This is a genomic window from Nocardia sienata NBRC 100364, from assembly GCF_001613205.1.
Taxonomy (GTDB): Bacteria; Actinomycetota; Actinomycetes; order Mycobacteriales; family Mycobacteriaceae; genus Nocardia; species Nocardia sienata.
The window spans coordinates 1-44,370 of the sequence record NZ_BDBX01000059.1 but is presented as its reverse complement, the minus strand read 5'-3'; the positions used below and the strand labels follow the sequence as shown (position 1 = coordinate 44,370).

Genomic DNA, 44,370 nt, shown 5'->3' with positions numbered 1-44,370 from the left:
CGGGGCCGGGATGTTCGGGGCGGGGCCGTTGTTCGGCATTCGGCCGCGGAACCTGGCCCGCCGGACGCACGGGGCGTTCCGGGGGCGGCCCCGCGGGCGCACCGTGGCGCGGCGCCTCGCCCTCACGACGCCGGACCGACCGCTCACTGTCCACCCGGTCGACCAGATCCTGGACCGTCAGCGGCCCGGGGTTGGCGGGCGGCTCCGGCTGCCGTGGCCGGCGCGGCCCTCGCGCGTCGTCCATTTCGGGGGACTCTCCCGCGGGATACCGCTCCCACGGTGCGCGACCTCCGGGCCCTGATGATCGCCCGTGCCGATCGTCACCCACCAATGAACCTCGCTTTTCCGCAACTCGCTGCCGACGCAACCGTGCTCGAAAGGCTGCGCGGGATTCCGCAATGATAACGATTTCGCCACTGAGAGCCACTCGGACATTACGAGAGGGCAGCAAAAGCGGTAAATGCTGGAAAGTTGCCCGCAGTTATATTTGCACGCGCATACGACAGCTTCCCGGCGTGTCGAATCGGCGTGTCGAACCGTTCGCCGGTCGGTTGTAGATATTCAGCCGCCGCTGTGCATGACATCGGCCGCAGCCGGGACGGTCCCGTCCTCGGGATCGTCGAGCCAGCCGTGTGGAAGCGCGACCTTGCCCGGTGAACCCTGCCGCCCCCGGGGGCCTTCGGCGTCCGGGGGAAACGGGACAGTGGGATCGAGCGCAGCGATGAGCGTCTCGAGTTCGGCCAGCGACGACACGGTCGCGAAACTGCGCCGTAGCTCGGCGCCCAGCGGGAAGCCCATGAAGTACCAGGCCATATGTTTGCGCAGATCACGCATGCCTTTGTCTTCGCCGTGATGTTCGGCGAGCAGCCCGGCATGGCGTGTCAGGATCGCGCCGACCTCACCGAGGGTGGGCGGCACCGGCGCGGGTTCGCCACGCAGGGCGGCACCGAGTTCGCCGAACAGCCAGGGCCGGCCCAGGCAGCCACGCCCCACCACGACCCCGTCGCAGCCGGTCTGCGCCATCATCGCGACCGCGTCGGCGGCACTGAAGATATCGCCGTTGCCGAGGACCGGGATCGTGGTGACCGCCTCTTTCAGGCGTGCGATGGCCGACCAGTCGGCGGCCCCGGAGTAGCGCTGTGCCGCGGTGCGGGCGTGCAGGGCGACCGCTGCGGCCCCCTCGCTCTCGGCGATGCGGCCGGTGTCGAGGTAGGTCCGATGCTCGTCGTCGATTCCGATACGGAACTTCATGGTCACCGGCACACCGGCCGGCTCGGCGGCCCGGACCATCTCCCGGACGATCCGGGCGAACAGATTGCGCTTGTAGGGTAGGGCGGCGCCGCCCCCGAGCCGGGTCACCTTGGGTACGGGGCAGCCCAAATTCATATCGATGTGATCGGCCCAGCCTTCGCCGACGATGATCCGGACGGCTTCGCCGAGGGTGGCCGGGTCCACACCGTAGAGTTGCATCGACCGCGGCGATTCGCCTTCGTCGAACGACATCATGTGCAGCGTTTTCTCGTTGCGTTCCACCACCGCGCGGGCGGTGATCATTTCGCAGACATAGATCGCGGTCGGGCTGCCGAACTCCCGGCAGAGCTTGCGGAAGGCCAGGTTGGTGATCCCGGCCATCGGCGCGAGGACAACCGGCGGATCGACCGGGTAGGGGCCGATCCGCAGACGTGTCTCCTGCTCCAGCTGTGTTTGCACAGTGTTCCATTTTCCCTCGAGCGTCCGGGCCCGGTCACTGTCGGGTGCCTCACCGCGCGCCGGCGCGCCGCCGGAGGCGCTTTCGGCTGCGGCGGTGACCGGCGCGGCGAGCCTCGCGGGGTAGCTGCCGGTCCGGTCCGGCGGGGCGTTAGCCTCGTGGACGCCGGACCCGGCGGCCGCCCGATTTCCGCTGGATACACGCCGGGGCCGCTGCCCCGACCGGGAGCAATCGAAAGAGGACGACATCCATGGCCGAGAACACCGACGACACCGGTCGCGAGCCGGGGGAGACCGCCGGTGGCGCGGGCGAACCCGTCGCCGCCCCCGCGAAACGCGCCCCGGCCGAATCCCGCCCGGGCACGGTGTCCATCCGGGTTTCCAGCCTGATCCGCGGCGCGGTCGTCGCGGTGCTCGTCGTGGCGGCGATCGTCTTCGCCGTGCTGTATTTCACCGCACGAGGTGAACTGGCCGAGCGCGACGAGCGCGCCGCGGCCGACAGGCACGCCGAACAACTGGCCACCGAGTACGCGGTGGGTGCGGCCACCGTGAACTTCGAGGATCTCGACGCCTGGATCGCCGCCTTGAAGAAGAACACCAGCCCGCAGCTGGCGGGCAAGTTCGACGACACCGCGCCGAAACTCGAACAGATCCTGGTGCCGCTGCGGTGGACCTCGACCGCCACCCCCATCACCGCGAAGGTCATGTCCGAACAGGACGGGGTCTACAAGGTGAACGTTTTCGTGAACGTGACCTCGACCAACGCCCAGAATCCGGGCGGTACGCAGACCACGGTCACCTACACCGTGACGGTCGAGGAGAACTCCGGCTGGCAGATCACCGATGTGGGCGGTGTGGACGGTGCCCTGCCGGTGAAATAGGAGGTGCGACGCGGCACACCTGCGAATACGACGAGACCGCCGGTGGCACCGGCGGTCTCGTTCGTTGTGTTCCTGGTTCGTGGACGGCTCAGCCGTTCACCGTGGCGAAGGCCTTCTCCCGTTTGGCGGCCTCGCGGGCGAGCATCCGGTCGCGCTGTTCCTCGAACTTCACGACGTCTTGGGACAGCTTCTCCAGGAAATCGCCGAGCCGCTCCCGCGTCTGCTCACCGCGCGCGGTGAAGTCGGTACGGCCGAATATATTCCACTTCTTGAGCACCGGCTGGACGACCTCTTCGAGGTGCTGGCGCAGGTCGTAGATGCCGTGTTTGGCCATCAGCACCCCGTTGCGGCGGAAATTCGGCATACCCGCGCCGGGCATCTGGAAATTCTCCAGGATCAAGGTGATGGCATCCAGCGCCTGGTCCGGGCACAGATCGAGGGCCGCTCCGCACATATTGCGGTAGAAGATCATGTGCAGGTTCTCGTCGGCGGCGATGCGCTGCAGCATGCGGTCGGCGATGGCGTCGTCGCACACCTTGCCGGTATTACGGTGCGAGACGCGGGTGGCCAGCTCCTGGAAGGTCACATAGGCCACCGAGTGCAGGAAGCCGGCGTCGGCTTCGGCGGGTGAGGCGAAACCGTTGGTCATATGGACCATGCGCGCCTGCTCCAGTGCCACCGGGTCGACGCCACGGGTCACCACCAGGTAGTCGCGCATGACGATCCCGTGCCGGTTCTCTTCGGCGGTCCAGCGGCCGACCCAGGTTCCCCACGCACCGTCCTGGGAGAAGTTCTCGGCGATTTCCCGGTGGTAGGAGGGCAGGTTGTCCTCGGTGAGCAGGTTGGTGATCATGGCCGCCTTGGCGACCTCGTTGAGCTTGGATTGGTCGGGGTCCCAGTCCTGTCCGCCGAGCGCGGCGAAGTTGCGACCCTCGTCCCAGGGGACGTAGTCGTGCGGATGCCACTCTTTTGCCAAGGAGAGGTGCCGGTTGACGTTCTGCTCGGCAACCGGCTCCAACTCTGTGAGCAGCTCGAGTTGAGTCAGATCCCTTGCCATGTAATCAAGCCCTTCATACTGTCGCGTTCGTGCGGGTCACCTGATGTCGACCGTTGCCGATGCGGCCATACCTTACGGCACCGTAGGTGTGATGCGAAACGCATCCGACCGAGAAAGAGTGCACGTTGGCGCAGGTGCCCCTGCTCGGGGTCACTCCGAGTGTATGGCCGGATCCGCAGTCATGGGCCTATCGCCCGTTGTCCCGATCGCGTTAGCGGCCGTGGGAAATAGCACACCGGCCGGTGCGCGATCGGAAGCTCCCGGGCTGATCAGGCCGTACGTCGGGGCGGCGTGACCGCCCGATCTCCGGGCCGGCGAGAGCCCGCGCGGGTCGGCTCCGGTCACAGCGCGGCCGGAGCAGGGCTGGCCCAACTCACAGGCGAGGCGCCGGGTGCCGGGAAGGAGAAATCGGGCGCCCGGCCGGTGGGCCGGGCGCCCGATGGTGCCCCCACCAGGGCTCGAACCTGGGACCTGCGGATTAAAAGTCCGTAGCTCTACCAACTGAGCTATAGGGGCGCGGGCGCAAGTGTACTGGCCTGGTCCGGGTTTCTCGTAATCGGGTGGCTATGCTGGTGCTTTCCGTCACTCCGGGCGCCGGGGCCCGGCCTCATATGGTCCGGGCGGGCGGCGGTCCGCCGGGGTCGTGGGGAGGTCGGACCGGTTCGGCGGGGCCGGTGAGCCGGAAACCATACCCATGAGTTCGGTGTTACGGTACCTGCCGCATTGTTGATACAACGGGTAGCACGATACGATCCAAATATGTTGGATACCAATGCCTTTGGATCGGTAAAGGCGGATTTTTCGCAGTTGTGGGGCCCGGGAACCGGTTTTCCGGAGTGTTGCGCTGCCAGCGGGCCGCGCGAGCGGAACGGTGTCCTTCCAGGGGTCGGAGCGGCCGGCTGAGTACCGGTCGGCGAACCTGCCCGAGTGGTCGAACATCCTGCGTTACCGGAGGATTCGCTCGGTCTTTCGTTCGGTGCCGTGAGTGTCCGGTCCGCGATATCCGGACGGCGAAATGGTAGCCCGCTGTATCGGTTTACCGCATGCCGGTACGAGATTCCGAGTACCGTGACGAATCAGCGAATTCGGGGTGTCACTCGGGACGGCGCTGCGGGAGGCGTATGGGGGACCAGGAACGGCGCAAGGGAATGCCCGGATGCGCACCCCCTGCGGCGCACCCGGGCCATCGAATTATACCAGCCGGTGTGTTTCCTCTGCGGGCTGGGTTTCGTACCAAAGGTTCGGTACGGGTCAATAAACCGACCGCAGGTCGGCATACAACAGGATAAGTTCGCGGCGTCGGCCCGCTCGTCAAAGGCGGATGAACGGTCGCGAGCATTCTGCGGGTGGAAATCCCGCGGATTGCACAAGGCTTCGGAGGCGTTTCGAGCATGGCACGGCAGCAAGAGCGGGCCCGTCGGACACGGGCAGCAATTATCCGGTCCGCCGCCGTTGAGTTCGGGAAGAGCGGCTATGCCGCGGCTTCGCTCAACCGCATTTTGGAAGGATCGCGGGCGACCAAGGGCGCCATGTACTTCCATTTCGATTCGAAAGAAGATCTGGCGCGGGCCGTCCTCGATTCGGCGATCGAGCGATACGGCAGCACCATCGATCGCTGGCTCGTGCGTTCGGACCTGGGCCCGCTCGATATCCTGCACGGCGTCTTCGACGAGCTCGCGTTACGGCTCGAGCACGACATAATCGTGCAGGCCGAATTCCGGCTCGTCATCGATCCCGGCTTTCATCGGCAGGGGCACGGCGGCTGTCCGATGCTCGCCACGGCCATCCGCGATCTGACGGTCGCGGCGATCGAGAAGGGGCAGCTGCGTCCGGATACCGATCCGGACCGCTTCACCCGGACTCTCGCCGGCGCGCTGATCGGTCAGCGTTATATGGCCGATGCCCACGGCGGCGAGCCGGATCTGCGCACCCGGTTCCGCGAGTCGCTGGAGGTCCTGGTTCAGGCCACCTGCACCCCGGAATGGGTGACGGAGTTCGGCCGGTCGGGGTGGCGGGCGAGCGCGCGCCTCGAAGAGCTGGCTTCGCCAGCTTGACCAGCGGATTTGGGAATTGTGCGCACCCTGTCATAAGCTATGCGAGCTCCCAACGGACAGCCGTTGAAAGCCGGTCCGGAGAAATCCGGGACGAGCCCCCTTCGTCTAGCGGCCTAGGACGCCGCCCTTTCAAGGCGGTAGCGCGGGTTCGAATCCCGTAGGGGGTACCACCTATGCGAATAGGTGGGACACAGCAAGGCCCTGTGGCGCAGTTGGTTAGCGCGCCGCCCTGTCACGGCGGAGGTCGCGGGTTCGAGTCCCGTCAGGGTCGCCAGTGGATGCCGGAGCAATCCGGCTTCCATCGGATGGCATTCGTTCCGGGTGCCTGCGGCCAGGTAGCTCAGTTGGTACGAGCGTTCGCCTGAAAAGCGAAAGGTCGCCGGTTCGATCCCGGCCCTGGCCACAATCAACCCCCCAATCGCCACGATCGGGGGGTTTCTGCTGTTTCGGACCCCGGCCCGGTGGAATGCTGTGACCATGGCCGAACGGTGGTATTACTGCTTGAAGCATCAGCGCGCCGAGCGCGGGCGTCAGTGCTGGTTCCGAGACCGTATGGGGCCCTACCCGGATCAGGCCACGGCCGAACGCGCGCTCGAGATCGTGCGGGAGCGCAATGCCACCCAGGACGCGGCGGACCGGGCGTATCGCGAGGGCGACTGATTTCCCGCCGTAGAACTGCCGATCGCCCGCTCAGCGGCGCTATCACCGGTGCGCTGCATTCCCGGATGGGCCGTTGGGCTACCGTTCACGGGTAATACGTAGCGACGCTCGCGGCCTGCTCGACCGGGTTGTGGGCGAGACCAGGTGAGCAGGGAGGGCGACCCTTGAGGGTTACCGTTGTTGTGCCGACTTACAACGAGCGGGACAATCTGCCGGTTGCGGTGGAGCGGTTGACCGCGCTACCCGTGCCCGATCTGCACGTACTGGTAGTCGACGACAACTCTCCGGACGGCACGGGTGAGGTGGCGGAGAAGCTGGCCGCGGATCTGCCCACCGTCGTGTCGGTACTGCACCGCACGGAGAAGGACGGGCTGGGCCGGGCCTATATCGCCGGTATCACCCGGGCCCTCGAGGAGGGCGCGGATGTGGTGATCCAGATGGACGCGGATCTGTCCCATCCCGCCGAGGTGATCCCCGCCATGCTGGATGAGCTGAACCGGCCGGGTACCGGAGTCGTGCTCGGGTCCCGCTATGTGCCCGGCGGTTCCACCGCGGCGGAATGGAAGTGGTACCGCAAGGCGCTCTCGGCGTGGGCCAATTTCTATGTCAATGCCATCCTGCGGCTCGGGATCAAGGACGCCACCGCCGGTTTCAAGGCATGGGAGGCCGATACGCTGCGTGCCATCGAGGTCGGCACGATCCGCAGCAACGGTTACTCCTTCCAGGTGGAGATGAACTACCGAGCCAAGAAGCAGGGCATCGGTATCGCCGAAGTGCCCATCCGCTTCGAGGAGCGGACCCTCGGGGCGTCCAAGATGAGCTTGAAGGTCCAGCTGGAATCGGCACTGATGCCGTGGAAGCTGCTTCTCGGCCGCGCTCTCTGAGGCCGTTCAGCGCGGCCAGTCGCGCAGTGTGTCGAGGTAGCGCTGCCGCACCTCCGCGACTTTCTCATCCAGTTCGGACGGGTCCTGTGTATCGATATCGATCGGCGGCAGGATCGCCACATCGACCACGCCGGGCCGCGCGATCATCGAATCCCGCCGGCCGACCTCGGCGGCATTGCGGATCACCACCGGGATCACCGGTACCCCCGCCTGCCGGGCCATGTGGAAGGCGCCCTTCTTGAACCTGCCGGGCTGCGCGGTGTAGGAGCGGGTGCCCTCCGGAGCGATCGCGACGGACAGGCCACCACGCAAAGTGTCCACCACCGGTTCCAGCGAAGCCTTGGCGAGGTCGGTGTTCGAACGGTCGATGAAGGTGACGCCGACGAAGCGCATGAGCGGGCCGAAAACCGGATGCCGGATGAGTTCCTTCTTACCGACGCCGGTGACGTGCCCGCCGAGCACGGCGGGCACGATGAGCACATCGAACTGGCTCTGATGGTTGAACAGGAAGATCGCGGGTCGCGGATGGCGGGCATACTCCGCGCCGGTGACGCGGAGCCGGATACCGCACAGGCGCAGCGGCCAGGCGGTGCCGTACTTCATGAGGGCGTCTGCCATGGCCCGCCGGTCGCGAGTGTAGGACTTGCGCAGTACCCCGTAGAGCGCTCCGCCGAGCAGGGCGAGAAATCCCAGCACGGTCCGCAGATAGTCGGTCGGGCGTGGTGCGGTGCGCGGGCTCACGGCGAGTGCGGCCCAGCCGTACTCGGCCGCCGTGGCCGCGAGCACGGGGTCCGGTGCGATCGGCACCCGCGTGCCGCCGCGCGACAGCAGCGGGAGATCGCCCGCGCTGCCGCTGTAGATATAGGAACGCGCGAGGTCGAGCCCGTGGGCCGCCGCGAAGTCCGATACCGCCTCGGCTTTCTCGGGACCGTATCGCACTTCGCCCTCGATCAGTCCGGTCAGCCGACCCTCCGACACCGCCGCCCGGCTGCCGAGCACCTGGGAGATACCGAGCGCCGCGGCCGCGGGACGTAACTGGAAATCCGCCGCTTCTCCGGTCAGGACGACGGTGTGCCCGGCCGCGATATGTTCCTGCACCAGACGCAGCAGCTCGGGGCGTAACCGGTCGTACCAGCCCCGCTTGAACAGGCGTTCGCCCAGCGCGGTCAGTTCTTCCGGCGGCCGCCCGGCCGCGGCCCGCACGCCACGCTCGAGAATATCGCCCGCCGAGCTCTCGCCGCTGTGCCGCAACTGGTCGAACAGTGTTTCCAGTAGTTCACGGTCCGGCCCGCGCCACCGTGGCTCGGGCGCGGACCCGAGTTCGGCCAGCGCGGTCAGATCGAAGAAAGCGGCGATCCCGGCGCCGCGAGGGCCCGAACGGATGGCGGCCACCACCGCGTCGATCCCGGAGGGCGCCGGGTTCTCGCCGGTGTGCCCGGTGCTCGCTTCCCGCGTGCTCATCGGCCCCGCCCGGCCGGGAGATTGGAGGGGTCGAGGGTGGCGACCCGGGAGATCCGGAAGCCGATGGTGCGCAGGCGCTCGGCGAACTCGGCACGCCGGGTGGCGAGTTCGGTCACCGATTCCACCGATTCCGGGTCCGCGGGTTCGAGCAGGCCGCGATTGGCGGCGAGTTTCAGCGCACTGCCGAAGAGCTCGGTGGAAACCGATTCCGTACTGTGCAGCCGCTGCTGCAGCAGCATCTGCCTGCCGACCGAGACGCATTCGTCGACGAACTGCTTACGGTCGATCGGTGCGGCCGGGTCCCGGGCGGTCAGTCGTTCGGCCACCACCAACTGCGCGTCGAAGAACGAGCGCAGTACCCGATGGGCCATCATGAAGCCGGTGCCGGTGAGCGCGGCCAGGATCTCGCTGCCGAGCGTGTCGCGCGAGCGCGATCGCCAGCGCGGGTCGATCAGCAGCACCTCCTCGGTGATCCGCTCGGCGAACTCGGTCCGGTCCGGGAAGAAGAATTCGAATTTCAACAGATCACGCAGCCGGTAGGCCTCCTCCCAGCCGATATCCAGAGCGTCGGCGTCCGGTCCGACGGCGTCGTCGGACGGATCGTCGGGCGCGGCGTCGACCGCGGCCAGGATCGCCAGTTCGACTATGGCCCGGTCGACGAACCAGTGCACCGCGCTGTTGCGATAGAACGCGGCTTCGAGGTGGGCGCCCGCCTCGATGGAATACACCGGCTCGACACCGCTGCGGTAGACGGTGACCACCTTTGCCAGCGACAGCTGTTCGAGGACCACGGCCAAGCTCTGTTCGTCGCGTAATTTCGCGACCTCGCCGCGCGGCAGATCGCGCTGTTCGATGTAGTCCAGCACCGGGGTGAGTACCTCGCAGACCTCGGCCCGGGTGAGTGCCCGCTGGTGGACACCCAGCAGGACCAGCGTGACCAGGGCATTGACGGTTATCGGGGTGACCGAGTTGATACCCACCGCGACGTCGAACGCGAGACGTTGTACCGCCAGGCGTTCTTTTTCGCCGATCTCCTCGCGGGGCTCGGCGGGGTCGGTTCCGGCCCGGCCGGTGGTGTCGGTGCGGTGCAGTGGGATGGTGATCGGGGTCGCGATCAGCGGGTCGCCGTGGGCGGCGAGGCGTTCGCGCGCCGAGAGCGGGGCCCCGAAGCGGACGTAGACGTGCCCGGCCGAATGCTGCTGGTTGCGGACGTAGCGGGCCAGCCAGGTCAGGCCTTCGGGTTTCTTGCGACCGCCCATCTGCTCGTCGGCGATGGCGCCCAGTTCGTTGAGCCGCTCGTAGGTGATCGAGACGGGGACCAGCAGCGCGTCGGCGATCCGTTCCTGGCGCACCGCCGCGGCGAGATAGTTGAGCAGACCGTAGCGGGGCGGGCGTAGCTTTCCGGTGCGGGTGCGGCCGCCCTCGAAATACCATTCCAGGTTGAACCGCCGCGCCATCAGATAGGCGAAGTACTCCTCGACCACTGCCTGATACACCGTGTCGCCGCCGAAACTGCGCCGGATGAAGATCGTCCCGGTGCGCCGGGCGATCGGGCCCATCGGCCAGAACCGCAGATTCGCGCCGCCCACCACATGGTTGGGCGGGAAATCGTTGCGGGCCAGCACATCGCCCAGGACGAAGGCATCCACATAGGAGCGATGGGAGGGCAGGAAGACCAGCGGGTAGCGCCGGTTGAGGTCGCGCAGCGCGGTGAGCCCGGATTCGTCGCAGTCCACCTTCCAGGTCGACGCGTGGACCGGGCGCATGGCCTGGGTGAACAGATCCGAGACCATGCGGCTCTGCGCCGCGACCAGTTCGTTCAGTGCTTTCTCGGCGCGCCGGTGCACCTCCTGCGGATCGGCCCCGATCTCGTCGGCGATCATCTCGAGTCGTCGCAGGAATTCCGGCGAGTCCAGGATTTCCTCGGTGACCAGGCGGGGCACCTTGTACCGGTCACCGATCACGCCGCGTTCCGCGCGTTCGAGCGCGACCACCGCGGCACGCATCACCGCGCGGGCGAACGGCTCGGCGGTGCCGGCGTAGTGCAGGGCGGTGGCCTCGGGGTTGTTGGCCCGCAGTTCGCTCAGCCGGGCCGGGCTGCCGGTGAGCACCAGGTGCCGGTCGGGGGATCGTTCGACCAGCCGCCGCTGGGCGAGCCGGTTCGGACGGCGCGGATTGGTGAGCTGGGCGAGGTCACCGAAGGTCACCCGCCGGACGCCGTCGCGTTCGGGCGGCAGCCACAGCACCCGGACCGGGACCACCAGTGGATCGTCGGCGCGGCCGGTGAGCCGGTCGGCGATGGCGCCGGCGTCCAGATCGAGCTGGGTGACCGGGGCATGGACGCCCAGTTCGGCGGCAAGGCCGCCTTCGGCGATCCAGCGTCCGATCAGTTCGCGTTCGGTGCCCGAAGCCGAATCGACCAGCGCGACCACCGATTCCAGCGGCAGATCGGAGGTTGCCGGGGTTCCACTGCGGTGCTCGATCATGGTGTGGATCCTCTGCTCGGATGGGACGGTCGGCCCCGGCGCGGGCCGAGGCCGCATGACCGGATCGGTGGCGCCCGATCGGTTGTCGGCTCGAAAATACTCCTTGCCAACCACTATGGACGGCTCTCGCGCCGTGGGGGTTGTTTGGCCGGTTTCCGGTCGTTTCCGAGACCTTCGCCAAGGGCAGGTAATGCTAACCTTACTTCCGAGCTGGGTCGGTTAGCCTTGGAGGATCGTTGTCGACCACTGACGAACGTTTACGCGCCGAGTACGTGACCGACCCGGCGGCGGCGATGGCGCGCCTGGCCGCCGAGGACCACTTCGGTGACCATGTGGTCTATGAGCGCGGCGGCGAATGGGTCTTCGCCGCGAACCCGATCGGCACCGTCGAACTCGACGCCGGTGAACTGCGGATCACCTGGGCGGGCGAGACCGCGGTCCGCGGCTGGTCCGGCAGCCCGGCCGCGGTGATGGACAGCGTGCTCGCCGAACTTCCGATGACCGGCCGCAATGCCTACGGCTGGATCGCGTTCGAATTCTGCGCGTGGTCGCTGGGCGCCACGGAGTATCTACGCCCCGGCACCGCCCTGGTCCATCTGATGATCCCGCGCGTGGAGGTACGGATCGACGCCACCGGGGCGGTGTGGATCACCGGAGCCGATCCGGACGAAGCCGCGGCTCTCGCCGATACCGTGGCGAGTTCCCGGGACACCGAGCTCCCGCGACCCCATCCGGTCGATGTGCGGGTGGACACCTCCGGCTACCGTGAGCGCGTCGCCGCGGCTGTGGCGGAAATCGGGTCCGGGCGATATCAGAAGGTCATCCTCTCGCGACAGGTCGAGCTTCCCTTCGCGGTGGATATCCCGGCCACCTACCGGCTCGGGCGGGCACACAACACGCCGGCCCGATCCTTCCTGCTGAATCTCGGCGGCCTGGAGGCTGCCGGGTTCAGCCCGGAACTGGTGCTCGCGGTGGACGACGACCGGACGGTCAGTACCGAACCCCTCGCCGGCACCCGAGCCTTCGGGCTGGGCGCCGAGATGGACAGTGCCGCACGCGCGGAGCTGGTCACCGATCCGAAGGAGATCGTCGAACACGCCCTCTCCGTGCAGACCTGCTTCGCCGAGATCGGGACGGTCGCCGAACCCGGCACCACTTCGGTCTCTGATTTCATGGCGGTGCGCGAACGCGGCAGTGTGCAACACCTGGCATCCACCGTCCAGGGGCGCCTCGCGGCAGGTCGTACGGCCTGGGACGCGCTGGACGCCATCTTCCCGTCGGTGACCGCCTCGGGTATTCCGAAGAGGCCGGGGGTCGATTCGGTCTTCCGGCACGACCGGCCGCGTGGTCTGTACTCCGGTGCGGTGCTGATGGTTTCGCCGACCGGCGCGCTGGAGGCGGCACTGGTGCTGCGCGCGGTGTACCAGTCCGGTGCCGGCGCGTGGTTGCGCGCCGGAGCGGGGGTGGTCGCGCAGTCGCTTCCCGAACGGGAGTTCGAGGAGACCTGCGAGAAGCTGGGCAGCGTGGCGCCCTATGTGGTGAAGGCGTAGGGCGGCCGGCCGGTGCGGAGACGGTCGCGGGCCCGGTGGCCCGGGACCGCCTCCGGCCGCGGCCTACTCCTGGGCGCGGAGGGCCTTTTTGTCGATCTTGCCCACCGCGGTCAGCGGCAGGCTATCCGCGCGGCGCAGGATATCCGGAAGTTTGTAGGTCGCCAGACCGCGCCCGGTGAGGAACTCCTTGATCTCGGCCAGAGTGGGCATATCGCCGGTGACGACCAGCACCGCGCAGACCTTTTCGCCGAGTCCGGGATCGGGCAGGCCGACCGCGGCCGCGTGCCGGACGGCGGGGTGGGCGAGCAGATGCTCCTCGAGCTCGTCGCAGGAGATATTCTCCCCGCCCCGGTTGATCACATCTTTGATGCGGCCCGACACCACCAGATGGCCACTGGGCAGCTGCCGCACCAGATCGCCGCTGCGGTAGTAACCGTCGGGTGTGAAGGCGCGGGCATTGTGTTCGGGCGCGCGGTAGTAGCCGCGCAGGGTGTACGGGCCGCGGGTGAGCAGTTCGCCCTCCGCGCCCGGTGCGACATCCACGCCGTCTTCGTCGACCACCCTGATCTCGTCCGCCGGGCACAGCGGACGGCCCTGGGTGGTGCAGACGATATCCGGATCGTCGTCGAGCCTGGTGAAATTCAGCAGCCCCTCGGCCATGCCGAAGACCTGCTGCAGCGTCACCTTCAGCGCGGGGGCCACTTCGCGGGCGTTCACCTCGGCCAGTTTCGCGCCCCCGACCTGTAACAACCGCAAGGACGAGATATCGGCGTCCTCCCATTCCACCGCGGCCGACCACAATTGCGCCAGCGGTGGCACCACCGCGGTGACGGTGACGCGATGGCGTTCGATCGCCGCGAAGGCGCTCTCCGGGCTCGGGTCGGTGACGAAGGCCAGTGCGCCCCCGGTCGCCACCGTGCCCAGGATGCCTGGACAGGCCAGCGGGAAATTGTGCGCGGCAGGCAGGGTGGCCAGATAGACGTCCCGGTCGCCGAGTTCGCAGACGGCGGCGCTCGCGGTGGCGTTGTAGACGTAGTCGTCGTGGGTGCGGGCGATGAGTTTGGGGAGTCCGGTGGTGCCGCCGGACACCAGCATGAGCGCGATATCGGCGGGGTCGATCGCGGGCAGCGATCCGGTGTCCCGGGCGATGGTCATCAGCTCGGTGAATTCGCCGGCGTCACCGGCGACCAAGACGTGTCGCAGCGACTCGACGGCGGTCACCAGGGTGGCGGCCAGTTGCCGGTAGTCGAAATCGCCCTGGCGGTCGGCGACCAGGTAGGCGACCGCGCCGGAGAGACCGGCCAGGTGTTCGATCTCGGCCCGGCGGTGTGCGGGCAATGTGAGCACCGGGATGATGCCGGCGCGCAACAACCCGAACAGCGCGATCGCGAATTCGGGGGTGTTGAGCAGTTGGACGATCACCCGGTCGCCCGGCGCGATCCCGAGCGCCAGGAATCCGTAGGCCATCCGGTCGGCTTCGGCGTCCAGTTCGGCGTAGGACAGCGGCCGGTCGCCGAGCAGAGCCGGACGCTGCGGGCTGCGGGCTGCGGTTTCGCGGAGCAGATCTCCCACCGTGGTGCCGGTCCAGTAACCGGCGGCACGGTAGGTCTCGGCCAGGTCCGCGGGGAAGGGAACATAGCCGTCACGGTGGGTGCCGACGGCGGTGGAAGTCACGATATGCCTCATAGGGAACAGGGACTCGGGAAGCGTGTGCGGCGCGTTTCCGGTCTATCAATAGGTTAGGCAAACCTATATCGTTTGAAAAGACCGTCGCCACCGCGGAGGTCTCGGCGGCGAGCGGGTGATCCGGATCCGGTATGCGGTACCCGGTCCGTCGCGCCCGGTGCACCTCCCCGTCGCCCATTAGACTCGCCCCATGAGTGGTTGGGGCGTCGGGGACATCCCCGACCAGCAGGGTCGAACCGTCATCATCACCGGCGCGAACAGCGGCCTCGGCGCCGTCGCCGCGCGTGCCCTGGCCGGGGCCGGGGCGCAGGTGATTCTGGCCTGCCGGAATATGAGCAAAGGCCAGGCTGTCGCCGACGAGATCGGTGAGCGCGCACAGGTCCGGCAGCTGGATCTGGCCGATCTGTCCTCGGTCCGGCAGTTCGCCGCCGGGGTGCGCAGCGCGGACGTCCTGATCAACAATGCCGGCGTGATGGCGGTACCGCTGCGCCGTACCGCCGACGGCTTCGAGATGCAGATCGGTACCAACCATCTCGGCCATTTCGCGCTCACCGGCCTGCTGCTCGGCAAGATCGGTGAGCGGGTCGTCACCCTGTCCAGCGGTGCCCATGTGGCCGGGGCCATCGACCTCGGGGATCTCAACTGGGAGCGGCGCCCCTACAAGCGCTGGTCGGCGTACGGCCAGTCGAAATTGGCGAATCTGCTGTTCGCCTTCGAACTGCAGCGCCGCCTCACCGCGGCCGGATCGGCGAAGCTGTCGCTGGCGGCCCACCCGGGCTACGCCGCCACCGAACTGCAGTCGCATACCGAGACAGTGCTCGATTCGGTGATGAACATCGGTAACAAAGTATTCGCGCAGAGTGCGGAGATGGGGGCGCTGCCGGAACTCTTCGCCGCCACCGCCCCGGTCGAGCCGGGCGCCTACTACGGACCCACCGGACTGGGCGGGATGCGCGGCCATCCCGGCCGCTCGGGCTGCTCGAAGCGAGCGAAGGACCAGCTCACCGCGCGTTCGCTGTGGGAACTCTCGGAACGGCTGACTGATGTGAAGTTCGATTTCTCGGCCTGACCCGCGCGCCCGCCCGCGGCACTCACCGCGGGATGTCACACCTGGTTCCGGTGCGTCGTCGTCTCTGTGAAAAGGCAGTTACGAAAGGAACCGGTTATGGAACCCCGCGTGAATCTCTTCGAGAACAAGATCACCGCCGGCTACGTCAAGCGGCTGGTCACCGCCGGTAAGGTGGCCGAGAGCTCGGGTCTGCCCGCTGCCACCTACGAACTGGTGAAAATCCGGGCCAGTCAGATCAACGGCTGCGCGATGTGCCTGGACATGCACACCAAGGACGCCCTGCACGCCGGGGAATCCACAGTGCGGATCAACCTGGTCGCCGCCTGGCGGGAGGCCACCGTCTTCACCGAGGCCGAACGCGCCGCGCTCGAACTCACCGAGGCGGGCACCCGGCTGGCCGACGGCGGCGGGGTGAGTGAGGAGACCTGGCAGCGGGTGCGCAAGCACTACGACGACGACCAGATCGGTGGCCTGCTGGTCGCCGTCGCCACCATCAATGCGTGGAACCGGCTCAATGCCCTCGCGCACACCCCGGCCGGGAACTACGAGCCCGGCCAGTTCTGAAACGGTGCCGGGGCGGGATTGTGTCGAGCATCACTTTCCCTCAGGCGATTCCGCCCCGCATCCCCCTCCGTGGTCGGCTGCCTGGTACCGTGACCAATCGTGCAGCGCGTGTATTTCTGGTTTAGCAAGCCGGCCCGGGGCGGGTCGGTCTGCGGCTACCACGCGCGCTGACCAGTTCCCCTGAGCCGGATGACGACCGGCTCGACGGGTGAATCTTTCCGTGGGTCGGCCCGAACGAGAAGGACACCACCCACGATGACAACCGCAGTCGATATCGACGCCCAACATTCCGATCTGGACGATCAGCGCACCCTCAGTGTGAGCCCGCTGCGCTCCCCGGCCGAGGTGCGCCGGGTCCATGCCATCACCGACGATCATGCCGCTACCGTGCGGGCCGGACGTAAGTCCACCGTGGAAGTTCTCAACGGGGTCGACGACCGCCTCATGGTGGTCGTCGGTCCGTGCTCGGTGCACGATCCGGTCGCCGCGCTCGACTACGCGCGACGGCTGGCCGCCGCGTCGGCGGAACTCTCCGACCGGCTGCACCTGGTCATGCGGGTCTACTTCGAGAAGCCGCGCACCACGCTGGGCTGGAAAGGGCTGATCAACGATCCGCATCTCAACGGCAGTTTCGATGTCAACACCGGGCTGGGTATCGGCCGTCAGCTGCTGCTCGATATCACGGCGCTGGGCCTGCCGGTGGCCTGCGAGTTCCTCGACCCCATCACCCCGCAGTACATCTCGGATCTGGTCTCCTACGGCGCGATCGGTGCGCGCACCGCGGCCAGCCAGGTGCACCGGCAGCTGAGCAGCGCCCTGTCCATGCCGGTCGGGATCAAGAACGGAACCGACGGTGATGTGCAGGTCGCCGTGGACGGGGTCCGGGCGGCCGCGGCCAGTCATGTGTTCCCCGGTACCGATCTGGACGGCCGGGCCGCGCTCATCCAGACCGCGGGCAACGAGGACTGCCATGTGATCCTGCGCGGCGGGTCCAACGGCACCAACTACGACACGGCCTCGGTGGCCGACGCCTGCGCGCGGCTGGAGAAGTCGAGACTGCCGCAGCGGATCGTGGTCGACGCCAGCCACGGCAACAGCAACAAGGACCACCGGCGCCAGCCCGTCGTCGTCGCCGATATCGCCGAGCGGCTGGCCGCAGGTGAACCGGGTGTGGTCGGCGTGATGCTGGAGAGCTTCCTGGTCGAGGGCCGCCAGGACCTGACCCTGGGCCGGTCCGCCGATCTCATCTACGGCCAGTCCATCACCGATGCCTGCATGGACTGGGACACCACCGCCGCCCAGCTCGGCCGCCTGGCCGACGCCGTCGCGCAACGCCGCCGACGCTGACGATCCGGCCGCTGCGCCGTACGGACCAGCGGTCCGCGGCGCGGGCGGCCGGGCCGGCGATCGGGTGAATCCCGCCGCTACCACCGAACGTCGCGGATCAGACCCCGGCCGGCCAGCCGTCCGCCGGGCCGGGCGGATCGGTGTTCAGGCAGGCGGCCATCCAATGGTCGCGGCGGCTTCCGCGTAATACGCTGCCCAGCCGGGCCAGGCCTTCGTAGCGGAACCCCTGTTTGCGGGCCACGGCGGCGGAGGCGTGATTACCGACGAAAGCCCGCCAGTGGATACGGGTCAGTCCCATCCCGTCCGGGTCGAAGCCGAAATCGCATGCCAGCGCGATCGCCCGGGACATCAGTCCCTGCCGGCGGTACTCGGCGGCGACCCAGTACCCGATTTCGGCGGAGCCCTCGTCCTGCGGCCGCACGCCGAGCCCCAACGTCCCGATGAGACGGCCGTGCTCGCCCGAACGGATCGCCCAGGTGGGGCTGTTTCCGGCCCAACCCTCGGCCGCCCTGGTGCGGACGAAGTACTCGGCATCCGCGCGCCCGTAGGGCACCGGGATGGTCACCCATTCGGCGATCGACGGGTCCTGACAGCATTCGACGATCGTTTCGATATCGGATTCCGCCGGCCGGCTCAGCCAGACGGTCCCGTCGGTCAGTGTGCGCTCCTCCACCCGTCGATGGTGGCAGCCCGGGAGGGGCTGCGGCATCCGATTTCTCGGGCCGGGGCGCCGGGGCGCCGCCCGGTGGGGCGGCGGGGCTCCGTAGAATTCCGGCGGTGGTAGCCACGCTTCTCGCCGATCTCTTCGAGTCCCATCGCGGGCATCTGCTGGCGGTGGCCTACCGGCTGACCGGCAGCGTGGCCGATGCCGAGGACGCGGTCCAGGAGAGCTGGTTACGGCTGGCCGGCGCCTCGCAGTCGGAGATCGAGGACCTGCGCGCCTGGTTGACGACCGTGGTCTCCCGGCTCTGCCTGGACCGATTGCGCAGCGCCGCGGCGCGGCGGGAAAACTACGTCGGCCAATGGCTCCCGGAGCCGGTGGTCACCCCGCTGACCGGCCCGCCCGGCCCGGACCCGCTCGCCGCCGTGGTACAGCGCCAGGAATTCCGGATGGCCGCGCTGGTGGTACTCGATCAACTCACCCCGCCGCAGCGCGTGGCTTTCGTTCTGCACGAGGGCCTGCAGGTGCCCTACGGCGAAATCGCCGGCATCCTCGACATCACCCCGGAAGCGGCCCGGCAGTTGGCCGCCCGCGCGCGCAAGGTCGTACGCGAACAGACCCCGCCGGTCGCCGCCGACGGCGAGCACGCGGCGGCGGTGCAGAAACTGGTGGTGGCGCTGGGTACCGGCGATGCCCGCGCGGTGGCCGCGGTGCTGCATCCGGATGCGAAGATGATCGGCGATTCCGGCGGCACCACCCAGACCGCGCGCAATGTCATCTTCGGGCCGGCCAAGGTCGCCCGGCTGTTCCTCGGTCTCATCCGCCGCTACGGCCTGGACCGGCCGGGTGTCGATTTCGTGGCCGAGAACGTGGAGTTCGTGCGGGTCAACGGTCAGCTCGGAGTACTTGTCCATGCTCGTCCGGGTGACGGTGACTATCCCGGATTCCCGTCGCGGGTCCTGGGGTTCACCGTCGTGGACGGCATGATCCAGGGAGCCTACGACCACGCCAATCCGGCGAAACTGGGTGGGGTCCGGTTGAACTGACCGGACCGCTCAGGCCGGGGCCGGCCGAGTCCGGTCGGTGAGCAGCAGCGCCGCCATCGCACCCAGCACCGAACCCATCAGGAACCGCTGCGCGCGCAACCACAGCGGCCGTCCGCCCAAGAATCCGGCGACGGTCCCCGCGGTGCACACGATGAGAGCGTTCACCGCCAGCGCGACCACGATCTGCACCGCCCCGAGGCATAGGCTCTGGGCCCACACCGGGCCCGCGCCCGGCGATACGAACTGCGGAATCAGCGCCAGGTACATCACGGCGATCTTCGGATTCAGCAGGTTGGTCACCAGCCCCATGGTGAAGAGCTTGCGGGCCGGGTCCCGGGGGAGCGGTTCAGGGGTGAAGACCGAGACCGCACCCGGCCTGATCGCCTGCCAGGCCAGCCACAGCAAGTACGCGGCACCGGCCGCCTTCAATGCCGTGTACAGCGCCGGGACCAGAGCGAACACGGCGGTGATGCCGGTCGCGGCGGCGGTCAGATACACGCCGAAACCGGCGGCGACCCCGGCCAGCGAGACCATTCCGGCCCGCCTCCCCTGTGAAATCGTGCGGGAAACCAGGTACATCATGTTCGGGCCGGGAGTGAGCACCAGGCCGAGCGCGGCCACCGCCACTCCGGCCGCCGCCGCGAGTTCGATCATGGTTCAATACTGGCTTCGCCGGTCGGGTGGTGTCTCGGTCCAGTTCGTATCCACTGGTTGTGCCGGTGTCCGAGCGAGGGCCTTATCGGGCCTGCACGCGGTAACGGAAGAAAAGCTCGCCGCTGCTTGTTATGCGTGACTGTCCCGAGACGTCCCGGATGTGTAATCCGGCCGCAACCCGACATAGTCGAGTGTTGCGAGACACCCGGAAGGGTTGAGGCCTGTTTCGCCGTTCAGGCCTGGAAAGCGTATGAGCCGAAGGCCCGAGTCCCGAGGCCTGAACGGCGAGACCGATGGGGCCTCGATCCCGCGCGCCGCCAGGCGCGCCGAAAAACACGGTTCGGGGAGAATAGGTTGAAGCCGAGGTGAGGAGGTGTGTCCGTGGCAGACGGGCCGCTGATCGTGCAGAGCGATAAAACAGTGTTGCTGGAAGTCGATCACGAACTCGCGGATGTGGCGCGCCAGGCGATCGCCCCGTTCGCCGAGTTGGAGCGGGCGCCCGAGCACGTGCACACCTACCGGGTGACGCCGCTGGCCCTGTGGAACGCGCGGGCGGCAGGGCACGACGCCGAGCAGGTGGTGGACGCGCTGGTCGGGCACTCCCGCTTTCCGGTGCCCCAGCCGCTACTGGTGGATATCGTCGAGACGATGGCCCGTTACGGGCGATTGCAGTTGGTGAAACATCCCGCGCACGGACTGACCCTGGTCAGCCTGGACCGCGCGGTACTCGCCGAGGTGCTGCGGCACAAGAAAATCGCCCCCATGCTCGGTGAACGTATCGACGAGGACACGGTGGTGGTGCACCCGTCCGAGCGCGGGCACATCAAACAGCAGCTGCTCAAGATCGGCTGGCCCGCCGAGGACCTGGCCGGCTACGTCGACGGTGAGGCCCATCCGATCGACCTGGACTTCCATGGCGCGAGCTGGCAACTGCGCGACTATCAGGAGATGGCCGCCGATTCCTTCTGGGCGGGCGGGTCCGGGGTGGTGGTGCTGCCGTGCGGAGCCGGCAAGACGATGGTGGGCGCTGCCGCCATGGCGCGCGCCAAGGCCACCACACTCATCCTGGTGACCAATACGGTCGCCGGTCGCCAGTGGCGGCGGGAGTTGCTCGCGCGTACCTCACTCACCGATGAGGAGATCGGTGAGTACTCCGGCGAGCGCAAGGAGATCCGGCCGGTCACCATCGCCACCTACCAGGTGATCACGCGGAAATCGAAGGGCGAGTACAAGCATCTGGAACTCTTCGACAGCCGGGACTGGGGTCTGGTGATCTACGACGAGGTGCATCTGCTGCCGGCCCCCGTATTCCGGATGACGGCCGATCTGCAGTCGCGGCGGCGGCTGGGTCTCACCGCGACCCTGGTTCGTGAGGACGGCCGGGAGGGCGATGTCTTCTCGCTGATCGGCCCCAAACGCTACGACGCGCCGTGGAAGGATATCGAGGCCCAGGGCTGGATCGCCCCGGCCGACTGTATCGAGGTCCGGGTCACACTGACCGATGCCGAGCGGATGGCCTACGCGACCGCCGAACCCGAAGAGCGCTACAAGCTCTGTTCCACCGCGCACACCAAGATCGCGGTGGTGAAATCCATTCTGGACCGGCATCGCGGGGCGCCCACCCTCGTCATCGGGGCGTATCTGGATCAGTTGGAGGAATTGGGCGTGGCCCTCGACGCACCGGTGATCCAGGGGTCGACGAAGAACAAGGAGCGTGAGTCCCTGTTCGACGCCTTCCGCCGTGGCGAGATCCCGGTTCTCGTGGTCAGCAAGGTCGCGAACTTCTCCATCGATCTGCCGGAGGCGTCGGTGGCGGTGCAGGTTTCCGGGACCTTCGGTTCGCGCCAGGAGGAGGCCCAACGGCTGGGCCGGTTGTTGCGGCCGAAACAGGACGGCGGTCAGGCCCATTTCTATTCGGTGGTGGCCCGCGACACTCTGGACGCGGATTATGCCGCGCATCGGCAGCGTTTTCTCGCCGAACAGGGGTATGCCTATCGCATAACCGATGCCGACGATCTGCTGGGCCCCGCCATCGGACCCGGCGAACAATAAGGGCGTTCCGAACTCCACGAACTGTGTTAGGAATGGCGACGTGCGACGCTTCGAATTCGCGGTGGACCGCCGGCACGCCCACGCGGTCAATGAAGTAGTCGCCGGGCGCCGCCGAGTGCGGCTGTTCGCGGTGCTCGCCGCCGCCGCCGCAGCGGCCGCCACCGCCTATCTCGTGTGGCTCGGGCACCCCTGGTCCTATCCGCTGGCCCTGGCCTGTGCGCTGGGGGCGGTGACGGCGCTGTGGGTAGCGCTGTGGACGCCGCGCCGGGCCGGTATCGACCGCCTCTATGCCGAGGGCGAACTGGTGCCGGCGGTGGTGTCGCGGAGCCGGGCACGCGGCGCGGTGCTGCTCGCGCTGGTCAATCTGGCTCGCCGCGATTCCGGCGAGCAGCGGTACGCGCTGATCACCAAGAAGGTGCGTCGATTGCCGGGGCATCCGGTGGTCGAGGGGGAGCGAGTTCCGGCTGTCGCGGTGCGCGGTGACCGGACCACCCGCTCGATCGGCGAGCGCTGGCTTCCGGTCGAGATGATGCCGATCGCCTGGGGGACCGCCGATACCGCCGTGATCGAGCAGGCGCGCGCGGCCATCGCCGAGAACGAGTGGCGGCTGCTCGCGGACAACATCGCCCTCGCCGACGAGGTCCATCGCAGCGCGGCCAAGCGGTTGCTGCTCGATCCGGGCCCGCTGCCGGAGGGGCTCGGCGCCTGATCCGGTACTTGTTTGCTGCCGGACACCCGCTGAGCCGCATGTCGGGAAACGCTGGCGCGCCGCGTAATCCGGGAGACCGGAATTCCGGGTCGAAAGCGGCTAACGTCGTCGGGCGAGATCATCGGGGAACACAACTCGTCACGGAAGGTGGAACGCATGAGGCTCGGCCGCTGGCTGATCGCCGGGGTGATCGTGCTGGCGAGCCCGGCGCTGGTTCCGGCCGCGGCACAGGCGCCTTCCACATCGCTGTCGGGATCGGATGGCCTGGGCGATCCGTACTTTCCGCGCGACGGCAACGGCGGTTACGACGTCGCGCACTACGACGTGACCCTCGGCTACGATCCGGCCGACCATCAGCTCACCGGAACCACCCGGATCGACGCGGCCGCCACCCAGCCGCTGACCGCGTTCAACCTCGATTACAGCGGACCCCCGGTGCGTGCCGTGCGGGTGAACAACGCGCCCGCCGCCTTCGAATGGCAGGAAGCGCACGAATTGGTCGTGCGCCCGGCCCTGCCACTGCTGCCCGGCCTGCCCTTCACCGTCACCGTCGACTACGCGGGTATCGCCGCCGATACCCGCGGCGAGGGCTGGACCTACGCACCCAGCGGTGGTGTCTTCGCCGCGGGACAACCGCACGCGGCGTCCACCTGGTATCCGCTCAACGATTCCCCCCGGGACAAGGCGACCTTCGCGCTGCATACGACCGTGCCCGCCGAATGGGAGGTGGTGTCGGGTGGTGTGCGAGTGCGCGACGAGGTGCGCGACGGATTCCGCACGGTGAGCTGGGAGCAGCGGCACCCGGTGATCGGCTATCTCACCACTGTCGCCATCGACCGTTTCGAATACCTGGAGCAGCGCCGCGCGAACGGTACGCCGCTGCTCAGCGCGTTCGCGCCGGGCGCAGAGGATTTGCGGCAGTACGAGGAAAAGCTGCCGCAGGTGCTCGATTTCACCGAAAGCCTCTACGGCCCGTACCCGTTCGACACCGGCGGCGGAATCTTCCTGTCCGCCGACATCGCGTTCTCCCTGGAAACCCAGACCCGGCCCATCTACGCGGCCTGGGCGGACCTGAACACCGTGGTGCACGAGATCGCCCACCAGTGGTGGGGCGATTCGGTTTCGGTGGAAAGCTGGTCCGATATCTGCCTCAACGAATGCATTGCCAGCTATACCGCCGACTATCTGTGGCCCGAGCGGACCGAAGGCGCCGATGTGGACGCCGAATACCGCGAAACAGTCCGGGAGACGCTCGCGAAGCCGAAATTCTGGGCCGTTCCGCTGGAGGATCCCGGCCCCGAGAAGATGTTCACATCGGTTTATTACCGGGGACCGCTGTTCTTGCACGCCTTACGGAAACAGCTCGGGGACGGGGTCTTCTTCGCGGCCTTGCGGGAATTCGCGACCGTCCACGCCTACGGCAATGCCTCGATGCGGGACTTCCGTGCCTTCATCCAGTCCAAATCGCCGGCCGATCTCACCGGGTTCTTCGACGCCTGGCTGCGCGGTACCACGCCGCCGGCCGAACAGTACCTCTACCCCGGATCACTACGCGGCTGAGCGCAGCGGCGCCACGATCATTCGAGCAGCGCGACCGACGAGATCCGATGCAGGGTGAACTGCCGGACCGTGCCGCTGACCGGGTCCAGCGCGTCCAGCCGGCCGTTGCCGACTCGCACCGGCTCGACGATCCGCTGGATCGCGGTGCCCTTGGCGTCGACATAGCCGATGTGCACCTGCCGCCGCGCCCGCGCGGCCAGCTGCAGCAGTGCCAGGGCGGCGGCCGTGCTGGTGCGGGTGCCGTCGCTGCGTACCACCTGCCGGGAGCCGGCGGTCGCGGCGCGCTCCCCCGCGCGCAGTTCGGTGACCAGCAGCTCCAGCTGATCGCTCGTCGGTGCGGTCGGCCGGTACGGTTGCCGGGCCAGCGGTCGCACACTGATCCGCGCGCCGCGTTGACGCAGGTCCACAATCGCGCCGGAGGCGTCCTCACCTGCGGGTGCGAAACCCGCCCGGCGCAGCTCCTCGAACAATTCGCCCAGCGGTGCCTGCGATATCGCCACCGTCGGAGCGAGACCGCGTAGGGCCAGGGTCTCGGCCACCGGGGAGGCCAGGACCTGCGCCAGTAGTGCCGGGTCCTCACTGCGCACGAACGACTGCGCCATCCCGGCCCGCAACCGGCCGTGCCGCCGTGCCACATCGTCGATCAGGTAGGTGAGGGTCTGCGGCACCGGAGTCCGGGAATGCCGGGAGAAGAGGCTGTGCAGCTCGGCGGCGGTGAGACCGGCGTCGAGGGCGCGACGCAGGGTGGACTCGCCGAGCCGGTAGACGGTGGCCGCACCGGCCGACTCCACATCGGCGACCAATTCGATCCGGCGTTGCAGATCCGCGGTCAGCGGTCCGGGCGCGACAACCGTGAGGTCGGCCTGGACCAGCACATGGTCCACCGGCTCGGGGAGGGCGGCCTCGAGCGCGGTTTCGGCGGCCGCGAGAGTATCGGTCAGCAACATCCGGCCCGCGCCGGTGAGCGCGCCCCGGCCCACCACACCGAGCGCGGCGGCCTCGTACAGGGTGTTGTCGACCACTTGCCGGCGGAAATGCCGGCGGCGACGCGGGGTGCGCCAGGCCAGCAGCTGGGCGAGTCCGGCGGGGTCGAGTTCGGTGCCGGGCGTTTGCTCGGCGAGTGCCGCGAGCACGATCCGCCGGTCCCGCACGGCGTAGGGCACCCGAAGTTCGTGCGCGAGCGCGGCCAGCGGTTTGTCCGCGGCATCGCGCAGGCCGATCATCCACGGATACCGGTCCAGCTCCAGCCAGGCGTGCGCGAGTGGAATCCAGCGCCGGGCCGACGGCGCCTCCAACCAGGAATCCGCGGCGGGGGTCGGCGCCCAGAAATCGTCGGCGTCGGCCTCCGGCGGCGGGTCGGGGAACCCCTTCTCGATCAGTTTCGCCGCCGCCAGCAGTTCCACCAGCAGGCCCGCCCGGGTTTCGTCGATACCGGCCGCCTTGGCTATCCGGCGCAGCTCCCGCACGCCGAGACCGCCCGCGCGCAGTGCCGGAGCGGGCAGTTGGCCCAGCACTTCCAGGATGGTGGCGCAGTGGCGGAGCAGTTCGCCGACCTCACCCGCACCGACGCCGTCGACCTCACCCGGCGGGTGCGGGGTCGCTCGGGGTTCGGGTTCGGCCAGCCGGTACGGGTCGGTGACCGGTTCGCCGCGCAGCATCTGGCCCACGACGGCCGGTAGTTCGACTGTCTCGTCATCGATCCGGCGGAGCAGCCGCATGGCCAGCAGGCGGGGTACCGGACGGTCGGCGGGCGCTTCCGGGGCGGCATCGCGGGTGCGCCCACGGGGTCCGGTCTCGGCGAGTTTGTCCAGTAGCGCGCGTTCGGCCTCCGAGAGGTCGGTGAGCGCGGCGGCGATCTCCGATTCGGACAGTGCCGCGGTGGGCTCCGTTCCGCTTCCGGGCGGCCACGGCAGCGCCTCGGCGACAGCGGGTACCAGGCGGATACGGTCGCCTTCGAACCAGAGCAGCGCCCGGTCGGCCAGTTCGGTGACGGCCGCGTCCACCGTCGCGGCCTTGGCGCGGGCACGCAGGGCGCGTTTGAGTTCGGTGCGGGTCATCGGTTCACCGCCGCCCGCGGTGTGCAGGGCCAGCACTTCCACGATCGCGAAGGGCACGGTGCCGAGATCGTCGGCCGCGCGCAGTACCGAAGCACGCTGTTCGGCGCGGGCGGCGAGCACCGTCATGGAGGACGGCAGCGGTACCGCGAGATCGGGCCGACGTTCCAGCAGTGCCACCAGCTGTGCGTCGGATCGGGCGCCGAGCCAGGCGGTGAACGAGTCTTGGCCGGTCATCGGGTCCAGACTAGCCGGACCCCCCGGGTTCGGTGGGGGAGCGGGCCGGTCACCCCCGCCGTTGGGTCCGGCACACCGGCCCGGGGGTGCGGCGGGTGTCGCCGAGGCGGTTGACATGCGGTCGCACCGCGGGGACATGCCAGAATGAGGGTGTGGTGAACAAATCGAAGAAACCCTATATCGACAACGGCTGGCCCGAGGTGGCCGACGGTGAGCACGCGGTCACCGAGCTGTCGGCGTCCCGCTCCGGTAATCTCTCGCCCTTCGGCGAGGACACCGAGTTCCCGGTGGCTGCCGACCAGCTGCCGTATCTGCACCCGCACACAGTGATCAACCGCTGAGCGGACCAACGAAAGAACCCCGCGTCACCTGAGGGTGGAGCGGGGTTCTTTCGTAGCCGGGTGCCCGATCAGGAGGGCAGCAGGCCCTTGTTGGCCTCGAAGACACTGAGCAGACCGGGATCCAGCTGCGGGGTGCCGGCCTTGACGGCCTCGAACAGATCCAGCGCGGGCTGCGGGACCTGCACGCCCTGCGCCTGCACGGCGGCCAGCGCGCGGTCCACCGCGGTGTAGACCTCCTGGGTCTGCGTCTGGGCCTGCGCCGGAGCCTGCTGCGGTGCGGCCTGGTGCTGCGGGGCGGGGGTCTCGGTCTGGACGGCCGGAGTGTCGGCCGGGGTTTCACGCGGGGTCGAGCCGCTGCTCAGGCCCAGCGAGGAGGAGCAGGAGGGCCAGGCGCCCCAGCCCTGCGAGGCGAGCACGCGCTCGGCCACCACGATCTGCTCTTCGCGGCTGGCCTGGTTGGCGGTGGAGGCGTATTCGCCGCCGCCGTTGGCCTGCCAGGTGCTCTGCGAGAACTGCAGTCCGCCGTGATAGCCGTTGCCGGTGTTGATGGCCCAGTTGCCGCCGGCTTCGCACTGCGCGAGTCGATCCCAGTCGGAGTCGGGTGCCGCGCTGGCTGTACCGGCGAGGGCTACACCCGCACCGCTGATCATGGCGCCGGTGACGGCAACCTTGGCCACAGTGCGACCGGTATTGGTGGGCTTGCGATGGCGTCCACTCATTCGGGTTCGTCTTCCTCTCGTACGCACCTGCGAGGTCTTCGCTCGGGTCCAGGCTGAGAGGGTGCCCGTCCCGCCCTCACCCCTGTGGTTTCCGTTGGGTTCCGGTACCCGCGGGGCGAGGTTCGGTGCGGCGGGCCGGTGGGCCGGATGTGCCCGGCTGGGGTAGACGGTACGACGTTCCCGCCGAAAAATCACTATTTGGTAACCGGCGTGTGCGGATGAGTTGCGGAGCGGTCACATGCGGCGCTCAGCGACTCTGCGCAGCTAGTGGGACTGCGTTGGGTATCCGTCGTAGGACACGCTGCCCCGTTATCATGCCGTTATGTGATTATCATCACATAACGGTTGGGTCGCGGTCAGGCCGGGTACTGGACAGTTGTCACCTGGATCTGCGGCCCGAGCGCAGCGCGAAGATCAAGGCCGCCACGAAGCCGGCGGGAGCCAGCATGGCGCCCAGATACAGCCAGAGCCCCGGTTCGCCATCGGTGAGGATCGGCGTGAGGAAGATCGCCACCACCGACAGCAGTCCGAGGGCGAAAAGACCCAGCGCGAGCTGAAGTAACCAGTTGCCGGGGGTGCGCCCGGACGAGGGGCCGGAGGGCCGCGGATCGGCAGGATTCGTCACCGTTCGACCGTAAAACTGATGTGCTGGCGCTGTGCCCACCGGGGTAGACTCGGAACGATCTCGCGTCCTGCATGCTTGTGGGGCGCGTTTTTCGAGTAGGGGAACAGACCTGCCATCAGCGGGTTCCAGCAGACGAGCGTGCCCCGGCCCGGTGGGCCGGGCGCCGAACAGACGAACGGGTGAGCGCAGTGCCGACCGGCAAGGTGAAGTGGTACGACGTGGAAAAGGGCTTCGGCTTCCTTTCCCAGGACGAGGGTGAGGACGTCTACGTCCGCTCGTCCGCGCTGCCCCAGGGCGTCGAGACGCTCAAGCCCGGTCAGCGGGTCGAATTCGGGATGGCGGCCGGACGGCGCGGGCCGCAGGCGCTGAGCCTGAAACTGGTGGAGGCGCCCCCATCGGTACGGCAGAACCAGGAGCGCAGCGCGCGCAAGGAGCCGGTCGCGCGTAAGCACAGCCCCGACGAACTGCACGGCATGGTCGAGGACATGATCACGCTGCTCGAAGCGAAGGTGCAGCCCGATCTGCGCAAGGGCCGCTACCCGGACCGCAAGACCGCGCAGCGGATCTCGGAGGTGGTGCGCGCGGTCGCGCGGGAACTCGACCGCTGACCCGACGCGCGCGATGTCGTGGGCCGGCCGGATCATCCGGCCGGCCCTTGTCGTTTCACGCCGTTTTGATCGACCACACCGCGTGGGGGACGGGGAACTCGTTACCGGCCTCGTCGATCGCGATGATCATCACCTGCAATTCCACGCCGATCAGTTCCAGACCCGGTTCCGGCCGGGAGGCGACGGTCAGGGCGCGGGTGTTCGCCGGATGGTCCCGGTAGGAACTGGGCCGCTCGACGACCTCACCGTTCTCGCGGGCATACAGCGGCAGTAGTTCCCAGGGGCTCTCCACGAGAGCGTCCGGCAGCGAGATCTGCAGGGGGTTACCGGCCGGCACGTCGAGATACACGGTTTCGCCCTGCCGGCAGTCCTCCATCCGCACCGTGCAGTAGCGGAACGGCGGCACCGTCACGGTGGTGCCGTGCGCGTAGGCGGTGAGCTCCGGGTCCTTCGGCTCGGCGTCCCGGGCCAGCAGCCAGACCACGCCGGCGGTCGCGGCCACCAGCACCAGGATCCCGGCCAGGGCCAGCGCTAGGGTCGTGCGGGCTTTGTTCGTACTCACCGGGCGGCTTCTCCTCGTGGGGGGTCGTAGTGCGGAAATTCCTGCTCGGCGTGCAGCGGTCGGCGACCGCCGAGACCGGGCAGCAGACTGAACCCGCGGTAGCTCAGCACAGTCTGGACGAGCCCCCCGACCAGTACCGCACTGACCACCGCGAAACCCTTCCAGTAGTCGGTCGGCAGCAGGACTCCGCCCGCGCCGCCGATCACCCAGCTCAGCTGCAGGACGGTTTCGGACCGGCCGAATCCGGAGGCGATCGACTCGGGCGGTAGATCATCCTGGATGGCGGCATCGAGCGAGACCTTCGCCAGGGCGCTCGCCCCGGCGGCGACCAGGGCGGCCACCGCCGCGCCGAGCAGGTTGTCCAGCACCACGGCGAGGACGGCGACAGCCGCGCAGCCGATGGTGCAGTTCACCACGATCAGCGAGGGCCGGCCGAGCCGGAGCCGGGCCCCGGCGGCGTTACCCGCGAAATTACCGACGGCGGCGGCCGCGCCGACCAGCCCGAGCATGGCGGCCTGCTGGACCGGGCGGTGTTCGGTGGCCTTGGCCACGAACGCGACGTAGAAGGTCAGGAACCCGGTGAGCACCCGGATACTGCCGTTACCCCACAGCCCGGTGACGACTGCGCGGCCGAGCGGCTGACGACGTTTGCGGGCCGGTACCGCGGCTTCTTCGGCGGGATCGTAGGCCTCGGTGTCCCCGGCGCGGGCGTGATACCCGAGAGTTGTCGGCACCTCGCCCTCGGTGATCTCCACCCAGCGCGGGATCTTCCAGCTCAGATACGCCCCGCCGACGGCGATACCGGTGGCCAGGATCAGCGCGCCGGTCGAGTCCGCGATCGCCGCGACGGCCGCGGCGAGGCCGCCGGCGCCCAGCGTGCCGCCGACCAGACCGAAAACGGTCAGCCGGGAGTTGGTGCGCACCAGGTCGATATCGGGCGGCAGGACTCTGGGTGTCACCGCGCTCTTGAGCACCGCGAACGATTTGCTGAGCACCATCATGCACAACGCCAGCGGATACAGCACCCAGCTGTCGAAACTGAAGATCAGCACCACCGCCAGCACCGCGCGCACCGCGAACGAGCCGGCCAGCGCCAGCCGCCGGCCGCGCTGGAGCCGGTCCAGCGCCGGCCCGATGAGCGGCGCGATGACCGCGAACGGGGCGATCGTGATCAGCAGATACAGTGCGACCTTCGTTTTGCTCTCCGCGGTCGCGCTGGCGAAGAACAGAGTGTTGGCGAGCGCGACCGCGATCGCGGCGTCCAGCGCGAAATTCGCCATGGTGGCGTAGGTGAGCGCGGTCAACCCGGATTTGTCCGCGCCATCGGCCTCGGCCGCCCGCCGGAAGGTGGCGATACCTTTCTCGGTGATCTCCCGGCCGCGCATCGCGGCCACCCGGGTGACGGTGAGTTTGCGGGGGACACGCCGGCCTTCGTCGTCGTATTCCGTGGCGGCTTCCGCGCTCGGATACTCCTTGGTCGCGGCCGGTTCTTCGTCGCCGTCGGCGTTCGCGGCGGTTCGCCGAGCGCTCGCGCCGCTCGGTTCGGTGCGGTCCCGCGCATCGGCACCGGGGCCCGGCCGATCCCAGGGCTGCGGACTCCCCGCGACGGGGGACGGGCGTCGGCCGGCCGCACCGGACCTACCCGGATCACGCCGTGCGCCGGCGCCGGGGGAGCGATCCGAGCCGGGGGGACGGTGATCCATGGGCGGGCCCGGCCGATAGCGGGCGGTCGACCCCGGTACGGAGTCTCCAGCGGCCGGGGCAGCTCCACCGGTCCGCGGATCGGAGCTGCCCACGGCGGGAACACCCGGGATCGGCCGTTCCCGCTCGCTGCCGGGCCGTCGGGTGTTGCCGGGGGAGAACGCAGTGCCGTTCGCCTCGCCGGCCCGGTGACCGGGGCCCGGCCCGGCCGTCCCCGGCGGGTCCGCCGGTCCGCGGGACCCGCTCAGCGAGCCGAGTATGCGAGCGAAGCGACCCTGCCGCCCCGACGCGCGGTCCCGGGCCTGCGCCGGTGGGATCCGCTGACCACTGCGCGCCGGCTCGGGCGAATAGCCGTCCGGCCACGCGGCGCCGGATCCGTCGGCGGGCAGCGGACGGGTCGGCGGCGGGACGGGACGACGGTTGCCGGGGTCGGGTTCCCGGTTGCGGTGTGGCACGTTCGGCGGGGGGTAGCGGTCGAAACCTGGATGCCGCTGAGGTGGCGCAGACTCGCCGGCGGGCCACTGACCGCGATCGGAACCAGAGGGCTCGCGGGAAGTGGGCACATCATCAATTCTGGCCCACGGTGACGCCCGGCGAACTCCGCCCTGCTCCCAATGGCCGGAAAGTGAGATGTGTCGCTGGACCGCCGCGCCGGTCAGGCCGGGACGAAACGGACCTCGAACATCATGGGCCAGTACTTTCCGGTGAGCAGGAAGCGGTCGCTGCCCGGTATCTGGGCGATTCCGTTGAGCACGTCGGTCTGCGCGCGTTCGGCGGGTGACAGCAATCCGGTGGCGTCGACGACCGCCAGGACACGCCCGGTTTCCGGATCGATCCGCAGGATTTCGTCGGTGGGCCAGGAGTTGGCGTAGACCGACCCGTCCTCTGCGCATTCCAGTTCGTTGAGGCGCGCGTCGGTGTGCGCGGTCAGCGCGACCGACCCGGTAGGCGCGAAGGTCACCGGGTCGCGGAACGTGAGCCCGGCCGATCCGTCGCTCATGACGAGCTGCCCGTCGCGGGTGCACAGACCCCAGCCCTCGCCCTCGTATCGCACCTGGCGTTTTTCGGCCAGTGTCCGCGGGTCGCGGGCGAAGGCGACCCCTTCTTTCCAGGTGAGCTGCCACAGCGTGTCGCCGGCCACGGTGATGCCCTCACCGAAGAAAGGCGGCGGGAGGCGGGTCCGGGCCAGTTCGGCGCCGGTCGCGCGATCGGTCGTGCGCACCCCGGAGAACCCGACCATCCCCGTGCTCTCGTAGAGCACCTCGCCGTCGATCTCCAGCCCCTGCGTGAACGCGCCGAGGTCGTGGCGATGGGTCGCCAGCACCTCGATGTTCAGGCGCGGTACCGCGTCATCGGTGTTCCGGCAGGCGGCCGTGGTGAGCAGGCAGACCAGCGCGGCACCGACCCAGGTTCGCCGAGTGCGCTTCATACGGCAAAATGTAGACCGTGAGCGCAGTATCTGTTTCGGACACCGAGGTGCGGACGATCCTGGCAGGGGCCGTCGACCTGGCTCGTAGTGCGCTCGTGGACCTGGAACCGACCGGGGTCGGAGCGCATCTGGGAGTCCGCGCCGAGGACGAATGTTCGGCGACGCACCGCTTCGAGGCCACGCTGCCCGGCTATCACGGCTGGCAGTGGGCGGTGGTGGTGGCCGCCGCGCCCGGCACCGACCGGGTGACCGTGAGCGAGTCCGCGTTGCTGCCCGGTCCCGACGCGTTGATCGCGCCGGAGTTCGTGCCATGGGAACAGCGCATCCGGCCCGGTGATCTGGCGCCCGGTGATCTGCTGGCCCCGCCCGCCGACGACCCGCGCCTGGTCCCCGGCTACACCGCCACCGGCGACCCCGAGATCGACGAGACGGCCCCCGAGGTGGGCCTCGGCCGTAAACAGGTGCTCAGCCGGGAGGGCCGGGCCGAGGCGGCCGAACGCTGGTACGCCGAGTACGGTCCCGAGACCGAGATGGCCAGGGCCGCGCCCGCCTCCTGCGAGAGTTGTGGCTTCTACCTGCCCCTCGCCGGTGCGTTGCGCGCCTGTTTCGGCGTCTGCGCGAACGCGATGGGCGCCGACGGCCATGTGGTCCACATGGGATACGGCTGCGGCGCGCATTCGGATACCCGGCTGCCGACGGGTGCCGGGTCACCGATCTATCAGGCCTACGACGATGCCGCCGTCGAAGTGGTCGCGGTACCGCCGAAGTCTCCGGAGGCCGGGCGCGGGAGCGAGGCGGCCGCCGAGGCCGACGTCGCGCCGGACGCGGTGGTCCCGGGGCAGGCGGTCGTGGCCGCCCCTTCGGTGAGCGGGGCGGAAGCGGGGGCACCCGAATCGCGGACTGCTGCCGAGGTCGTGAGTCCGGCCGGTAACGATACGACCGAGTCCGCCGCCACAGGTCCGGCTGCGGGCGCCACCGTCGGCCCGGTCACCACGAGTGCCTCCGGCCCGGCCGGCGAGTCGAGTACCGGACCGGCACGTGAATCGGCCGCTGAACCGATTGCCGAGTCGAGCACCGAACCGGCTGCGGAATCCGGTCCCGGGCCGGCTGTCGAGGTGACCGCCCCGGACGCGGGTCCGGTGGAACCCCTCCCCGCCGCGCCGGGGACCGCCGATCCGGCGGCCGAGCGCGAACCGGCGACCACCGACGCGGAACTCGAAACGCGAACCGCCGCCACGGACCGGTCCGCTGAATCGGCCGCCGAGGCGGAGAGCGGCGAGCACGCCGCACCGGAGGCCGGCGACCCGGTCCCCGGCCCCGCCGACAACTGACCGGGCAGTCGGACCCCCACTGTGCGCGGCAGAGCCGGTGCGCCGGGCACGTACGCTGATTCGCGTGAGTGAGACCGGTGCGGTGGGCGATACCTTCGGGCCAGTGGAAACAGATCCCGGCACCGCGGATCCCTTCGGCACGGCCGACCTGCGTGCCGCGGTGCTGGCCGCCTGGCGGGATTCCCCGACTCGGCTGCGCGAGGACGCCACCACCGAGGCGGACCTGGTGCGCGCCGGTTACCGCGATCGCCTGCTGACGGAACTGGCGCAGAACGCGGCGGACGCGGCGGTGAAGGCGGGAGTACCGGGCCGGGTCACTGTACGGTGCACGGGCCGGACCCTCTCGGTCGCCAATACCGGCGCACCGCTGGATATCGCCGGAGTGCACGCGCTGACGGCTCTGCGGGCGTCGGGGAAATCGGGTAGCGGCGGGGAGGCCGGACGATTCGGTGTCGGTTTCACGGCTGTACTGACGATCTCCGACGAACTCGAAATCCGCTCCACCAGTGGGTCGCTGTGCTTCTCCCGGGCGCTGACCCGTGAGGCGTTGCGCGCTTCCGGCGTTTCGGCCCCGGGCGATGGGGACGTACCGGCGCCCCCCGTATTACGCCTCGCCTGGCCGGTGGCCGCGGCCCCGGTCGACGGCGCGGACACCGAGATCGTGCTGTCGCTGCGTGCCGGGATCGACCCGGCCGCACTGCTGGAATCCATGCGGGCCGAGGCGGTGGACCTGCTGCTGGAGTTGCCGGCGCTGCGCGAGATCCGGATCGGTGACGAGGTGGTGCGCGCCGAAACCCGCGATTCTCGGTTCGCGGGAGTACGCGAGTTGCAGATCGGCGGTTCCGGCACCGAACACCTGTGGTGGGAGTTTCGGACCCAGCGGGCGCGCTGGTTGCTGCCGTTGCGCGACGGGGTCCCGGTGCCCGCCGCGCCCGACGTGCTGCGGGCGCCGACCCGTTCGGACGAAGAGCTGTCCCTGCCGGCGGTACTCATCGCGGATATTCCGATGCAACCCGACCGCCGGCGCGTGCTGCCGGGCAATCGTCCGGCCGAACTCGCCGCCGGGTATGCCGATTTCGCCCGCGCGCTGCCCCGGCGGTACCGGCTCGTGCTGGTACCGACTCCGGGATTCGCGCGCAGCGAGACCGATGGGCTCTTGCGTGAGGCGATCCTGCGTGAACTGCGTACCGGCACCTGGCTCCCGGTGGTCGCCGCACCCGCGGACGCCGGGCACGACGAATTCTTCCGGGAAGGCGACGCGGACGACCGGGTGGCCGTACCGGCGCGGGCGAGCGTATTTCCCGATCTCACGCCCGAACTGGCCGGCCTACTGGGTGGTGTGCTCGATCCGCTGGTGGCCCCGGAACTGTCCGGTGCCCGCTACGCCGAGGCACTCGCGGCGCTGGAGGTGCACCGGCTCGGCCCGGCGCGGCTGGCGGAGCTGTCCGCCGGATTGGAACGGCCGCCTGCCTGGTGGTTCGCTTTCTACTCCGCGCTGGAACCGTTCGTCACCGACCCGCTGACGGTGGAAGAACTCGGCGCCCTGGCGGTACCGCTCGCAGACGGGCGGTCGGTGACGGGGCCGCGGACGGTGGTGCTGGACGACGAACTCACGGCGCTGCCCGCGGCGGTTCCGGTGCACTGGGCTCGGCTGGTGCATCCGGACGCGTCGCATCCACTGCTGGCGCGCCTGGGTGCGCAGCGGGCACGGATCGCGGATCTGCTGTCGGATCCCGCCTTACAGGTGGAACTGACCGAGCACCCCGGCGAGCCGGAGACGACCGAGGCGGTACTGCGATTGGCCGCGGCGGCCGATCCCGCCGAACTGCCGGACTGGCTCGGCATGCTCGAACTCCCCGAAAGCTCCGGTGGTACACGCCCGGCCGATGAACTGCTGCTTCCCGATGCCCCTTTGATCGAACTCCTGGTTCCGGATTCGCCGTTCGGGGTGGTCGCGCGGGAGGTGGTCGCCGAATACGGTGCCGACGCGCTGCGGGCGGTCGGTGTCGGATGGGATTTCGGGGTGGTCACCGAAACCGACCCCACCGGTCCCGACCATCACCTCGACGACGAGGAGACCTGGTGGTCCGGCCTCGCCGAGGATCCCGCGGAACTGATCGCGGTACGTGACCTGGATCTGGTGGACGACGCGGCCTGGCCGGAGGCGCTGTGGCGGTTGCTCACCACGGAGCGCACCCGGCCGCTGCTCGGGGACCCGGCCGGGTACACGGCGTGGTGGTTGCGCCACTATGCCCGGATCGACGGCATCGCGCTGGGCGGCTATCGGCATCCGGCGGATACCGAATTCGCCGGGCTGCTGCCGGAACTCCCGATCACCGGCCTGTCCGCGGCCGACCTCGACGCCCTGCGCGGCTGCCTCGCGGCCCCCGCAACCTTGGACCGCGAGCTCGTCGAAATGCTGCTCGCGGCGCTGGCCGACAGCGAGAAGACCCCGGCGCCCGAGGTGGTCGCGCTGGTCCACGCCCGGCTCGGCGCCGCGGTGCCGCGGCTGGAGCTCGGCGCGCTCGACCCGCCCGACCATGTCCGGGCACTGTCCGGAGCGGTGATCGACGCCGGGGACGCCTTGGTGCTGGACCTGCCCTGGTTCGGTCTCGTGGTGCCCGCGGACCGGCTCGTGGTCGCCGATCCGGCGACCGCCGCCGACCTCGCGCTGCTGCTGGATCTACCGTTGGTTTCCGAACAGGTCGAAGCGGAGGTCGTCGGCCGGGGACACGAAACCGATTGGGCGCAGGAGCCGCTGGGTGTGGTGCTGCGCCGGATGTTCGATCTGCCATCGCAGGACGGACCGCTGATCCTGCACGACGAGCTGAGTATCCGGCTGACGGGGGCGGTCGCGCGGACGGTCACCGTGCCGTGGTGGCGGGACGGCACGGCGACCCATGTGCGGCGTCCGGGCCATCCAGCCTGAGTGGGCTATTCCGCGTGCCCGGCCAGCGCCGCGGCGAGCAGATCGAGTTGAGTGCGTACGCTTTCACTGTCGTTGTCGACCAGCCAGCGCAGGACGAGGCCGTCGATCACGCTGAGCGTGAAACGCGAGAGCTGCGCCACCGGAACCGTCCAGGTACTCGCGGTGGCGTCGCGGGCGTGATCGAGGATGTCGGCGACGGTGGAATCGTTGAAGGCGTACTGTTCCCGGGCGATCGCCAGCTTCGCGGGAGTCTGTTCGCCCTCGCGCAGCGCGTAGGTGGTGGTCTCGTAGGTGAGCAGCTGACGTTCGGGTGTGGCTTCGATATTGAGCCACATGAGTTCCAGTCCCGCGCGCAGCAGATCGCGGAGCGCTGTATTACCGCTGCCCGCTTCCTGCCAGACCGATTCGCCCGCGTCCACCGAATCGCGCAGCTCCATCGACAACGCCTTGACCAGCTCGGTCATCAGCGCGTCCTTGTTCTCGAAACAGTAGTGCACCACGCCTAGTGAGACACCCGCCGCCTGAGCGACATCGCGGGTGGTCACCCCCGCGACTCCCTTTTTCTCGGCAAGGCCGATCGCGGCCTCGATAAGGTGGGCCCGTCGTTCTTCGACGCTCAATCGGGAGGACACCTGAGCGAGTTTGGCCCGATAGGACCGAACAGTCAATTCCCCGGGTGGGCAGCAGCAAGCGACCGGGGGCCTCGGTGGACTCCCGGTCGGTGTTTTCCGACGATATCGCCGCCGGTACCGGAGAGCCGGCTTCGACGGTCACAACCCGGTCTGTGCGCCCTTGTCACCGCGCCGGGCGCTGCGGCGTTGTACCGCGAAGATGATGTACCCGAGCAGCCCGACCGCCAAACCCATCAGGCATACCGGGCGAGCCGATTCCCACCGCGGCCCGCTGAGCCAGACCACCGCGGCCGCGACGGCGAACAGCGCGCACCCGAGCGCCAGTACCGGCCGGGGGTCGGTCAGCCACGTGGGGAACTGCGGGAGCTGCGGGTCCATTCGATCAGCGTAACCGCTGTACGCACGCCGATCCGACGTGTGTCACGTATGGTTCACTTTGTGACTACCCACTCGGATGTGCGGGCGCTGGCCAGCGACCTCTCGCTGGCGGTGGTGCGCTTGACGCGGCATCTACGGGGGCGGCGAACGGAATCGCAGATATCGCTGACCCAGCTCTCGGTCCTGGCCACCCTCGGCAACGAGGGCGCGCTGACGCCCGGTGCGCTGGCGGCCAAGGAACGGGTCCAGCCTCCGTCGATGACCCGGGTGATCGCCTCGCTCACCGATCTCGGTCTGGTGGAGCGCAACCCGCATCCGACCGACGGCCGGCAGATCATCGTTTCGCTCTCCACGGCCGGGCACGCGCTGCTCGCCGATGAACGCAGTGCCCGGGAAGCCTGGATGAGCGCCCAGCTCGCGGTTCTGGAACCCGATCAGCTCGACGATCTGCAACGGGCGGTCGCGATCATGAACCAGATCGTCGCCGATTCGGAGTGAATCGGCAGCGGCGTGCTGCCGGCACCCCGCCTCCTTCGCACCGGCGATCATCCGCCACACCCTGCGCCGCGACCTCAGCGCGCCGCGAACGGCCGGTCACTGTCGACGATTTCGCGGCCCAGCGGGAACAGGGCGAGCGGAATCAGTTTGAGGTTCGCCCAGGCGAACGGAATACCGATGATCGTGCAGGCCAGGGCGATGCTGGTACCCAGATGCCCCAGGGCCAGCCACCAGCCGGCGACCACGAACCAGATGATGTTGCCCAGCAGCGCGCCCGCGCCGGCTCCCGGTTTCTCGACGGTGGTGCGGCCGAACGGCCACAGCATGTAGACGCCGTTGCGCAGCGCGGCGACCCCGAACGGGATCGTGATGATGAGGACGAAGCAGATCAGAGCGGCCAGGAAATAGCCCAGCGCCATCCAGAACCCCGCGAGGACGAGCCACAGGATATTGAGCAGGAGCTGGATCGGCTTCATATTTCGAGCATGCCCTAAAGCTGCGCCGAGCGCACCCACCACGGACCGCCGGTGGCGGGTGTTGGCAGGATGGGCGCCGTGGCCGTGGTTCTCGAGGTGGACAGTGTGGACGATCCGCGGGTCGACGATTTCCGCGATCTGAAGGCCGCCGATCGCAGACCCGATCGGCCCGGCGGCAAAGGACTGGTCATCGCGGAGGGAACCGTGGTGGTGCGGCGGATGCTGGATTCGCCTTTCCGGCCGCACGCGTTGCTCGGCGTGGACAAACGGTGGCGGGAACTCGCCCCCGAACTCGCGGGGGTGGAGGTGCCGTTCTACCGGGCCTCCGCGGAAGTGATGGCCGAGGTGGTCGGGTTCCATCTCAACCGCGGTGTGCTGGCGGTGGCGCACCGGCCGCCCGAACGCGATTTCGACGAGACCATCGCCGCCGCCACCACCGTGGCGGTGCTCGAAGGCGTGAACGACCACGAAAACCTCGGGTCGATGTTCCGCAATGCGGCCGGTCTGGGAGTGGACGCGATCCTGTTCGGCGATCGTTGCGCGGATCCGCTGTACCGTCGGTCCGTGCGGGTTTCGATGGGACATGCGCTGCGGGTGCCCTTCGCCCGGGTACCGGAGTGGCCGCGCGGGCTCGACCGGCTGCGAAACCGGGGTTTCCAGGTGGCGGCCCTGACCCCGGACCCGGCGGCGCCGACGCTGGCCGCCGCGCTCACCGGCGACCGGGTGGCGCTGTTGCTGGGTGCCGAGGGGCCCGGCCTGACCGTGGAAGCCATGGCCGCGGCGGATGTGCGGGCCCGGATACCGATGTCGGCGGGAACCGATTCGCTGAACGTGGCGACCGCGGCGGCAATGGCGTTCTACGAGCGGGTGCGGGCATCGTGACCCCGGCGCCCGGTGGCCCCGGCCGGCGGGTCCGCCCGCCCGGTGCACCCACCCCGTGGGCGGCGGGTATCACGGTCGCCGTTCTGGTGGCGGCGCTGACCGCGGTCGGTGTATTCGCCTTCGGGGCCGCACTGGCCCGGGTACACCCCGTGCTGTCGCTGGCGGTGAATCTGGTCGCGGTCGGCGGGGTTGCGCCCACCGTATGGCGCTGGCGGGCGCGCCCGGTGACCCGCTGGGTGCTGGCCGGGGCGAGTACGGGAGTGGCGCTGGCCTGGGTCGGCTTGCTGTTCGCGGCGTGACCGAGCCCGAGCTACTGGTCGGCGCCCACCGCGGCTTCGTGGCCGCGTAACCAGGACAGCAGGCCCTTGCGTTCGTGCGCGACCCGATTCTGCGGCTGCGGCGGTTGTGGATCGTCCACGCGATCTCCATGGGGACGTAACCGGAAAACACAGACCCGGATGTCTTCGGGGTCCACCGGGCGGGCGTCGGCCGCGATCGCACGATCCGCGGTGGCGGCAGGGAAATACCGGAATCCCAGCCATTCGCGGTTGGCGGTGTCGGCGAAACGGGGCGGATCGAAAGGCAGCACCAGCGGATCAGGTAGTTCGCCGGGCCGCCAGGCGATGGGATGCTCACCCGCCCAGTGCGGCCGCTCCCAGATATGAGGCAGGCCGTGGTCCTGCAGAATGTTGAGCCGGGTGGAACTGAACGCTCGCCGCAGTTCGCCGCGTTCCCAGTGCGCGAACGCACCCCAGCCGTACTCGAGATCGAACGACACCAGATAGGTGTGCTCTTCGGCGAGCGGCCGCACCAGCAGCTCCGGTATGGCGGTCGGCTGTACTCGGGCGGCGTAGGAACTGCACAGCAGAGTGAGTCCGGGATAGCTGCCGATATAGACCTCGTCGGCGTCCGGGCCGCCGGAATCGCCGAGAGTGACCGATGCGGCGGCTTCTACGTCCAGGTCGGGATGAAGTTGCCGGGCCAGCGCGTAGGCCGCGTCCGGGTCGGGGTCGGGGTCGGCGCGTAGCACCGCCGGCGGGTCGGGGGTATCGACGTACCACACGGATGAAACCTTGGACAGCATCGGTCCACCTCCGATAGCGCACGAAACCAGGTCGCGAACTTCTCGGCGCAACTGCTGTCGTCGTCCGGGCCGGCCCGGAATCATCGGACGGCGTCGCCGTATACACCGAACTTACTCGCGCAAACGGATGATCCGGGCGGTTGCGCGGGGTAACACGCCGGTCCGCAGCGGTCAGTGACCCGAACTGCGAACGCCGAGCAGTACATCCTCCCAGGACGGCATGGGCGCTTTGCCGCGCTTGGTGCGGGCCGCCGGTTTCGCGGCTTTGGCGGCAGGCTTCTTCGCCGCCGGCTTCGCAGCGGGCGGTTCGGATTCGTCTGCTGCTGCGGTCGGCTCTTCGGTGGCCGCCTCCGATGTATCGGCCTCGGTGGGCGCCGGAGCAGCGGTGATCTCGGCAACGGCCGGGATGGCGGTTTCCGCCGGGGCCGCTGCGGCTTCCGGGTCGGAAGCCGGTTCGGCGGCGGCCGCGGGCGCGGGCTGCGGCACCTCCACAGGGGCGGGTGCGGCGGGCGCGGTCGCCAGTGGAGCCGGTTCGGGCGCGACGGCTGCGGGGGCCGGTTCGGGCGCCGGCGAAACGAGTTCGGTGGCAGCGGCTTCGGCCGGTGTATGCGGCAATTCGGCCGCCGGGGCGGGAGCCGCGGGCGGTGCTGCCGCCGGGGCGGGCGCGGGCCGCGGTGTCGCGGGGTGAGCCGGTTCGGCGGGGACCGGATACGTCTCGGCCGGTGCGCGGTAGGTATCCGCAGGGGGCCGGTAGGTATCCGCCGGGGGGCGGTAGGTATCCGCCGGGGGGCGGTAGGTATCCGCCGGGGGGCGGTAGGTTTCGGCGGGGGCGTTCGCCGCCGGGGTGCCCGCGGGCAACGCCGTACCACCCGGTCGGGTGCTGCCGGGGGAGAGCGGGGTCGCGGTCGCGGGCAGCGGTGTCGTACCACCGGCGGCGACTGCGCGCTGCTCGTAGTAGTCATCGACAGCGGCGGCCCGGGCGGGTTCACGCCGCGGCTCGGCCACCGGTTCGGGCGCGGCCGCCGGTTCGGATTCGACCGGCAGGATCGAGGCGAGACCACGCAGCGCGCGACCGAAATCCGGATCGATCAGATCGGTGGCCGGATCGTCGAGCGGGGAAACGCTGCCGCCGTGCGCGTCCGGCTGATAGCGCCAGTGCGCGGCGATCTCCGAACGACCGTTCTGCCACTGCAACTGGGCGACCCAGAAGCCTTTCTCGTCTTTCCAGGCATCCCATTCGGCGTTGTCGAGGGTATGCCCGCGTGCGGTGAAAGCGGCGGTCACCACATCGATCAGGATCTCCACGGCCGGGCCGTCCGGGCGGATGGGATGCGCCTTCTGCGCGAGTTCGGCTGCGCGGGCCCGCTCCAGCAGTACCGGATAGGCGAACCGCTCCACCCGGCTCACCGGCATACCGGATTCCTGTGTCACCTGCTCGACCGACGCGCCGGCACGGATTCGAGCCTGGATATCGCGAGGACGCATAGTTGCTTCCATTTCGATCTCGATCTGGCCGAATCGGGCAAGGTCGCCGCGGGCGGCGGCACGAAGTTTGTCGTCGGCGGGAAGCCGGAATTTCTGACCACTTTCGGTGTCGACGCACACGATGTGGGCGGAGTCGGGCGTCACCCCGATCACTCGAAGTTCACGCACCGTAACCTCCTTATCGCGTCGCTCGCGATACCGCCCACGTTCTGGAACAGTAGTGCACTTCTGGGATTCGTGTGGCAAGACACGCGGCATCGAAATGTACCCTGCGGCCGTCATCTACCGCTAATCTGCTCTATTCCCTTGTGTATCAAGTTGATTCCGTAAGACGTCGGCGGGCCCGTCGCGCGACACGCGCGACGGGCCCGAACCCGCAGGTGATCTCGCCTCAGCCGAGGTTTTCCACGACCCAATCGATGCAGCGGGTCAACTGCCCGACATCCTCGGGGTCGATCGCCGGGAACATCCCGACGCGCAATTGGTTACGGCCCAATTTGCGGTACGGCTCGGTGTCGACGATGCCGTTGGCCCGCAGCGTCTTGGCCACCGCGGCGGCGTCCACCGAGTCCGCGAAATCGATGGTGCCCACCACTTGCGACCGGTGCGCCGGATCGGTGACGAACGGGGTGGCGAATTCGCTGGCCTCGGCCCACGCGTACAGCCGCGACGAAGAATCCAGAGTCCGCTTCACCGCCCAGTCCAGACCGCCGTTGCGGTTGAGCCAATCGATCTGGTCGGCGAACAGCAGCAGGGTCGCCAGGGCCGGGGTGTTGTAGGTCTGGTCCTTGAGACTGTTCTCGATGGCGATCGGCAGTGAAAGGAAGTCCGGAGTCCAGCGACCGGATTCCTTGATCTCGGCCACCCGCGCCAGCGCGGCCGGGCTCATGAGCGCGATCCACAGTCCGCCGTCGGCGGCGAAACATTTCTGCGGGGCGAAGTAGTAGACATCGGCATCGGCGATGTTCACCGGCAGCCCGCCCGCGCCGGAGGTGGCGTCGATGGCGATGAGCGCGTTCTCCGAACCGGCCGGCCGCTGCACGGGCACGGAGACACCGGTGGAAGTCTCGTTGTGCGCCCAGCCGATCAGGTCGGCGGCGGGGTCGGCGACCGGCTCCGGCGCGCTGCCCGGATCGGCGGAGACGACGATCGGGTCGCCGAGGAAGGGGTTCTTCTTGGTGACACTGGCGAACTTGGCGCTGAACTCGCCGTAGGTCAGGTGCAGGGAACGCTCGCGGACCAGGCCGAACGCGGCAGCGTCCCAGAACGCGGTGGTGCCGCCGTTACCGAGGACGACCTCATAGCCCTCGGGGAGGGAGAACAGGTCCCGTAACCCGGAGCGCACCCGGGCCACCACATCTTTGACCGGTTTCTGCCGATGGCTGGTGCCGAATACCGAGGCACCCACCTCCACCAGGGACTGCAGCTGCTCCGGGCGAACCTTGGACGGCCCGCAGCCGAAACGACCGTCGGCGGGCAAGAGGTCTTCGGGGATGGTCGGGAACGCACTGGTCATGGCGAACAGCGTAGCCGCGCCGTTGCTGTGCCGCGTACCACACTCCGGCTAACGTGAACGGGTATGAGCATGCGGTCGTCGAGGGGCGCTGCCGGGGGTGGATCCGGTGACAGCCGTGCGCGGGGCCGGAGGGAACTCCCGGGTTCGCCCGGGTCGCTCGCCCGGTTACGCGACCTGCTTCCGCGCCGCTTCCGGCGGCGCGGCGAATCCCCCACCGGACCCGATCGCCGGGACCTGCTGGCCACCGGAACGGCGGGTTCGGCGACCGTGCTGGCGGCCGGCACCCGCCGGGCCGAACCCGGCTACACCTTCCGCGTCCGCGTCCGGCTGCCCGGCCTGCCGCCGTACGAGGCCCAGGTGCACCAGCGGGTCTCCGGCGCCGAACTGGACCGTATGCGGCCCGGTGACCTGGTGTGCTGCCGGGTCGACCCCGGGGACCGCGACCGCATGGTGCTGTATCTCCCCGGCGATACCGACCCCGGCCGGGCCGGTCTGACCAAGATCCTCGCCGAGGGGCGCCGCGCCGAGGCCACCGTCCTCGCGGTGACCGCCGTGGATGCCGACTATTGCGGCTGCGACGACCCGGTCCTGCGCCTGGACCTGGAACTACGTGCCTGGGACGAACCCGGCCCCTGGCGCGTCAGAGTGGTCCAATCGGTCCCCTTGGCCGCGATCGGCCACTTGGACCTCGGCGCCAAACTACAAGCAGCCTTCTTCGCCGTGGACGCCGGAGAATCGGTGGCCATCGATTGGGAAGCCGAACCCGAACGAACCTGAGCTGTGTTTATTGGCGCG

Annotated in this window: 39 protein-coding genes, 4 tRNA genes and 1 pseudogene; 23 read left to right on the top strand and 21 right to left on the bottom strand. The window is 69.1% G+C overall.

The features are described from left to right. Together NS4_RS33020 and dusB are read right to left on the bottom strand one after the other, a co-directional pair. Positions 1 to 244, bottom strand: a pseudogene (locus NS4_RS33020) (hypothetical protein); the annotation flags it as partial. 317 nt (positions 245 to 561) lie between these two features. After that, on the bottom strand, positions 562 to 1,710 hold the full coding sequence (gene dusB, locus NS4_RS27485) for a tRNA dihydrouridine synthase DusB (protein WP_084487787.1): 1,149 nt from the start codon (positions 1,708 to 1,710) through the stop codon (positions 562 to 564). Positions 1,711 to 1,958: 248 nt separating this feature from the next. Between dusB and NS4_RS27480 the strand changes: the two genes are divergently transcribed. Beyond that, positions 1,959 to 2,588 carry a hypothetical protein gene (locus NS4_RS27480; protein WP_063062391.1) on the top strand — a complete coding sequence of 210 codons (630 nt, stop codon included), beginning with the start codon at positions 1,959 to 1,961 and terminating at the stop codon, positions 2,586 to 2,588. Between the two features lie 88 nt (positions 2,589 to 2,676). Here the strand turns inward: NS4_RS27480 and NS4_RS27475 are convergent, their stop codons facing one another. Together NS4_RS27475 and NS4_RS27470 are read right to left on the bottom strand one after the other, a co-directional pair. Beyond that, a complete protein-coding gene (locus NS4_RS27475; RefSeq protein WP_063062390.1) occupies positions 2,677 to 3,645 on the bottom strand; it encodes an acyl-ACP desaturase in 969 nt (322 codons plus the stop codon). Between the two features lie 440 nt (positions 3,646 to 4,085). Continuing rightward, positions 4,086 to 4,161 (bottom strand) — tRNA-Lys (locus NS4_RS27470). Positions 4,162 to 5,036: 875 nt separating this feature from the next. Here NS4_RS27470 and NS4_RS27465 point away from each other — a divergent pair. The 6 genes from NS4_RS27465 (at position 5,037) to NS4_RS27440 (ending at position 7,243) form a co-directional block, all read left to right on the top strand. Further along, positions 5,037 to 5,699: a TetR family transcriptional regulator gene (locus tag NS4_RS27465; RefSeq protein WP_063062389.1), complete on the top strand. Its 663-nt coding sequence runs from the start codon at positions 5,037 to 5,039 to the stop codon at positions 5,697 to 5,699. Positions 5,700 to 5,793: 94 nt separating this feature from the next. Further along, positions 5,794 to 5,869, top strand: a tRNA-Glu gene (locus tag NS4_RS27460). A 27-nt stretch (positions 5,870 to 5,896) separates the two neighbouring features. Then, positions 5,897 to 5,973 (top strand) — tRNA-Asp (locus tag NS4_RS27455). 55 nt (positions 5,974 to 6,028) lie between these two features. Beyond that, positions 6,029 to 6,102 (top strand) — tRNA-Phe (locus NS4_RS27450). Positions 6,103 to 6,176: 74 nt separating this feature from the next. Beyond that, the gene (locus NS4_RS27445; RefSeq protein ID WP_063062388.1) at positions 6,177 to 6,359 is read left to right on the top strand and encodes a hypothetical protein; all 183 of its coding nucleotides are present in this window, start codon (positions 6,177 to 6,179) and stop codon (positions 6,357 to 6,359) included. A gap of 164 nt (positions 6,360 to 6,523) precedes the next feature. Beyond that, the gene (locus NS4_RS27440) at positions 6,524 to 7,243 is read left to right on the top strand and encodes a polyprenol monophosphomannose synthase (protein WP_439955816.1); all 720 of its coding nucleotides are present in this window, start codon (positions 6,524 to 6,526) and stop codon (positions 7,241 to 7,243) included. Positions 7,244 to 7,249: 6 nt separating this feature from the next. Here the strand turns inward: NS4_RS27440 and NS4_RS27435 are convergent, their stop codons facing one another. Then, on the bottom strand, positions 7,250 to 8,704 hold the full coding sequence (locus NS4_RS27435; protein WP_063062386.1) for a 1-acylglycerol-3-phosphate O-acyltransferase: 1,455 nt from the start codon (positions 8,702 to 8,704) through the stop codon (positions 7,250 to 7,252). Then, entirely contained in the window at positions 8,701 to 11,190 is a 2,490-nt protein-coding gene (locus NS4_RS27430) for a glycerol-3-phosphate 1-O-acyltransferase (protein ID WP_063062385.1), read from the bottom strand. Before NS4_RS27430 ends, NS4_RS27435 begins: the two co-directional genes overlap by 4 nt. A 236-nt stretch (positions 11,191 to 11,426) precedes the next feature. Between NS4_RS27430 and NS4_RS27425 the strand changes: the two genes are divergently transcribed. Beyond that, on the top strand, positions 11,427 to 12,740 hold the full coding sequence (locus NS4_RS27425) for a salicylate synthase (protein WP_063062384.1): 1,314 nt from the start codon (positions 11,427 to 11,429) through the stop codon (positions 12,738 to 12,740). A gap of 63 nt (positions 12,741 to 12,803) precedes the next feature. Here NS4_RS27425 and NS4_RS27420 read toward each other — a convergent pair whose 3' ends face one another. Next, positions 12,804 to 14,426: a (2,3-dihydroxybenzoyl)adenylate synthase gene (locus tag NS4_RS27420; protein WP_063062383.1), complete on the bottom strand. Its 1,623-nt coding sequence runs from the start codon at positions 14,424 to 14,426 to the stop codon at positions 12,804 to 12,806. 190 nt (positions 14,427 to 14,616) lie between these two features. Here NS4_RS27420 and NS4_RS27415 point away from each other — a divergent pair, with 190 nt between their 5' ends. The 3 genes from NS4_RS27415 (at position 14,617) to NS4_RS27405 (ending at position 17,406) form a co-directional block, all read left to right on the top strand. Continuing rightward, positions 14,617 to 15,495 (top strand): oxidoreductase, encoded by an 879-nt coding sequence (locus tag NS4_RS27415; protein WP_063062382.1) that lies wholly within the window; start codon positions 14,617 to 14,619, stop codon positions 15,493 to 15,495. A gap of 96 nt (positions 15,496 to 15,591) precedes the next feature. Beyond that, the gene (locus NS4_RS27410; RefSeq protein ID WP_063062381.1) at positions 15,592 to 16,059 is read left to right on the top strand and encodes a carboxymuconolactone decarboxylase family protein; all 468 of its coding nucleotides are present in this window, start codon (positions 15,592 to 15,594) and stop codon (positions 16,057 to 16,059) included. 255 nt (positions 16,060 to 16,314) lie between these two features. Then, positions 16,315 to 17,406, top strand: coding sequence for a 3-deoxy-7-phosphoheptulonate synthase (locus tag NS4_RS27405; RefSeq protein ID WP_063062380.1), 1,092 nt, complete (start codon positions 16,315 to 16,317; stop codon positions 17,404 to 17,406). A 97-nt stretch (positions 17,407 to 17,503) separates the two neighbouring features. Here NS4_RS27405 and NS4_RS27400 read toward each other — a convergent pair whose 3' ends face one another. Continuing rightward, positions 17,504 to 18,079 carry a GNAT family N-acetyltransferase gene (locus tag NS4_RS27400; protein ID WP_063062379.1) on the bottom strand — a complete coding sequence of 192 codons (576 nt, stop codon included), beginning with the start codon at positions 18,077 to 18,079 and terminating at the stop codon, positions 17,504 to 17,506. Positions 18,080 to 18,183: 104 nt separating this feature from the next. On the opposite strand from NS4_RS27400, the gene sigJ reads away from it, so the two are divergent. After that, positions 18,184 to 19,113: an RNA polymerase sigma factor SigJ gene (sigJ, locus tag NS4_RS27395; RefSeq protein ID WP_063062378.1), complete on the top strand. Its 930-nt coding sequence runs from the start codon at positions 18,184 to 18,186 to the stop codon at positions 19,111 to 19,113. Positions 19,114 to 19,122: 9 nt separating this feature from the next. On the opposite strand, the gene NS4_RS27390 is transcribed toward sigJ, so the two are convergent. Beyond that, positions 19,123 to 19,767, bottom strand: coding sequence for a LysE family translocator (locus tag NS4_RS27390; RefSeq protein ID WP_063062377.1), 645 nt, complete (start codon positions 19,765 to 19,767; stop codon positions 19,123 to 19,125). Positions 19,768 to 20,148: 381 nt separating this feature from the next. Between NS4_RS27390 and NS4_RS27385 the strand changes: the two genes are divergently transcribed. From NS4_RS27385 to NS4_RS27375, 3 genes are all read left to right on the top strand, one after another. Further along, positions 20,149 to 21,819 carry a DNA repair helicase XPB gene (locus NS4_RS27385; RefSeq protein ID WP_063062396.1) on the top strand — a complete coding sequence of 557 codons (1,671 nt, stop codon included), beginning with the start codon at positions 20,149 to 20,151 and terminating at the stop codon, positions 21,817 to 21,819. Between the two features lie 40 nt (positions 21,820 to 21,859). Further along, positions 21,860 to 22,528 (top strand): DUF3239 domain-containing protein, encoded by a 669-nt coding sequence (locus NS4_RS27380; RefSeq protein WP_063062376.1) that lies wholly within the window; start codon positions 21,860 to 21,862, stop codon positions 22,526 to 22,528. 156 nt (positions 22,529 to 22,684) lie between these two features. Further along, on the top strand, positions 22,685 to 24,088 hold the full coding sequence (locus NS4_RS27375) for a M1 family metallopeptidase (RefSeq protein WP_063062395.1): 1,404 nt from the start codon (positions 22,685 to 22,687) through the stop codon (positions 24,086 to 24,088). A gap of 17 nt (positions 24,089 to 24,105) precedes the next feature. On the opposite strand, the gene NS4_RS27370 is transcribed toward NS4_RS27375, so the two are convergent. Then, positions 24,106 to 26,379, bottom strand: coding sequence for a helicase-associated domain-containing protein (locus NS4_RS27370; protein WP_063062375.1), 2,274 nt, complete (start codon positions 26,377 to 26,379; stop codon positions 24,106 to 24,108). A 152-nt stretch (positions 26,380 to 26,531) separates the two neighbouring features. Between NS4_RS27370 and NS4_RS27365 the strand changes: the two genes are divergently transcribed. Beyond that, positions 26,532 to 26,720, top strand: coding sequence for a hypothetical protein (locus tag NS4_RS27365; protein ID WP_063062374.1), 189 nt, complete (start codon positions 26,532 to 26,534; stop codon positions 26,718 to 26,720). A 68-nt stretch (positions 26,721 to 26,788) separates the two neighbouring features. Here NS4_RS27365 and NS4_RS27360 read toward each other — a convergent pair whose 3' ends face one another. Together NS4_RS27360 and NS4_RS27355 are read right to left on the bottom strand one after the other, a co-directional pair. Beyond that, positions 26,789 to 27,439 carry a transglycosylase family protein gene (locus tag NS4_RS27360; protein ID WP_063062373.1) on the bottom strand — a complete coding sequence of 217 codons (651 nt, stop codon included), beginning with the start codon at positions 27,437 to 27,439 and terminating at the stop codon, positions 26,789 to 26,791. A gap of 379 nt (positions 27,440 to 27,818) precedes the next feature. Continuing rightward, positions 27,819 to 28,064, bottom strand: a complete 246-nt coding sequence (locus tag NS4_RS27355; RefSeq protein ID WP_063062372.1) for a hypothetical protein — start codon at positions 28,062 to 28,064, stop codon at positions 27,819 to 27,821. A gap of 188 nt (positions 28,065 to 28,252) precedes the next feature. Between NS4_RS27355 and NS4_RS27350 the strand changes: the two genes are divergently transcribed. Further along, positions 28,253 to 28,672 carry a cold-shock protein gene (locus NS4_RS27350; protein ID WP_063062371.1) on the top strand — a complete coding sequence of 140 codons (420 nt, stop codon included), beginning with the start codon at positions 28,253 to 28,255 and terminating at the stop codon, positions 28,670 to 28,672. 55 nt (positions 28,673 to 28,727) lie between these two features. Here NS4_RS27350 and NS4_RS27345 read toward each other — a convergent pair whose 3' ends face one another. From NS4_RS27345 to NS4_RS27335, 3 genes are all read right to left on the bottom strand, one after another. Then, positions 28,728 to 29,234, bottom strand: a complete 507-nt coding sequence (locus NS4_RS27345) for a DUF2771 domain-containing protein (RefSeq protein WP_084487783.1) — start codon at positions 29,232 to 29,234, stop codon at positions 28,728 to 28,730. Beyond that, positions 29,231 to 30,937 carry an MFS transporter gene (locus tag NS4_RS27340; RefSeq protein ID WP_084487786.1) on the bottom strand — a complete coding sequence of 569 codons (1,707 nt, stop codon included), beginning with the start codon at positions 30,935 to 30,937 and terminating at the stop codon, positions 29,231 to 29,233. Before NS4_RS27340 ends, NS4_RS27345 begins: the two co-directional genes overlap by 4 nt. 653 nt (positions 30,938 to 31,590) lie before the next feature. Next, positions 31,591 to 32,364 (bottom strand): glutaminyl-peptide cyclotransferase, encoded by a 774-nt coding sequence (locus NS4_RS27335; protein WP_063062370.1) that lies wholly within the window; start codon positions 32,362 to 32,364, stop codon positions 31,591 to 31,593. A gap of 17 nt (positions 32,365 to 32,381) precedes the next feature. On the opposite strand from NS4_RS27335, the gene NS4_RS31770 reads away from it, so the two are divergent. Both NS4_RS31770 and NS4_RS27325 read left to right on the top strand, forming a co-directional pair. Then, positions 32,382 to 33,695 carry a DUF3027 domain-containing protein gene (locus NS4_RS31770; protein ID WP_157106284.1) on the top strand — a complete coding sequence of 438 codons (1,314 nt, stop codon included), beginning with the start codon at positions 32,382 to 32,384 and terminating at the stop codon, positions 33,693 to 33,695. A gap of 160 nt (positions 33,696 to 33,855) precedes the next feature. Next, positions 33,856 to 36,624, top strand: coding sequence for a sacsin N-terminal ATP-binding-like domain-containing protein (locus NS4_RS27325; RefSeq protein ID WP_157106285.1), 2,769 nt, complete (start codon positions 33,856 to 33,858; stop codon positions 36,622 to 36,624). Positions 36,625 to 36,629: 5 nt separating this feature from the next. On the opposite strand, the gene NS4_RS27320 is transcribed toward NS4_RS27325, so the two are convergent. Both NS4_RS27320 and NS4_RS27315 read right to left on the bottom strand, forming a co-directional pair. Continuing rightward, positions 36,630 to 37,256 carry a TetR/AcrR family transcriptional regulator gene (locus NS4_RS27320; protein ID WP_084487782.1) on the bottom strand — a complete coding sequence of 209 codons (627 nt, stop codon included), beginning with the start codon at positions 37,254 to 37,256 and terminating at the stop codon, positions 36,630 to 36,632. Positions 37,257 to 37,394: 138 nt separating this feature from the next. Beyond that, positions 37,395 to 37,634, bottom strand: coding sequence for a DUF2530 domain-containing protein (locus NS4_RS27315; RefSeq protein WP_063062368.1), 240 nt, complete (start codon positions 37,632 to 37,634; stop codon positions 37,395 to 37,397). A 48-nt stretch (positions 37,635 to 37,682) separates the two neighbouring features. On the opposite strand from NS4_RS27315, the gene NS4_RS27310 reads away from it, so the two are divergent. Further along, entirely contained in the window at positions 37,683 to 38,132 is a 450-nt protein-coding gene (locus NS4_RS27310; protein WP_063062367.1) for a MarR family winged helix-turn-helix transcriptional regulator, read from the top strand. A gap of 74 nt (positions 38,133 to 38,206) precedes the next feature. On the opposite strand, the gene NS4_RS27305 is transcribed toward NS4_RS27310, so the two are convergent. Further along, positions 38,207 to 38,608, bottom strand: coding sequence for a YccF domain-containing protein (locus NS4_RS27305; RefSeq protein ID WP_030522800.1), 402 nt, complete (start codon positions 38,606 to 38,608; stop codon positions 38,207 to 38,209). A 78-nt stretch (positions 38,609 to 38,686) separates the two neighbouring features. Between NS4_RS27305 and NS4_RS27300 the strand changes: the two genes are divergently transcribed. Together NS4_RS27300 and NS4_RS27295 are read left to right on the top strand one after the other, a co-directional pair. Beyond that, positions 38,687 to 39,490, top strand: a complete 804-nt coding sequence (locus NS4_RS27300) for a TrmH family RNA methyltransferase (protein WP_157106283.1) — start codon at positions 38,687 to 38,689, stop codon at positions 39,488 to 39,490. Then, a complete protein-coding gene (locus NS4_RS27295) occupies positions 39,487 to 39,789 on the top strand; it encodes a DUF2537 domain-containing protein (RefSeq protein WP_063062365.1) in 303 nt (100 codons plus the stop codon). Before NS4_RS27300 ends, NS4_RS27295 begins: the two co-directional genes overlap by 4 nt. An 11-nt stretch (positions 39,790 to 39,800) precedes the next feature. Here the strand turns inward: NS4_RS27295 and NS4_RS27290 are convergent, their stop codons facing one another. The 3 genes from NS4_RS27290 to serC form a co-directional block, all read right to left on the bottom strand. Further along, positions 39,801 to 40,553, bottom strand: a complete 753-nt coding sequence (locus tag NS4_RS27290; RefSeq protein ID WP_157106282.1) for a DUF6928 family protein — start codon at positions 40,551 to 40,553, stop codon at positions 39,801 to 39,803. Between the two features lie 192 nt (positions 40,554 to 40,745). Next, complete coding sequence (gene sepH / locus NS4_RS33560; RefSeq protein ID WP_245665776.1) at positions 40,746 to 42,227, bottom strand: septation protein SepH; 1,482 nt, start codon at positions 42,225 to 42,227, stop codon at positions 40,746 to 40,748. A gap of 223 nt (positions 42,228 to 42,450) precedes the next feature. Then, complete coding sequence (serC, locus tag NS4_RS27280) at positions 42,451 to 43,575, bottom strand: phosphoserine transaminase (protein WP_063062362.1); 1,125 nt, start codon at positions 43,573 to 43,575, stop codon at positions 42,451 to 42,453. A 63-nt stretch (positions 43,576 to 43,638) separates the two neighbouring features. Between serC and NS4_RS27275 the strand changes: the two genes are divergently transcribed. Beyond that, on the top strand, positions 43,639 to 44,352 hold the full coding sequence (locus NS4_RS27275; protein WP_245665774.1) for a hypothetical protein: 714 nt from the start codon (positions 43,639 to 43,641) through the stop codon (positions 44,350 to 44,352). Positions 44,353 to 44,370 lie beyond the last annotated feature (18 nt).

What these genes read in the sequence shown, in the direction of transcription:
- NS4_RS27375 (WP_063062395.1), top strand. Translation starts at nt 22,685, where the DNA reads ATGAGGCTCGGCCGCTGGCTGATCGCCGGGGTGATCGTGCTGGCGAGC.
- NS4_RS27465 (WP_063062389.1), top strand. Translation starts at nt 5,037, where the DNA reads ATGGCACGGCAGCAAGAGCGGGCCCGTCGGACACGGGCAGCAATTATC.
- NS4_RS27360 (WP_063062373.1), bottom strand. Translation starts at nt 27,439, where the DNA reads ATGAGTGGACGCCATCGCAAGCCCACCAATACCGGTCGCACTGTGGCC.
- NS4_RS27475 (WP_063062390.1), bottom strand. Translation starts at nt 3,645, where the DNA reads ATGGCAAGGGATCTGACTCAACTCGAGCTGCTCACAGAGTTGGAGCCG.
- NS4_RS27370 (WP_063062375.1), bottom strand. Translation starts at nt 26,379, where the DNA reads ATGACCGGCCAAGACTCGTTCACCGCCTGGCTCGGCGCCCGATCCGAC.
- NS4_RS27430 (WP_063062385.1), bottom strand. Translation starts at nt 11,190, where the DNA reads ATGATCGAGCACCGCAGTGGAACCCCGGCAACCTCCGATCTGCCGCTG.
- NS4_RS27275 (WP_245665774.1), top strand. Translation starts at nt 43,639, where the DNA reads ATGAGCATGCGGTCGTCGAGGGGCGCTGCCGGGGGTGGATCCGGTGAC.
- NS4_RS27415 (WP_063062382.1), top strand. Translation starts at nt 14,617, where the DNA reads ATGAGTGGTTGGGGCGTCGGGGACATCCCCGACCAGCAGGGTCGAACC.
- NS4_RS27405 (WP_063062380.1), top strand. Translation starts at nt 16,315, where the DNA reads ATGACAACCGCAGTCGATATCGACGCCCAACATTCCGATCTGGACGAT.
- NS4_RS27480 (WP_063062391.1), top strand. Translation starts at nt 1,959, where the DNA reads ATGGCCGAGAACACCGACGACACCGGTCGCGAGCCGGGGGAGACCGCC.
- NS4_RS27340 (WP_084487786.1), bottom strand. Translation starts at nt 30,937, where the DNA reads ATGGATCACCGTCCCCCCGGCTCGGATCGCTCCCCCGGCGCCGGCGCA.
- NS4_RS27305 (WP_030522800.1), bottom strand. Translation starts at nt 38,608, where the DNA reads ATGAAGCCGATCCAGCTCCTGCTCAATATCCTGTGGCTCGTCCTCGCG.
- NS4_RS27420 (WP_063062383.1), bottom strand. Translation starts at nt 14,426, where the DNA reads ATGAGGCATATCGTGACTTCCACCGCCGTCGGCACCCACCGTGACGGC.
- NS4_RS27335 (WP_063062370.1), bottom strand. Translation starts at nt 32,364, where the DNA reads ATGAAGCGCACTCGGCGAACCTGGGTCGGTGCCGCGCTGGTCTGCCTG.
- NS4_RS27390 (WP_063062377.1), bottom strand. Translation starts at nt 19,767, where the DNA reads ATGATCGAACTCGCGGCGGCGGCCGGAGTGGCGGTGGCCGCGCTCGGC.
- NS4_RS27310 (WP_063062367.1), top strand. Translation starts at nt 37,683, where the DNA reads ATGGTTCACTTTGTGACTACCCACTCGGATGTGCGGGCGCTGGCCAGC.
- serC (WP_063062362.1), bottom strand. Translation starts at nt 43,575, where the DNA reads ATGACCAGTGCGTTCCCGACCATCCCCGAAGACCTCTTGCCCGCCGAC.
- NS4_RS27410 (WP_063062381.1), top strand. Translation starts at nt 15,592, where the DNA reads ATGGAACCCCGCGTGAATCTCTTCGAGAACAAGATCACCGCCGGCTAC.
- NS4_RS27445 (WP_063062388.1), top strand. Translation starts at nt 6,177, where the DNA reads ATGGCCGAACGGTGGTATTACTGCTTGAAGCATCAGCGCGCCGAGCGC.
- NS4_RS27315 (WP_063062368.1), bottom strand. Translation starts at nt 37,634, where the DNA reads ATGGACCCGCAGCTCCCGCAGTTCCCCACGTGGCTGACCGACCCCCGG.
- NS4_RS27435 (WP_063062386.1), bottom strand. Translation starts at nt 8,704, where the DNA reads ATGAGCACGCGGGAAGCGAGCACCGGGCACACCGGCGAGAACCCGGCG.